This window comes from Williamsia limnetica, from assembly GCF_003217475.1.
In the GTDB taxonomy this organism is placed as follows: domain Bacteria; phylum Actinomycetota; class Actinomycetes; order Mycobacteriales; family Mycobacteriaceae; genus Williamsia; species Williamsia limnetica.
The window spans coordinates 57672-115342 of record NZ_QJSP01000012.1; the positions used below are offsets into that span (position 1 = coordinate 57672).

Below are 57671 nucleotides of genomic sequence, written 5' to 3' on the forward strand. Positions count from 1 at the left end.
ACGATGCCGTAGGAGGGGGTCGGTGCCGCGACGCTCGCAGCGCCCGGGTCCGAGGACGCGTCGATGAACGTCCGTTTGATCGTCTTGTGACCTTCGTCGGCAATCCAGCTGAGCAACCTGGTGGAGTTGAGTATCCGACCCACCTTGCTGACGAGCACCACGAACATGATCGCGCTGGCGAAGGCGAGGAAGAGCGCGAACGCACCCGACGCGATGGGCGCCCTGTTGTCTTGAGATGCCATGTCCGAGGCGACGATCAGCGAATAGACGAAGGTCGCGAGGAATAGTCCGTTCGACCACCGCATGATCGGATCCTGCTGCAGGACAGGGACCACCCGAACCGATACCTGGGTCGCACCGAATTGCATGGCCAGCGTCGTCGCCGTGAAGACCAGACCGGTCAGGGTGATCATCCCGCCGGCGATCGCGCTGAGCAGGGTGGCCATGGTTCCGGTGTCGACGGCATCGGAGGCCGTCGCCTCGTCGATGGCGCCGAAGACCCCCGTCATCGCCACAGCCAGGAAGATCAGAAGCACTGGCAGCCGCCAGATTCGCACGGAGCCCAGCCGACGTCGGGTGCGGCGCCACCGCACCCGATCGCTGATGAGCCGTCCGAGATCGGCGAGCACGCCCATCGTTGGAGGCTACTCCCTGGTCGTGGCGAGTTTGATCATCTGACCGGCGGTGGCGTTGGGCAGGTAGGCGCGGGTGAGGGCGACACCGATGCGCGGTAGGTCACCTTCGTCCCGGAAGCACATGTACACAGGTTCGTACCGGGGCTGGAACTTCATCTTGAACGCGTGCAGGGACCGGAAGCCGTAGAACGGTTCCATCGCCGCACCCATCATGTCGAGCATTCGGTCCATCGCGACGACCTCGCTGGTGTCGTCCTCGGCCCGCGCGAGCGGTGCCCCGGACAGCGAGAGGATCTCGGCACCTTCGGCTTTGAAGGCGAGGGCCGAGCTGGCGATGAGAAACTCGATACACGGTCGGAAACCGTCATCGCGACGGCGCATCACATCGAGCGTCCAGCCACGCATGGTGTCCCCGCTGCCGAAGACAGGGAGCCACGACAACACGCCGTGGACCGACCCGGTGTCGTCGATGGCCAGGGCCACCCGCACCTCGGGGTCGAGTGCCTCTTCGACACTGCCGAGTGTGAAACCCATCTCGGGGAGTCCTTTGTCCCCGACCCACTCCTCGGAGATCGCCCGAACCTGGGCCACCACGGCGAAGGGTTCGTCCTTCAATGTCGTGAGTTTGAAGGCGATGCCCTCTTTCTTCGCCCGGTTGAGGGCCGACCGGATGTCTTGCCAGGGCTTGCCTTTGAAGGCCAGCGTCGGCAGGTCGATGATGGTGTCCTCGGCGATCTGCAGGGTTCGCCAGCCCATGCCGCGGGCGATGGAAGCAGTGGCCTCACTGACGGAGAACCAGCACGGGATCCGAGCGCTGTTGTCGGCCATGTCGGTGAACTCGCGGATGGTCTCCTCGAGTTTCTCAGGTGCGCAGACGGGATCGGCCAACGCGAGCACAGTGCCTGCGGGACGCTGATAGCCGATGACGCCTTCGCCGTCCTTGGTGAACGCGTATTGGTTGTTCTCCCACGTGATCATCCAGCTCATGGTGCTACCGCCGTACTTCTTCAGCAGGCTGCGGACCTGCTCGGCGGGATTGGATCCACCCATGCCCGCCATGGCTTTCCGGCTGTTCAGCGGGACCGTGAACGCATATCGGCCACCGAACAACAGGGTCAGCTCCACGATCCAGAGCAGTCCGGTACCGACGGTGACCGCGCCCTTGCCCTCGAAACTCGAGGTGATGACGGCGATGAGTACGAGCACCAACAGAGCGATGTACAGCACCCCGTAGACGACGGTGACCCACCAGGCCCACTTGCGGCCTCGGCGTAGTTGATCGGCGATGAGCAGCACGATCAGGACGCTGACTATCGAACCCCAGCTGAGGCTGTCGTTCGAGTCCGTCGGCCCGAACGGTCCGTCGCCGGGGAAGACGGCGACCGCGATGTTGACGACTCCGATGAGCACCAGTCCGAGGAAGCTGATCATCCGGATTTCTTGGCGGGTTCGGGGCAGCACGCCCGACTCGCTCTTGCTGAAGAACCGTTCGCCGATGATCAACATGACCACGACGGCGATCAGGTGGGTCACGTCCGCGAGCTTGCCCTCGAAGAGGAACGAGATGGCCACGTAGGCAAGGAGAACGGCTCGCACTCGTAGCCGCCATGGCGACTTGAGCGTGGCGCTTGCGGCGGCGATCGCCGCGACGATGGCAGTCGTGACGCCCACATCCCGCACTTCTGCGAGGTGATCGACCCATGCCCAGCTGGTCGGTCGGAAGACGGCGATGAACGCAATTGCGCCGAGCACGCCGATGAGTTGTCCGGCGATCGTGACGAACGCGACCCGGACGGTGCCCAGAAGCCATTCACTCCAGCCCACGAAGATCGCGAAGAGCAGTGTGATGAAGAGATAGCTCAGCGGGCTGGACTTGAACAGCATGCCCGACAGCGGGGTCCACCACTTGCTCTCCGCCAGCGGTGGGTAGCCGTAGGCGATGTCGTTGAACCAGCTCTTGTCGCCGACTGTCTCCCACAGCGCGCCGGTGACGATGCCGATGACGATGATCGCCACGACGACGGTGGTCGTGAACGGCACCTTGCGGGCCGTCCAGGTGATGGCGCCGAGAACCTTGGCGAGGGGCGATGGGGCCGCCGGCTCGGACGGGGGTGCCTCGCTGGGGATGTCGGTCGTGCTCATCGGCGCCTTTCGGTGGTTACAGACGGGCGAGCTGTGGAACTCGCTGTGCGGTGTGAGTGTGCGAGCGGTGTGCGGAATGTCGCTCTGTGTGCGAATTATTCCCTAGTTCACGGCAAACCCAGGCGTTTGCCGAGCCAGGGCATCTCGAGTTTGAGTCCGGCCGACCAGACAGCGAACGAATGCCCGCCCGGGACGGTGTCGAAATGGACGTCCATCCCGGCGGCCTGGGCTGCCTGGAACACCTGGGTGAGGCCGGGCCGGTACTCGGCGTCGTCCTTGCCGACGACGAACGCGCCTGCGACCCCGGGGAACTGCTTCGTCTTCATGATGTCCATCGGATTGACGGCGGTGAACTTCGCGGAGTCGCCACCGAAGGCCTGGTCGACGGTGCGTTTGCGATCACCGAGCGTCGGCTCGAGCTGCCCGGACATGTCGAGGAACGTCGGGTAGATCTCGGGGTAATTGGTGGTCATCTGCAGCGAACAGGTGCCGCCGTAGGAGAGGCCGCCGATGGCCCAGGCCTTGGGGTCGGAGTCGACCTGCAGGTTCTGCTTGGTCCAGTCCGGGACATCTTTGGCGAGGTAGGTGGCCACGTTGCCCAGTTTCGAGTCCATACAGAGTGGGTTGGCGAGCTCGTCGCCGGTGGCGTCGGCGACCACCACGACAGGGGACAGACCTTCGTTGGCGGCGGCGTACTGGTCCATGGTCTGGGTCAGTCGACCGCCCACGAGCCAGTCTTCGGGGGCACCGGGCTGTCCGGCCATCAGGACCAGCACCGGGAGCAGGGGACGCGGTTCGGTGAAGTATGCGGGCGGCAGGTAGATCTTCGCGGGTCTGGCGTTGAAGTTCGAGGTGGCGCCGGGGATCGGTGCGGTGATGACGGCGCCCTCACCGGGAAGGCTGCTCGGCTTCTTCCACTGGCCCAGCTCGACGGTCTTGATGTCGTTGTTGCGGGCTTCGTCGAGGGAGATCGTCTTGACGTTGTTGATCCCGACCACCGACCCGACTGTCGGATATTCGCTGAAGTGGTCGTTGATCTGCGAGAAGGCCATGGTCACCGCGAACACGGTGGCCAGCACAGTGACGATCCGGCCGAGGACGCCGCTCCCTCGGATGAGCCTGGGAACGAGGAGCAGGACCGCGAACACCGCGAGACCGCCCCAGACGTAACAGTTCAGCGGGATCGGGTCGGCGAACAGCTTCCACACGTCTTCGATGAGCCATTTGGCCAGCACCACCAGAAGTATCGAGACAACGGCCGCGAGAGGCACCACGTACAGCAGATAGACCTTCTGGAACAGCAGGATCAGCCATGCCAGTCCCAGGATCCCCAAGATCAAGATGGTCCACGGCAACCAGCCGTCGAGCACCGATGTTTCCCACAGCCAGTTCATGCGTGTCCTTCGGTGCCCTTGATCGTCGTTGAGCCTGCAGGAAAAAGGTACCGGCTAAGTGCGCGGAATACCTGGTTACAGAAGGGAAATGGAGCAATTGCCATTCATGCCCTGATGCGGCAGACACGCCAAAAAAACGTCCACCGAAACTCGGTGGACGTTTGACACTGACTGTGGGTGGGTGTGAGACCACCGGTGGTGGAGGACATACGGATCGAACGTATCGAAGGCGTCCCAACCGACGCATCCCCCTCGACTCCTGCGGGCTCTCACCCGCGAACTCAAGAGTGCGCTCACTGTAGCTTACATCTTCATTTCGTGTCATCTCGAAACGCGAAGTTCATGCCGAGCTTTCGGATTCTGTCCTGCCCGAGGCGGCAAGTACCCTGTAGCACTATGTGTGGAATCGTCGGATACGTGGGCAAACGCGATGCTCTCGAGATTGTTGTCGAGGCACTGCGACGGATGGAGTACCGCGGGTACGACTCGGCCGGCGTCGCCATCCTCGACGGGACCGGACACACCGCGGTGGAGAAGAAGGCCGGGCGGCTCGAGAACCTGGACAAGGAACTCGCCACCCTGGGCCGCGACGCCTTCGTCGGCACCACCGGCATGGGACATACCCGTTGGGCCACCCACGGCCGTCCGACCGACCGCAACGCCCATCCCCACACCAGCATCGACGGCAAGATCGCCGTCGTCCACAACGGGATCATCGAGAACTTCGCCGTCCTGCGCAGCGAGGTCGAGAAGGCCGGTATCGAGTTCAGCTCCGACACCGACACCGAGGTCGCGGTCCACCTGATGGCACTGCAGTACGCGTCGGGCCCGACCGCCGGTGACTTCGTCGCGAGTGCGTATGCGGTGCTGGGCCGGCTCGAAGGTGCGTTCACGCTGGTCTTCACCCATGCCGATCACGCGGACACGATCGTCGCCGCCCGTCGCTCGACACCGCTGGTCGTCGGGGTGGGGGTGAACGAGATGTTCGTCGGTTCCGATGTCGCCGCGTTCATCGAACACACCCGAGAAGCGGTCGAACTCGGGCAGGACCAGGTGGTGGTCATCACTGCCGATACGTACGAGATCACCGACTTCACCGGCAACACGGAGCCCGGCAGGCCGTTTCACATCGACTGGGATCTCGCCGCCGCGGAAAAGGGTGGTTACGACTACTTCATGCTCAAGGAGATCGCCGAGCAGCCGCAGGCGCTCGCCGACACCCTGCTCGGGCATTTCGAGAACGGTCGGATCATGCTCGACGAGCAGCGTCTGACCGATGACGACCTGCGCGACATCGACAAGATCTTCGTCGTCGCATGTGGCACCGCCTACCATGCCGGTCTGCTGTCCAAATACGCCATCGAGCACTGGACGAGGCTTCCCGTCGAGGTCGAACTGGCCAGCGAGTTCCGGTATCGCGATCCCGTTCTGGATCGCTCGACCCTGGTCGTCGCCATCTCGCAGTCCGGTGAGACCGCGGACACCCTGGAAGCCGTGCGGCACGCGAAGGAGCAGAAAGCCCGCGTCCTGGCGATCTGCAACACCAACGGGGCGCAGATACCGCGCGAGTCCGACGCGGTGCTCTACACCCACGCAGGGCCTGAGATCGGCGTTGCATCGACGAAGTGTTTCCTCGCGCAGATCACCGCGACCTATCTGGTCGGGCTCGCGCTCGCCCAGGCGCGCGGCACCAAGTACCCGGACGAGGTCGCCCGCGAGTTCGCGGCACTCGAGGCAATGCCTGCCGCCGTGGAGAAGGTGCTCGAGACGGTCGAACCGGTTCGGGAGCTGGCTCGCAGCCTGGCCGCCAGTCCCACCGTCCTGTTCCTCGGACGGCACGTGGGCTATCCGGTGGCGCTCGAGGGTGCACTCAAACTGAAAGAGCTGGCGTACATGCACGCCGAGGGATTCGCTGCAGGCGAGCTCAAGCACGGGCCCATCGCGCTGATCGAAGACAACCTCCCGGTCATCATCGTCATGCCGTCACCCACCGGCCGCGCGGTGCTGCATTCGAAGATGGTCAGCAACATCCGTGAGATCCAGGCCCGTGGCGCCACCACGATCGTCATCGCCGAGGACGGCGACGACACCGTGGTCGACGTGGCCGACCACCTGATCCGGATCCCGCAGGTGCCGACCCTGCTGCAGCCGCTGGTTTCCACTGTGCCGCTGCAGGTCTTCGCTGCTGCGGTCGCTCAGGCCAGGGGCTACGACGTGGACAAGCCTCGAAACCTGGCCAAGTCCGTCACCGTCGAATAGGGCACGACCACAGACCATGATCGGTTACTTCAGTGCGGAGCAGATCCGGTCCGCCGAAGAGGCGACCGGTGACCTGCTCGAACGCGGTGTGCTGATGGGTCGGGCCGCGCACGCGGTCGCAGAAGTCGTTGCGGCGGAATTGAGATCGCGCAGCGGCGGATGCTACGGCCGCAGCGTCGGTGTGCTGACGGGTGCCGGCGACAACGGGGGAGACGCGCTGTACGCCGCAGCACTGCTCCGGCGTCGCGGTGTCCGGGTCGAAGCTGTTCTCCTCGGTGGAGACCGGACGCATGCCGCTGGATTGGAGAGCTTTCGGCGGTCTGGCGGGCGTGTGGTCGAGAGTTTCTCTGCCGGAATCGATCTGGTGATCGACGGTATCGTCGGCTTGAGTGGGAAAGGTTCGCTCAGGCCTGCGGTGGCAGCCCTCGTCGAGTCCCTCACGGCGCCGATCGTGTCGGTGGATCTTCCGTCCGGGGTCGACGCGGACACCGGACAGGTGAATGTCCCCGCGGTCCGCGCTGCGGTCACGGTCACGTTCGGGGCGCTTCGGATCGCACACGTACTGGCGGCGCCGCAGTGTGGCCGAATGGTATTGGCCGACATCGGGATCGACGCCCACGAGCCGACGCTGCGACAACTGACCGATGCCGAGGTCGCCCACCTGTGGCCCGTTCCCGGCCCGTCCGACGACAAATACAGTCAGGGTGTGGTCGGGATCGTCGCGGGCTCGGCCCGGTATCCGGGTGCGGGCGTGTTGTGCAGCGGCGCAGCGGTTGCTGCCACATCCGGGATGGTTCGGTACGCCGGAACCGCAGGGCCGCAGGTACTGTCGCAGTATCCGGAGGTTATCGCCACAGAAGAGCCCGAAGATGCGGGCAAGGTGCAGGCCTGGGTGATCGGACCGGGTGCCGGCACCGAGGACACCGGTGTGCGGCGGCTGAGGTACGTGCTGGACACCGACGTGCCCGTGCTGATCGACGCGGACGGATTGACATTGCTGGCGCGGCATCGTGAGCTCGTCGTCGGGCGCAGCGCCCCGACTCTGCTCACACCGCATGCGGGGGAGTTCGCCCGCATCACCGGTACAGAGCTGGGAGCGGACCGGGTCGAGGCCGTCCGCGGGCTCGCCGCTGAACTGGGCGTCACGGTGTTGCTCAAGGGCAGGGCCACGCTGATCGCCTCACCGGACGGCGACGTGCTCGTCAACGACGCAGGGTCATCGTGGGCTGCGACTGCCGGCGCGGGCGACGTGCTCTCGGGTGTCGCGGGCAGCCTGCTCGCCTCGGGGATCCCGGCACCGCTGGCGGCTGCGGCCGCCGCGCGGGTACACGCCCTCGCTGCGATCGCGGCCTCCGCGGGGTCGGTGTCGAAGACCGCCGGGGGAGCGCCGATCGGGGCGTCGGCACTGGTGCGTGCGGTGTCGCCGACGCTGCGGGTGTTGCTGTCCGGGAAGACTCGTGACGACGCGGCCCCGGCCGGATGGGAAGATGGCAGACGATGAACTCTCCTGCGCTCGAAGCACACGTCGATCTCTCCGCAGTGGCCCACAACGTCGAGATATTGCGGTCACACACGACTGCGCAGGTGATGGTGGTCGTCAAGGCCGACGGGTACGGGCACGGCGCCGCGCAGGTGGCGCGGGCCGCACTCGCCGCCGGTGCAACAGAACTCGGCGTGGCGACGATCGACGAGGCACTGGCCGTACGGCGCGACGGGGTCGGCGCTCCCATCCTGGCGTGGATGCACAGTCGTGGGTCCGACTTCGCGGGTGCAATCGACGCAGACGTTCAGATCGGCGTCTCCTCACCCCGCCAACTCGATGCAGTTGTCGCCGCAGCACGGGTGGCGCGGCGTCCGGCCGCGGTGACGGTCAAGATCGACACCGGCCTGGCGCGTAACGGGGTAGCGCCTGCGGAATGGGATCAGCTCGCCGCGGGGCTGGCGAAAGCGGTTGCGGAGCAATCGATCGTCCTGCGCGGCGCCATGACGCATCTGGTCCGCGGCGACGAACCACGGCATCCCGAGAACGATCTGCAGGCGCAGCGCTTCGACGAGGCCGTCGCCGATCTGATCCGGGTGGGTGCACGTCCGCAGGTACAGCACATCTCCAACTCGGCCGCGACCCTGATGAGGCCGGACCTCGCTCGTGACCTGGTTCGGCCGGGCATAGCCGTCTACGGCCGTTCTCCCGCGCCTGATCGCGGCGACTTCGGTTTGCGGCCCGTCATGACCCTATCCGCCGAGGTGCTGTCGCTGAAGAAGATCAAAGCCGGACAGGGGGTTTCGTACAGTCACACATGGGTTGCGCCCCGTGACACCACCGTCGCGCTGTTGCCGGCCGGCTACGCGGACGGCGTACCCCGACTGATGTCGGGCCGCCTTCGGGTACAGATCAACGGCCGCGGTTTCCCCGGCGTCGGCCGCGTGTGCATGGACCAGATGGTGGTCGATGTCGGGCCCGACGGCGGTGGTGTCGCCGAGGGCGATCGGGCCATCCTGTTCGGTACGGGTGCCGGAGGAGGACCGACCGCGCTGGATTGGGCCGAGGCCATCGGATCGATCGACTACGAGATCGTGTCGGGCATCCGGGGTCGTACGGTGCGTACCTACAGCGCTGAACCCGTCGGCACATCCGACACCGGTTCACGCAGTACCCAGGGCATCGGGGCTCCCTAGATGGAGCGATCCGGACGACTCGAGATCCTTGCCGGTACGGCCGGGGTGGCAACACTCGGAGCCCTGGCGGTGGGTGCCGCCGTGCGATCGATCACCCGTCGCACACCGACATCTGTGGATCCGAACTCCATCGAGGATTTCGGCCTGATCTACGACGACCACGCGAGTATCGTCGTCGCCGATGACGGTGTGCCGCTGGCCGTCCGAGAGGTCGGCCCCTCGGACGCCCCTGTGACCGTTGTCTTCGTCCACGGATTCTGCCTCCGGATGTCGACGTGGCATTTTCAGCGGCGTGATCTCGCCGAGCAGTGGGGTGACGACGTCCGGATGGTTTTCTTCGATCATCGCGGTCACGGTGAGTCGGGACAGGCCTCGCCGAAGTCCTGCACCATCCCGCAGATGGCCGCCGACATCGAAGCAGTCCTGCGGTCGGTGGTGCCCGTGGGGCCGGTCGTACTCGTCGGGCACTCGATGGGCGGTATGGCGGTGATGGCTCTGGCCAGCAGACGTCCGGAGTTGTTCGGTACCAGGGTGATCGGCGTCGGTTTGGTGGCCTCGTCAGCGCACGGTATTGCCGAGGCCGGATTGGGGCGAGGGTTGCAGAACCCCCTCGTCGACGCCTTCCGGCTGTCGGTGCGGCAGGCGCCCCGGGCCGTGGAGGCAGGCCGGGGGCTCACCAGACTACTGATGGCTCCGGTGCTGACGGCCGGGAGCTTCGGCTCGACCTTCCATTCCCCGGCGGTCGCCGAGTTCACCGAATCGGTGATCCAGCGCACCCGGATCGACACCGTCGTGAACTTCTTGCGGTCGTTGGAGGAGCACGACGAGACCGCAGGCTTGGTGGTGCTGTCGGGCATCGACACCATGGTGGCGTGCGGGTACGAGGACAAGGTGACACCGCTGCCGAACTCGGTTGAGCTGCACAACAAACTGGGTCCGAACTGTGAGCTCATCGGAGTGGCCGAATGCGGTCACATGGTGATGCTGGAAAATCCTGCGGTGATCACGGCGGCGATCGACGCGCTGGTCCAGAGGGTCGGCGGGCAGTGAACTCAGAGATCTCGGGAAGTTCCGACGACCGCCCACCGGTGGATCTGCCGCATCGACGGCAGCTGCCCACCGTCGAGGACACCGAGGCGTTCGGCCGAGAACTGGCCACCGAGCTCGCGGCGGGTGACCTCGTCATCCTCGACGGCCCGCTGGGTGCGGGCAAGACGGCGATGGCGCGGGGGATCGGGGCAGGTCTGGGAGTGCAGGGCCGGATCACCTCGCCGACGTTCATCATCGCCCGTGAGCATCGGGCAGGGGTTCCGGGGCGGCCGGCGATGATCCACGTCGATGCCTACCGTCTCGGCGATCTCGCCGAACTCGATGCGCTCGATCTCGATACCGACCTCACCGACTCGGTGGTCGTCGTCGAATGGGGCGAGGGTGTCGCAGAACGGCTCGCCGGGAGGCATCTGCTCATCCGGCTGATCCGCGACCTCGACACCGACGAGCGATCCGTCGACTACGGCTGGCTCCCCCGATGATGGGTCGTTCTGGCGGTGCCCACCTGGGCTTTCGCTCGCCAGAAGAGCACATCATCGGGGTCTGGGTCGTGCGCGGGTAGGCTGGCTGATCGTGCTTGTGCTCGCCATTGACACCGCAACCCCGGAGGTCGTCACCGGGGTTGTCGAGGTGACCGACGATGTCGGTCCGGTTGTCCGGTCCGAGCGCAGGGAACTGACCACGCGCGGCCACGCCGAGATCCTGACGACCCGCATCCTGGAGTGCCTCGCCGAGGCCGGGATCGCACGCCGTGAGCTGGATGCGGTGGTCGTAGGTCAGGGCCCGGGGCCGTTCACCGGCCTGCGGGTCGGGCTGGCGACGGGAGCCGCCTTCGGCGACGCCCTGGGAATCGGAGTTCATGGCGTCTGTTCCCTCGACGCAATCGCGCTGCAGGAACCAGATGTCCGATCGCTGCTCGTCGTCACCGACGCTCGTCGCCGCGAGGTCTATTGGGCTCGATTCGTCGACGGGGTGCGGACACACGGCCCAGACGTGCTGGCGCCTGGTGAGTTGGCCGACCACCTGGCCGGCGAGAGCATCGACGCGGTGGCCGGGTCGCCCGGCCACACCGCGCTGTTCGGTCTCCCTGCCCGTGGTGCCAGCGCGCCCACTGCCGCAAGCCTGGTGCAGGTGGCGTTGCCCAACCTGGTGGCGAGTGTGGTCCCGGGACCGCTCACGCCGCTGTACCTGCGGCGGCCCGATGCCGTTGAACTCAAGGACCGTAAGAAGTGATCAGTGACCTGAGGCCCCGCGACGCCGCGCGCTGCGCCGCACTGGAGGCCATCCTGTTCGCCGGGGACTCGCCATGGCCTGCAGATGCGTTCCGCAGTGAAATGCTGGCCCCGCACAATCATTACTTCGCAGTGCGCGACGACGAGACACTGATCGGATACGCCGGCATCTCCGTGCTGGGTCCCACGGACCATCCGGAGTGCGAAATCCACACCATCGCAGTCGATCCCGCCTACCAGGGCCGCGGACACGGACGTGAACTCCTCCTGGCGCTCCTCGAGGTCGCCGACCGGCACCGGGCCGAGGTGTTCCTGGAGGTGCGCACGGACAACGACACCGCGATCGAGATGTACCGCCGTAACGGGTTCGAGCAGGTCGGCGTTCGCAAGCGGTATTACCAGCCCAGTGGGGCCGACGCCTACACGATGCGCAGGCCGGCGGTCGGGATCGCCGCGGCAAAGGAGCAACTCGCATGATCGTTCTCGGAGTCGAGAGCTCCTGCGACGAGACCGGAGTCGGAATCGTCAGGTGGAACGCCGATCACACGACGACGCTGCTCGCCGACGAAGTGGCGTCCAGCGTCGACGAGCATGCCCGGTACGGCGGGGTGGTGCCCGAGGTGGCGTCCCGGGCGCATCTCGAGGCCATCGTGCCCACCATGCGTCGAGCCCTGACAGCGGCCGACATCACGGTTCCCGACGCCATCGCAGTGACCATCGGTCCGGGTCTGGCCGGTGCGTTGCTCGTCGGTGTGGCGGCGGCGAAAGCCTATGCGGCCGCGTGGGATGTGCCGTTGTACGCCGTCAACCACCTCGGTGGTCACGTCGCGGTCGACACGCTGGAACACGGACCGATGCCGGCGTGTGTGGCCCTTTTGGTCTCCGGTGGGCACACACACCTACTGCACGTCACCGACCTGGGCGCGCCGATCGTCGAGCTCGGGACCACGGTCGACGATGCGGCGGGAGAGGCGTTCGACAAGGTCGCGAGACTGCTCGGGCTGGGCTTCCCCGGCGGGCCGGCGCTCGATGCTGCTGCTCGACTAGGTGATCCGAACGCCATCAGGTTTCCCCGGGGCATGACGGGTCCCCGGGACGCACGCAACGACTTCTCGTTCAGTGGTCTCAAGACCGCCGTCGCCCGTCACGTCGAGAAGTGCAGGCGCGATGGGATCGAGCCGCCCGTCGCCGACATCGCCGCGTCGTTCCAGGAAGCCGTCGCCGACGTACTGACCATGAAGGCGGTGCGTGCCTGCGTCGACGTCGGCGTGGACACCCTGGTACTCGGGGGCGGGGCCACCGCCAACTCCCGCATCCGATCGATGGCACAAGAACGTTGTGCTGCAGCAGGCATCACGTTGCGGGTTCCGAAGCCGCGACTGTGCACTGACAACGGGGTGATGATCGCAACGCTCGGCGCCCACGTGATCGCCGGTGGCGCGCAGCCGTCGGAACTCACGGTCGCCACGGACCCCGGGTTGTCGGTCCAGGTCAGCAGCTACTGACCCCGGTTGGTTCTCGGTGAACCCCTGACAGCGCCGGTGTGGTGGGCGCATGCTCGAGGCAGACCACGGAGGGCCGGCGATGACGAACACACCAGGCGATCAGCAACTCAGGACCCAGCTGCACGAGGTGCGGAACTCGGTGGCGTCGGGTTGGGCGGCCAACATCGATCACATCGAGCAGCGGGGCGCCAGGGTCACGGACCTGATGCTCGACGCCATCGGACCGGAGCCCGGCCAGCGCATTCTCGAGCTCGCGTGCGGAACCGGTGCCACCGGTCTTGCCGCGGCGCGCCGGTTTGGTCCCGGGAGCATGGTGACTGTGTCGGATGTGGCGCCTGACATGGTGGCGGTGGCTGCCGAGCGCGCCGCGGAACAGGGTGTCACCAACGTCGCTACGACGGTGCTCGACATCGAGCAGATCGAGATGCCCGACGGGGTGTTCGACGCGGTTCTCTGCCGAGAGGGGCTGATGTTCGCGGTCGATCCGGGGCGCGGACTCGCCGAGATCCGTCGTGTCCTCACGCCACGGGGCCGGGTGTCGGTGGCGGTCTGGGGTGTGCGCGAGAAGAACCCGTGGCTCGGGGTGTTGTTCGATGCGGTCAGCGCAGAGATGGGGTTCGCGGTACCGCCACCTGGCCTGCCGGAGCCGTTCTCGCTGTCTGATCCGGGCCGTCTGCGTGAATTGTTCGTCGCTGCGGGTTTTCTCGACGTCACCATCACCGAGGTCTACGACCCGTTCGTCGCCCCTGACTTCGAATCGTGGTGGGTGCGGGTGTCGGCGATGTCCGGCCCGCTCGCGACGATGCTGAAAGCGATGAATCCCGACATGGCACAGTCGCTGACCGGACGGCTCCGGGAACTGGTTGCTCCCTACGAGACCGATGCCGGCGTCGAATTGCCCGGACTGGCAATGGTTGCCTGCGCATACCGAGACTGAACTCGTGGGGCCGTCCTCAATGCGAGGTGGCGGCAGGGGTGTCCAGTTCTGTTGCGCCGCAGAGTGATCCCGATGTGCAACCGTCGGCCTCTGCGCGCAGGATTGCGCGCTGTACGGGCTTTGCCGAGTCGTAACGGTTTCGGCCTTCGGCGGTGAGTTCGGTGAACACCGATCGACGGTCTCCGGCACACATCGATCGCTCGACCAGCCCGTCTTTTTCCAGACCCGCAACGAGGCGGGACAGTGCGCTCTGGCTCAGGTGTACGAGTCCGGCGAGCTCGCTCATACGCATCTTCGCATTGTCGGCAGCGGCGAGGAGTTCGAGCACCTCGAACTCGCTGTTGGAGATCTCGTGGGACGACTGCAACGCGCGATCGAGGTCGCACTCGAGACGGTGATAACGCACCGAGAGCGTGTGCCAGGCCTTGGCCAGGTCATCGTCGCTTCGCTGCGGGTCGGACATAGGGGCATTCTATCAGATGCAAAGGAATTAATGTCGTCTGCATTTTATGTAGACACATTAGATGCAGATGCATATAGTTCTCGCCATGACCGTCGACCTGAACAGACAGCGACCACCCGACAAGCCCTCCGACTCAGCGCGGACGCCCGATCACGTGACCTCGGCCGGAGGCTGGAGTGCGAGGGTCTGGCTGCTGCTGGTGGTGCTGGCAGGCGCCCTGTTCCTCGATGGCCTCGACGTGTCGATGGTCGGGGTCGCGCTCCCGTCCATGGGCGGCGACCTGGGCATGGACCAGACCCAGCTCCAGTGGATCGTCAGCGGTTACGTGCTGGGGTACGGGGGTTTGCTCCTACTCGGCGGCAGGGCCAGTGACCTGCTGGGACGACGAACGGTGTTCCTCGCCGCGTTGGCGGTGTTCGGTGTGGCCTCGGTGGTCAGTGCCGCCACGGAGATCGATTCCCTGATCATCGCGTTGCGCTTCGTCAAGGGCGTGGCCGCAGCGTTCACCGTCCCCGCCGGATTGTCCATCATCACGACGACCTTCGCCGAAGGGCCCGCACGCAACAAGGCGCTCTCGATCTACACCGTCTGCGGTGCCAGCGGATTCTCACTCGGACTCGTCTTCGGCGGACTGCTCACCGAGTTGTCCTGGCGCGCAACGCTGATCTTCCCGGGCCCGGTCGCAATAGCACTGCTCGTGGTCGGCGCCCGGGTGATACCGACCTCGCCGCGAAAGCCCTTCAACTGGGCGCACTTCGACGTCGTGGGTGCGCTCACGAGTACCGCCGCGCTGCTGACCCTGGTCTATGCGGTCGTGCAGGCACCCGAGGTCGGGTGGTCGGCGCCGTCGACGATCGTCCTGTTCCTGGTCGCGGTCGTGCTGTCGGCGACGTTCATCGCCGTTGAAATCCGGCACCGTCATCCATTGCTACGCCTGGGTATTCTGCGCTCACTCACCCTCGTACACGCCAACCTGGCGGCGGCGGCGATGTTCGGTGGATACGTCGCGTTCCAGTTCGTGGTCACGCTGTACCTGCAGGATTCGCTCGGATGGTCGCCGATCCAGATGTCTCTGGGGTTCTTGCCTGCCGGACTGCTGGTGGTCGCGAGCGCCTTCTTCATGGACCGGATCCTGGACCGGATCAGTACCCGCATCCTCATCGCGGCGGGCTTCGTGGCGTTCCTTGTCGGGTACCTGTGGTTCCTGCGTGTCGAACCAGGTGCCAGTTACGTGGTGTTCCTGCTCCCCACGATCGTTTTCCTCGGTCTCGGATTCGCCATCACCTTCCCGTCCGTCAACTCCCAGGCCACCGCCGGCGTCTCCGACGACGAGCAGGGCCTGGCGTCGGGACTGGTGAACACGAGCATCCAGATCGGCGGCGCTCTCATGATGGCCGTGATCACCGCCATCCTCGGCAGTGCCGAGCCGGGCAGGCCGGGGGAGCTGATCGGCGGCATGGTCCCGGCGATCACCGTGATCGCGGCACTGACCGTGGTCGCACTGCTCGGAACGCTCGTGGTCCTGCTGTTCGAACGTCGGTCTGCCGCCAGGGACAGGGCGAGGGTGGTCTCAGGATGAGACGTTTGCACCCTGCGACCTTGAGTGCTGGCACTCGCATGTATAGAGTGCTAGTCGGCACCCAGTGAGGTTCCGGCACCCGCGACGACGGGACCGATCCAGGCGCCATATACGTGTAGACACAGCTAACTCAGGTCCGGTCATCATCGGACCCGAACTACCCCGAAAGTGGAGGCTCACATCGTGGCGAGCGTGAACATCAAGCCGCTTGAGGACAAGATCCTCGTTCAGGCCAATGAGGCTGAAACGACGACTGCGTCCGGCCTGGTCATCCCCGATACGGCCAAGGAAAAGCCGCAAGAGGGCACCGTCGTCGCCGTTGGCGAAGGACGCGTGAACGAGCAGGGCAACCGGATCCCGGTCGACGTCAAAGAGGGCGACACCGTCATCTACAGCAAATACGGCGGCACCGAGATCAAGTACTCCGGCGAGGAGTACCTGATTCTCTCGGCGCGTGACGTGCTGGCAGTCATCTCCAAGTAACTCGGTTCTTCGAGCAATCGAGGCACGAGTTGGACAACCGCCCCGGCGTCCCCATGCGGGGGTTGCCGGGGCGGTTCTGTTTTCCTCACCTTTTTTCATATTTCTAGGAGCCACAACAACCCATGGCCAAGCAGATCGAATACAACGACAAGGCCCGGAAATCGCTCGAGCGCGGTGTGAACCACCTTGCCGACGCGGTCAAGGTGACCCTCGGCCCCCGAGGTCGGCACGTGGTGCTGGCCAAGGCATTCGGTGGACCCAGCGTCACCAATGACGGCGTCACCATCGCACGCGAGATCGATCTCGAAGATCCCTTCGAGAACCTCGGCGCCCAGCTGGTGAAGTCGGTCGCCACCAAGACCAACGATGTCGCAGGCGACGGCACCACCACTGCGACGGTGCTCGCCCAGGCGATCGTCAAGGCCGGCCTGCGCAACGTCGCTGCCGGCGCCAACCCGATCGCTCTCGGCATCGGTATCGGCAAAGCAGCCGACGCGTTGTCCGAGTCGCTGATCGCTGCGGCGACCCCGGTCAAGGGTGCAGCAGCCATCGCGCAGGTCGCCACCGTGTCCTCGCGCGACCCCGAGGTCGGCGAACTGGTCGGCGAAGCCATGGAACGTGTGGGCGCCGACGGCGTCGTCACCGTGGAGGAGAGCTCGGGTCTGATCACCGATCTCGAGATCACCGAAGGCGTGCAGTTCGACAAGGGCTACCTGTCGCCGTACTTCGTCACCGACATCGACAGCCAGGAAGCCGTCCTCGAAGACGCGCTGGTACTCATCTACCGCGACAAGATCAGCTCGCTGCCGGACTTCCTGCCGCTGCTCGAGAAGATCGCCGAGTCCGGCAAGCCGGTCCTGATCATCGCCGAAGACGTCGAGGGCGAGCCGCTCTCGACGCTCGTCGTCAACTCGATCCGTAAGACGATCAAGGCTGTCGCGGTCAAGGCTCCGTTCTTCGGTGATCGCCGGAAGGCATTCCTCGAGGACCTCGCCATCGTCACCGACGGCACGGTCATCACTGCCGACATCGGCATCACCCTTGCCGACGCCGGACTCGAGCTCCTGGGTGGTGCGCGACGGATCGTCGTCACCAAGGACGCCACGACCATCGTCGAAGGCGCGGGTATCTCGGAGTCGATCTCTGCGCGCGCGGAACATCTGCGTCGGGAGATCGAGGCCAGTGATTCTGACTGGGATCGGGAGAAGCTGGCCGAGCGGCTGGCGAAGCTCGCCGGCGGCGTCGCGGTCATCCGCGTCGGTGCGGCCACGGAGACCGCGCTGAAAGAGCGCAAGCATCGCGTCGAAGACGCCGTTGCTGCGGCCAAGGCCGCTGTCGAAGAAGGCATCGTCCCCGGTGGCGGATCAGCGATCGTGCAAGCTGCCGCAGCGGTTCTCGACGATCTGGCCGACAGCCTCGAGGGTGACGAAGCGCTCGGTGTGCGGGTCGTCAAGCAGGCGGCGCAGGCGCCCCTGTTCTGGATCGCCTCCAACGCAGGCGCCGACGGCGCCGTCGTTGCGTCGAAGGTTGCCGACCTGCCCCGCGGGCATGGCTTCAATGCCGGCACGCTGACCTATGGGGATCTGCTGGCCGACGGCATCGTCGATCCGGTGAAGGTGACCCGCTCGGCGATCGTCAACGCGGCCTCGGTTGCGCGGATGGTCCTCACCACCGAGAGCACCATCACCGAGAAGCCCGCCGATGCTCCCGAGGATCACGGTCATGGGCATGGGCACGGACACGCTCACTGATTGTCGGTAACGCCTGAAAGAGCGGCGCCGCGACCATTCCGGTCGCGGCGCCGCTTTTTGTGCTGGGGTGGGGTCGACGAATATGAGTCGCCCCGTGTTCATTGCCCGCGAGGGCGTCAGCTGGCGATACGGCGGCCGACGCCGCGTTTCATCAGGATTCCGCGCTCGGATTCCGACAGCCCGCCCCAGATGCCATAGGGCTCGGCCACGGCGAGTGCGTGCTCTCGGCAGGCGGCGACCACCGGGCACTGGTGGCAGAGTTCCTTGGCGCGGCGTTCGCGCTGCGCACGGGCTCGCCCACGTTCTCCGTCGGGATGGAAGAACATCGATGAGTCGACACCACGGCACAGGCCCTTCATCTGCCAATCCCAGATGTCGGCGTTCGGTCCGGGTAGGTGGTTTGGCTGAGGCATCTGCGTGCTCCTCTATAACGTGCCGTGAGGCGTAATTGAGACCTGGTGCGACCAGTAACAACATTGTTTTCCGGTGTCTCACTTACCGTATGCAAATCGAGGAAATGGAGTCAACAGCCGGTAATTTCGCCATTCGAAGACGATGATTTCGGCCGATGTTAACCAACCGTTTATTGGACGAGATGTTGTTTTTTGCATGGATATCCATCCACGTCCGACCCGGGGGTATCGCCATCGCCGCACTTCAAAGCTGATTTTGGTGATGATTCGCCCACGGAACCAGGGCCCGGAACAAGCAATCTGGGCGCAGTTGCCCGGCGGCCCGGATTTACCTGGCGGACATGTGTGGTTTATCTGGAATTGACATCACGGAGCGATTTCGGCACTTTTCGGTAAGTTAAATTCAGGCTAATTCAGATGTCCGAATCGTGATGTGAGGAGAGCGATGCAGGTCACACTACCCGCGATCGCGTTCGGGGGCAGCGCGAGATCGTGCCCGATTCCCGCCGCAGTCGACCCCTTCTCCACCTGGCTTCGGGCCGTTGCCCTCGGTGGTACCGGACGCTATGCCGCCGCGGCGACAGAACTGGAGCGACTGGATGTGTCGGGTGTGGACGACGCGCTGAGGTCGCTCGCGCTGTCGACGAGAGCGGCTCACCGCAGGCAGGCGGGCCGTCATCACCTGGCCGTCGCGGATGATGCAAAAGCATTGTTCTTCGCTGCCGGCCCGATTCGGGCAGATCCGACACTCGAAGGCGGGGGACGCCGCACGGCGGCGCTGTGTGATGCCCTGACCGGGCTGGCCGCCGACAACCTGGGTCGCGGCATGTTCGGGGCATCGGGTCGCCTGCTCGACAGGGTGGAGCGGACGCTGGACGGCCGCGGTCGGCACCCCGGTGGCGACTGGATTTGGGATGGGCGGGTGGAACTCCGGTTGCGGTGGGTTCGGGCCGAGTTGGCCATGTTCACCGGCGATGCGGCCGGAGCCGACCGACATGCCAGAGACGCGGTGGCCATGAGTGCGGGATGTCCGTCGATCCGGCACGTGATCAAGACCGACCTCATCGCGGCGGCGGCCGTCGCCACCGGCGGAGATGTCGGACAGGCGATGGAGCGGGCGTCACGGGTGAGTGATCTGGCGAGAGAACACGGTCAGCTGCCCTTGGAATGGGCGGCCGCGAAACTCCTGGCCGGAATCGGGGCCGGTGCACAGTGGTCGACGCAGGCGGAACACCTGGGAGCGCGACTGAAGGTACAAGGCGCTGCGCTGGACTAGCGCGGGCAGCCACCACGCGAGCCACCATCGGCGTGCTGGATAAGCTGAAGGCGACTTACCGCGGGGGAAATCGCCCCTGCGTGGCCTGCACCAGTTGGCGAAGGTAACGCGGAGACATCAGCGAGCGATGATTTTTACAGGTGACGAGTTGGACCGGGCGGTGACTGCGGCAGCGCAGGGCGACCGGTCAGCTCTCTCCGATGTTCTCGAGAGTGTCCGACCACTGGTGGTGCGTTATTGCAGGGCCAGGGTCGGAGGTGGTGAGCGGCATTCGCTCTCTGCCGACGATGTGGCGCAGGAGGTCTGCATGGCGGTCATGACCGCGCTGCCCCGGTATCAGGACCAGGGCAGGCCGTTCATGGCGTTCGTGTATGGCATCGCAGCGCACAAGGTGGCGGATGCCCACCGTGCAGCCGGACGAAACAAGTCCGAGCCGGTGGAGGAGATGCCTGAACGGATGGACACCGGCGATGGCCCGGAACAGCGGGCACTCGATTCGGACGCCGGCAGGCGGATGGACGAACTGCTGGCCACGCTCCCGGAGAAGCAGCGCGAGGTGCTCGTGCTGCGGCTGGTGGTGGGGCTGTCGGCGGAAGAGACGGCTGCCGCAGTCGGGAGTACGGCCGGTGCGGTCAGGGTGGCCCAGCACCGGGCACTGGGCAAGCTGAAAAACGAGATCGCGAAAGGTGGTGAGGGCAATGAGCAGTGGGCGTGATCGACGCAAAGACCGCGATCGAAGGGCTGACAGGGGAGTAAGGGCTGTGCCCTCACTCGGTACGGACCCCATCGATGAGGATTCGATCCCGGTGAACCTGGGAGCGGTGCGGGCCGATGACGAGTTCATCGACGCCCTGCTGACCAAGCCCGTCGTCCCCGCACAAACACCTGTCGACTACGAATTGGCGGCGCTGCTGTCCAACTGGCGCAGCGACATCATGGCGGAGCCGATGCCTGCCGGTCCGACCTTGGAAGAGGTCGAAGCAGGTATCGAGGCGCAACGTCGTGTCGCGTCGCGCCGCAGATCGCTCCGGCTGGTGAAGTTCACCGCCGGTGCAGCCGCGGGCTTCGCGATCCTGTTCGGCGGAGTCAGCGTGGTCGCCCACAACGCGGCGCCCGGCGACCCCCTGTGGGGAGTCAAAGAGGTGATGTTCGGCGCGGACGCGTCGGCAACCCTGGCGGTGGCCGATGTGCAGGCGAACATCGATCGCGCTGCCCAATCCCTGGCCGCCGGTGACAAGCCGGCCGCGTCCACCTTCCTCGATCGCGCCCAATCGCAGCTCGGTGACGTCCGTTCCGAGGACGAGCGAAAAGCCCTACAGGCCAAGATCGACGAGGTCCGGGGCAAGCTGGCAGTTCCCGCGGTGACCACGACGACGTCCGAGAAGCCGACGACTCGGTCCTCCACCCCGCCCCAGACCTCGGTGGCCGAGGTCCCCACCGTGACGGTGACCGTCCCACAGGAGACCGTCACCATCACGCCTCCGGAGACGTCGGCAACGTCCGAACCGCCGGTCTCCACGTCGCCGTCCGGCCCGACCATCGTCAGTGAGCCGCCGACCGAGCCGAATCCGTCGAGCAGCAGCAGTAGCGTTCCGCTGCCACCACCTCCACCGGCCTAGTACCGACGAGCAGGCCTAGTACCGACGAGCAGGCCTAGTACCGACGAGCAGGCCAGATTCGGCACCGGCACGAATCAATGAATCAGCGCCGCGAACATCTCGCGGCGCTGATGTCGTTCCGGCGAGCTGTCAGTCGTCGTCTCTGGCGTGCATCATCGCGTCGGCGTAGCCGCGGCAGTAATCCCACGTCACGTATGCCTCAGGGGACGGGTCGACGGCGGGTTCGTGCGGCCGCACCGTCCCCTCGACGAGAAGCTGCAGCAGGTTGGCACGCAGCATGTCCCAGTCATGATAGTGATCGAGTTGACAGTCGTCGCAGATCACCACCAATCCGCGGATCCCGCGGCGGTGGAGCAGTGCCTCGTAGACCGCGAGATCGGCAAGGTCTTCTTCGATCGCCATCCGCTCATTGGCGTCCAAGGGCTCACCCGGTGGGGCGGCGTCGAGCGCTGCGGACGGATCCCCGCCGGGATCGTCGGCGAAGGGGTCCGGTGGCAGTCCCGGAGGCAGATGATCTCGCACGCTGACCACGGTAGTCAGCCTCCCCCCACCGGCGCCACTCTGTGTGCTGGGTGAATGACCGGCCGCGCCGGGCCGGGCGACACAGGCGGTCTCGTCCAGCGCAGGTCGCGGGCCGTCCGGGCGGCTACCGCGGAGCAGATAGGATGGACAAATCGAAACGAACTCGCCCCGATCAATTCATGCGAAAGGCCCGGCCGGAATGAGTGTGCCCGGAATGAACAACCCGACTGTCGGCACATCCCCGGCGCGTGGACCGGTGTGGACCGGTGGTGACGATCCCAACAAGGTGGCCATGCTCGGCCTCACCTTCGACGACGTGCTCCTGCTGCCCGCCGCCTCCGATGTCATCCCCAGCGACGTCGACACCTCGTCTCAACTGACCAGGGAGATCACCCTGCGGGTGCCGCTGGTGAGCTCGGCGATGGACACGGTGACCGAATCCCGGATGGCCATCGCCATGGCGCGTGCCGGCGGCATGGGTGTGCTGCACCGCAACCTGTCCATCGAGGCGCAGGCCGGTCAGGTCGAGACTGTCAAGCGGTCCGAGGCCGGTATGGTCACCGATCCGGTCACCTGCAGCCCCTCCGCCACCCTCGCCGAGGTCGACGCGATGTGCGCCCGCTTCCGGATCTCGGGACTCCCGGTGACCGATGACGCCGGCGAACTCGTGGGCATCATCACCAACCGTGACATGCGCTTCGAGGTCGACCAGGATCGTCCGGTCGCCGAGGTGATGACCAAGGCGCCGCTGATCACCGCGCAAGAAGGTGTCTCTGCCGAGGCCGCGCTCGGACTGCTCCGCAGGCACAAGATCGAGAAACTGCCCATCGTCGACGGGCACGGCAAGTTGACCGGGCTGATCACGGTCAAGGATTTCGTCAAGACCGAACAGCACCCGCTGGCGACCAAAGATGCTGATGGGCGGTTGCTCGTCGGGGCCGCGGTCGGTACCGGCGGCGATCAGTGGGATCGCGCGATGGCGCTGGCCGACGCGGGTGTTGACGTGATCATCGTCGACACCGCGCACGCCCACAATCGGTTGGTTCTCGAGATGGTCAGCAAGCTCAAGGCCGAGATCGGGTCGAAGGTTCAGATCGTCGGCGGCAACGTGGCGACCCGGGCTGCAGCACTGGCGCTGGTCGATGCCGGTGCTGATGCCGTCAAGGTCGGGGTCGGACCCGGCTCGATCTGTACCACTCGCGTGGTCGCGGGTGTGGGTGCTCCGCAGATCACCGCTGTGATGGAAGCGGTGGCGGTCTGCAAGCCGGCCGGTGTTCCCGTCATCGCCGACGGCGGTCTGCAGTTCTCCGGCGACATCGCCAAGGCGTTGGCCGCAGGTGCATCGACCGCGATGCTCGGCTCGTTGCTGGCGGGGACCGCAGAGGCTCCGGGTGAGCTGATCCTGGTGGCGGGCAAACAGTTCAAGAGCTACCGCGGAATGGGATCCCTCGGCGCGATGCAGGGACGTGGTCAGGCGAAGTCGTATTCCAAGGACCGCTACTTCCAGGACGATGTGCTGTCCGAGGAGAAACTGGTGCCCGAGGGCATCGAAGGGCGGGTGCCGTTCCGGGGACCGTTGTCCCAGGTGATCCACCAGCTCGGTGGCGGCCTGCGGGCTGCCATGGGCTACACCGGCTCGAGTTCCATCGCTGATCTGCAGAACGCACAGTTCGTCCAGATCACCGCGGCCGGACTCAAGGAGAGCCATCCGCACGACATCACCATGACCGTCGAGGCACCGAACTACACTTCCCGCTGAGTCCGTCTTCCCACTTCTTGACAGACACGGCAGCTACGAAAGGCACTCCACGTGCGTGATCACGTCGATATCGGCATGGGCAGAACTGCCCGGCAGACATTCGAGCTCGGTGACATCAACATCGTCCCGTCCAGGCGGACGCGTTCGTCCAGCGAGGTCTCGACCACGTGGCAGCTCGACGCCTACCGCTTCGACACCCCGATTCTGGCCCACCCGACCGACGCGCTGATCTCGCCGCAGTCTGCCATCGAGCTGGGCCGGCTGGGCGGGCTCGGCGTGCTCAACGGTGAGGGGCTGTGGGCCCGGCACCGCGATGTCGAGGACAAGATCGCTCAGGTCGTGGAGATCGCCGAGAACGATGTCGATCCGTCCGCGGCCGTTCGCAAGCTCCAGGAGCTGCACGCGGCTCCGATCGACCGCGACCTGCTGGCTGCTGCCGTCTCGACGATTCGCGACGCCGGTGTCACCACCGCGGTGCGGGTCAGTCCGCAGAAGGCCGCCGAGCTGACGCCGGTCCTCGTCGCGGCGGGTGTCGAACTGCTCGTCATCCACGGCACGATCATCTCGGCCGAACACGTGTCGAACGACGGTTCCGAGCCGCTGAACCTCAAGACGTTCATCGCCGACCTCGATGTACCGGTGATCGCGGGCGGTGTCCACGACCATCGCACTGCCCTGCACCTCATGCGCACCGGTGCTGCGGCCGTGATCGTCGGCTACGGGTCGACGGCCGGCTCGACGACCACCAATGAGGTACTCGGTATCGGGGTGCCGATGGCCACCGCGATCGCTGATGCTGCGGCAGCCCGGCGTGAGTACCTCGACGAGACGGGCGGCCGGTACGTACACGTCATCGCCGACGGTGACATCCACACGTCCGGTGAACTCGCCAAGGCGATCGCGTGCGGCGCCGACGCTGCGGTGCTGGGCTCGCCCCTGGCCTCGGCCGCAGAGGCGCCCGGCCGTGGTTACTACTGGGCTGCCGCCGCGGCTCACCCGTCCATGCCGAGAGGCGCGCTGTTGCCGGTCTCCACCGATGCCGGCCGCCCCTCGTTGCAGACGGTCCTGCACGGACCTACCGACGACCCATTTGGGCACCTGAACATCGTTGGCGCACTTCGTCGTTCGATGGCCAAGGCCGGCTACTCCGACCTCAAGGAGTTCCAGAAGGTCGGGCTCTCCGCCTGTAAGTGACGACCGTTCACGCGGGCTTGCCAAAGGCGTGACCAGACGTCTATGTGACAAGGTACGATGTCAAAGTGTCTGTATCACGCGGTAACGGTTACTCGCAGCCCGAGCACACCGTTCCCGGCGCGGATCTCGATTTCGATGTACTGATCATCGGTTCGGGGTTCGGCGGGAGCGTCAGTGCGTTACGGCTGGTCGAGAAGGGCTACAGGGTCGGCGTCGTGGAGGCGGGGCGGCGTTTCACCGACGAGCAGTTCGCCAAGACCAGTTGGCGACTGCACAAATGGCTGTGGGCACCGAAGTTCGGGATGTTCGGCATCCAGCGCATCCACCTCCTCAAAGACGTCATGATCCTGGCCGGGTCAGGGGTCGGAGGGGGATCGCTGAACTACGCCAACACCTTGTACAAGCCGCCGACGCCGTTCTTCCAGGATCCGCAGTGGGCGCACATCACCGATTGGGAGGGCGAACTCTCGCCCTATTACGACCAGGCCCGCCGGATGCTCGGGGTCGTGACGACCCCGATCGAAACCCACGCCGATCGTGTGATGCGTAAGGTCGCCGACGACATGGGGGTGGGCGACACCTTCGGGCCGACCCCGGTCGGGGTGTTCTTCGGTGCCAAGTCCGGCGGAACGGGTGCGCCGGGTGAGCGGGTGGAGGACCCGTACTTCGGCGGTGCGGGCCCGGACCGCACGGTCTGCACGGAATGCGGTTCGTGCATGACGGGATGCCGCGTCGGCGCGAAGAACACCCTGCTCAAGAACTATCTGGGGCTCGCCGAATCCGCAGGCGCGACGATCATCGACCGCACCACGGTCACCGGCCTCGAGCCGCAGGCCGACGGGAGTTGGCGGGTACGCACGTCGCGGTCCGCGGCCTGGGGTCGGCTAGGAGCACGGAGACGAACCATCACCGCAGGTCAGGTCGTCGTCGCCGCGGGTACGTTCAACACCCAGAAGATCATGCACCTGGGCAAGGAAAGCGGATCGCTCCGCAACGTCTCCGACACCCTGGGCCTGCTGACGCGCACCAACTCCGAATCCATCCTGGGCGCCATGCGTCGCGAGTACGACCCGGCGCAGGATTTCTCCGAAGGTATCGCCATCACCTCGTCCTTCCATCCGGCTCCCGACACCCACATCGAGCCGGTGCGATACGGCAAGGGGTCCAACGCGATCGCGCTGCTACAGACCTTGCTGACCGATGGCGAGCCGGGACGATCGCGGCGACTCAAGTTCCTCGACAAGGTCCGCGAAGAGGGACCGGGCAGTCTGCTGCTCCTGCTGAAGCTGCGCAAGTGGAGCCAGCGCACGGTCATCCTGCTGGTGATGCAGAACCGGAACAACTCGCTGACCACTTTTGTGCAGAAGCTCGGGCCGTGGAAGTTCGTGAACAGCAAACAGGGTCACGGTGAGCCCAATCCGACGTGGATCCCGGCGGGCAACGAGGCCACCGAGCGGGCGGCGGCGCAGTTCGACGGCTTGGCCGGCGGAACGTGGGGCGATGTGTTCAACATGCCGCTGACCGCACATTATCTCGGAGGTTGTGTGATCTCCGACAACCCGGAAACCGGAGTTGTCGATCCGTATCACCGGGTGTGGAACTATCCGACGCTGCACATCACCGATGGGGCGGCCATCTCGGCGAACCTCGGTGTCAACCCGTCCTTGTCGATCTGTGCGCAGGCAGAACGGGCGATCGCGCTGTGGCCCAACCAGGGTGAAGACGACAAGCGCCCGCAGCAGGGCGCCCCGTATGTGCGGATCGCACCGACCCGTCCCAACGCGCCGGTGGTGCCTGCCGACGCTCCGGGCGCTCTGCGGCTGCCCCTGACGGTTGTGCCGGGACCCACCGAGGTCAGTGCATAGCTGCCGCGCGTTTAGACTGGTCCGGTGACGGACAGCGCAGATTCAGGTGTGGAAGCAGTGGCCCCGCGACCGGTGTTGGTGGTCGACTTCGGCGCTCAGTACGCCCAGTTGATCGCCCGTCGGGTACGTGAGGCGCGGATCTTCTCCGAAGTGATCCCACATACCGCGTCCATCGAAGAAATCAAGGCGAAGAACCCTGCTGCGCTGGTTCTTTCGGGTGGGCCGGCGTCGGTGTATTCCGAAGACGCGCCGGGGATCGACCACGATCTGTTCGACCTGGGCATCCCCGTGATGGGGATCTGCTACGGCTACCAGGCCATGGCCGACGCCCTCGGCGGTGTCGTCGCCAACACCGGTGGCCGCGAGTTCGGCCGGACGACGCTGACCACCGCAGGCGACGGTGTACTGCACTCGGGAACACCCGAGCAGCAACCGGTGTGGATGAGTCACAACGACGCCGTGCAAGAACCGCCTCCGGGCTTCACGGTGACCGCATCGACGCCGGGCGCCCCGGTTGCGGCGTTCGAGTCGCTGGAACGGCGTATGGCCGGCGTTCAATATCACCCCGAGGTGATGCATACGCCTCATGGCCAGCAGATCTTGACGAGATTCCTGTACGAAGTCGCCGACCTGGCGCCCACCTGGACTGCGGCCAACATCGCCGATGCCCTCGTCGAACAGGTCCGTACCCAGATCGGTGACGGTCTGGCCATCTGCGGTCTCTCCGGCGGGGTCGACTCCGCAGTGGCCGCAGCGCTGGTCCAGCGGGCCATCGGTGATCGGTTGACCTGTGTGTTCGTCGATCACGGACTGCTGCGGGCCGGTGAGCGTGAACAGGTCCAGCAAGACTTCGTCGCTGCCACCGGCGCGCGATTGGTCACCGTGGATGCCGAAGAGACCTTCTTACGAGAATTGTCCGGGGTGAGCGATCCGGAAGCCAAGCGAAAGATCATCGGCCGCGAGTTCATCAGGTCCTTCGAAGGCGCGATCACCGACGTCCTCGGTGATCGGGCGGCGCACGGCGACAAGGTCGACTTCCTCGTACAGGGAACGCTCTACCCAGACGTCGTCGAGTCCGGCGGAGGCAGCGGGACAGCGAACATCAAGAGCCACCACAACGTCGGCGGGCTGCCTGAGGACCTCGAGTTCAGTCTCGTCGAACCGCTGCGCCTGTTGTTCAAGGACGAGGTCCGTGCGGTCGGCCGGGAACTGGGGCTGCCCGAGGAAATCGTTGCACGGCAACCTTTTCCCGGTCCAGGTCTGGCGATCAGGATCGTCGGGGAGGTCACCGGTGAACGGTTGGCGCTCCTGCGCAAGGCCGATCTGATCGCCCGCGAGGAACTGACGACGGCCGGACTGGACAACCAGATCTGGCAGTGCCCGGTGGTCCTGCTGGCCGATGTACGCAGCGTCGGCGTACAGGGAGACGGGCGCACCTATGGCCACCCGATCGTGCTGCGTCCGGTGTCGAGCGAGGACGCGATGACCGCGGACTGGACGCGTATTCCCTATGAAGTTCTGGAGATCATCTCCACCCGGATCACCAACGAGGTGCCCGAGGTGAATCGGGTGGTGCTCGACGTGACCAGCAAGCCGCCGGGCACCATCGAGTGGGAGTGACCCGCTAACTGTCCGGCGGAGATGTCGGCGTCGACTTCTTCACGTCGGAACCCTTGCCGCGGCCTCCGCTGAAGATCAGGGCGAGTCCGACGACAACGGTGATGCCGAGGATGATCCACGGGCCCGCCGCCGACCCGTTGAGGTCGGGGGCACCGAGCAGTCCCCAGACTGCGACGAGTGCGGCACCGATGCCCACCAGGGCCAGGGTGGGGGAGAACCTACTCACGGATGACCTCCACGTTGCCGAGAGTCGTGTCGGCGTCGATGGTCAGCACCGGACCCGCGGTTCCGTCGTTCCCGCCGTCCAGGCCGTCGGGGCACTTCGCCTCGCCGATGGCAGCGTCGCATGTGGTGCGTAGGTTCATGCCCTCGGGTGCGATGATCTTGAACTCTCCGACGCCCAGGTCGACAACAACCTTCTTGTCCTCCGTGAGGTCGACGGCGGTCAGATCGAGTTGGCCCGAACCGATCGACAACGAGTACTCATCGCGGATGTCGGCGCTCGTCAGCGGCTTCCAATCCCGATCGCCGATCGGGCCGGAAGGCATGCCATCGATCAGCGAGGCCACCACGACGAACCCCGCCATCGCGATCGCCACGGGGATCAACCCGGCGCCGCGTCGGACGAAGGCGCCAACCAGGAGGCCTGCGGCGACCACAGCCAGCCCGATCGCTGCCACCTTGGCCGGGTCGAGCCAGTCCGTCCCGGCCGAGATCGCGGCGGCCACACCGGTGGCGATGACAGTGAGACCGAGTACCACCGGGGTGAACCTGGAGCGCGGACGGTCGTCGGTCTCCGGCGGCTCTGTGGGTTCGGGTAGGTCCCACGCAAACGGAGCTGCTCCCAGCGGATCCCATGCCGGAGGTGTCGGGACGAGCGGGTCCTGCGAGCTGTCGGGTGAGGCTTCTGTCGCACCCTCGGGAGCCATGGTGCCATCGCTCGCCGGCGCGTCCTTCAGCCAGGCCCGAGGGGTCCAGCGCTGGAATGGTTGTCCGGCCTCATCGATCCCGCCGGTCGTCTCCTGCCACCAGGACCCGGGCGCAGCGGACTGTGCGACGGGTCGCTGACCTACCGTGTCGGCACTGGTGCCCGGTTCCGGAATCGGGGTCCGCTGGTACAACAGCCACCAGCCCAGAGCCATCAGTGCGAGTCCCGCGACGCCGCCGCCGCTCCAGGCGAGATGGGGTCCGGCGACCAACGCGACGACCACGACGATGACGACGCCGACGATGGTCGGCGGGTGCGACGAAGCGTGGCGGACACCGTGCAGGAGACGATGTGCATGAGTGTCTGTCGCAGCAGCTCCCGCCGAGACAGACCCCTCGGGCAACAGGATCCACGCCGCGATGTAGATGAGGATACCTGCGCCACCGAACAGGGCCGAGACGATGAAAGCAACCTTGACCAGGGTCGGATCTACCTTGTACCGCACCCCGATCCCGGTGGCGACACCAGCGATGGTCGACCCGGCCGCAGCACGGGCCGGTCGGGTACGCCACATGTTGTGGAGTTCATCCGAACTGAACGGCGAACCACTCTTCACGTTTTCATTGTCGATAGTCATGGTCGAGCTCCGCTCCGCTTCGTCTTCGTAGTCATGGTCGAGCTCCGCTTCGCTTCGTCTTCGTAGTCATGGTCGAGCCCCGCTTCGCTTCGTCTTCATGTCGACCTGGTCTGCAGTTCATGCCTCAATTCTCGGCAGTGGGCGAGGCATTGACCATCGGGATTCACCCTGATCTACTCCCTGGACTTCGATCTGGGTAACAACCCTGATGTGCACAGCGGTCCATGCATGCAAGTATCGAGTGATGCCCACAGTCGAACGCGTACACCGTCGCGATGGTGGCCGTGTCATCGGTGGCGTCGCCGGAGGCGTGGCCGATCACCTTGGGATGGATGCATTTCGGGTGCGGGTCGTCTTCGTGATCCTGAGCGCGCTGGCCGGGGCGGGTGTCTGTGCCTATGGGCTGCTCTGGTTCATGTGCCCGCCCGGTACCGACACCGAACCGCCGAGTGGTTCAGAACGCAGGCAGGGCATCGGACTGGCCATCGTCGGCATCGTCGCGGTGGTGTCGGTCGGTTTCGTGGCATCCGGGACGCCGGCCCAGTTCCTCATCCCGCTCGTCGTCGTCGCCGTCGGGGCCTCGCTGGTCTGGCGTGAACTCGACTCCAGCTGGCGCCCGCGATCAGGGTCGGCGCGGGCGCTGACCTGGACCCGGATCGCCGGGGGCGCAACACTTGTGGTGGTCGGCCTGGTGGTCGTCGTCCTCGCGGGCAACAACCGCATCGGCGGGCTCAGCGCGACACTGCTCGCGGTCGCGGCGACGGTTCTGGGTGTCCTGTTGCTGACCATCCCGCTGTGGTTACGGATGGCCAGGATGCTCGGCGCCGAGCGAGCCGCCCGGATCCGTACCGCGGAACGAGAAGAAATTGCTGCCCACCTTCATGATTCAGTACTGCAGACCCTTGCGCTGATCCAAAAACGATCTGCCCACGGCGACGAGGTGCAGCGGCTGGCGCGCAGCCAGGAACGGGAGTTGCGCACCTATCTGTTCGGAGATCTCGGACCGCAGAGCGATTCGCTGACAGCAGCGTTGAAGTCGGTGGCCGCCGAGGTCGAAGACCACTACGGTGTCGAGGTCGAAGTGGTCACCGTGGGAGATGTGACGGCCGACGATCCCTCGTGGAGCACCGAGCATCGCCGGTGGGCCGCTCTCATCGCCGCCTCGCGCGAAGCCCTCGTCAATGCCGCCAAGCATTCCGGGGAACGATCGGTCGATGTGTATGCCGAGGTCGACGGCGACCTGGTCGAAGTGTTCGTCCGCGACCGCGGGGTCGGTTTCGATCCCGATCAGGTACCGGAAGATCGACGCGGGGTGTCGGGCTCCATCAAGGGCCGGGTGCAACGACACGGCGGTACCGTTGACATCAAGTCGACGCCGGGTCGCGGGGTGGACGTGCGGATGGCCATGCCGCGTGGGGTCGAGCCCTCGGGCGCTCCTGAAGGCAGCGGCGACGACACCGAGTCCATCCGGGAAGCGGTGAATCGAGAGCGGGAGAGATGACCGGGCGAAGCGAGCCGTATCGGGTGTTCTTGGTGGACGATCACGGTGTGTTCCGTTCGGGGGTGCGAGCCGAATTGGCGTCGGAGAACGACATGCAGGTGGTCGGGGAGGCCGGCGCGGTGGCCGATGCCGTCACGGGAATCCTGCAGTCGAGTCCCGACGTGGTGCTCCTCGACGTACACATGCCTGCAGGCGGTGGCATCGCGGTGCTCCGGGGGATTGCCGACGCAGCCCCTGACAAGGCACCGGTGTTCTTGGCACTGTCCGTCTCCGATGCCGCCGAAGACGTGATCGCGACGATTCGGGCAGGTGCTCGCGGCTACGTGACCAAGACGATCGGTGGTCCGGAGCTCGCCGATTCGGTGCGGCGCGTCGCCGACGGGGATGCGGTGTTCAGCCCACGGCTCGCAGGGTTCGTACTCGACTCCTTCACCGGGCGTTCTCCGCTGCCCGAGCCCCATCTCGATCCCGAGCTCGATTCGCTGACGCCCAGGGAGATGGAGGTCCTGCGACTGCTCGCCCGAGGTTTCACCTACCGTGAGATCGCCGAGGATCTGGTGATCTCGATCAAGACGGTCGAGACACATGCGTCGAATGTGCTGCGAAAGACCCAGCAGTCCAACCGAAATGCGTTGACCCGATGGGCTGCCAACCGCCACATCAGCTAGCTCCGCACAAACCCAGGTACTCCAGGCACACCCAGGTGTTGCAACACCTGGGTGTGCCAGGATCGGCTGGGTTTGTGTCAGCGGATGACGGCGATCAAGGTGATGGCGATCGCGGCGAGCACCACGAAGACCAAGAAGACCGCGGCGGCGAGGCCGAGATGCCGTGACTGCGGCTGTGGGGGTTGCAGTCCGAAGACGGGCGCAGACGGCTGCGAGTGCTGGGTGACCTGCCAGGGGTCGGGGGTGACGGGCGGGTGGGTCTGCGCGGCATCCTGCCATCTGGGACCCGACGACGTGACCGCTGGTAGGCCCGACTCGGTGGTGGTGGGAATGCGCCGGGTCGGGGGCCGGTGCGGCGGCCGGCCAGGCGAGGGGCGGTCGAGGGGACTGGCCAGGATCATCGCCGTGTTGCCGTTGTCGCCTGCGGCCACCTGCGCGAGCCGGTCACGGACCTCGGCCATGGTCGGGCGCCGGGCGGGGCTGGGTTCGAGCATGGCGAGCAGTGCGCCTTCGAGCTGACCCGATCGCTTCGGCGGATTGATCTCGCCCCTGGCCACCCGGTGCAGGAGGACCAGTGAGTTGTCGTCGATGCCGAAGGGTGGCTCGCCCTCGGTGGCGGTGAAGAGTGTGGAGCCGAGTGAGTAGACATCGGACGCCTCGGAGGGATCTTCGCCACGGGCGACCTCCGGCGCAAAGTACGCCGGGGTGCCGGTGATGACCCCCGTCTGGGTGAGCTGAACGTCGTCCTTCGACCGGGAAATGCCGAAATCGGTGAGTTTGACCAGGCCCGCGTTGCGACCTTCGGCGATCAAGATGTTGCCCGGCTTGATGTCGCGATGCAGGATTCCGGCAGTGTGTGCCTCGGTCATCGCATCCGCGATCTGGGCACCGATCTGCGCGACCTGATGCACGGGCAGGGTGCCGGTCTGATGAAGTATCTCCGCGACGCTGCGGGAGGGCAGGTACTCCATCACCAGCCAAGGCTCTCCGGACTCCAGCGCCACATCATGCATGGCGATGGCGTTGCGGTGACTGAGCCTGGCCGCGATCCGGCCTTCACGCATGGCCCGCTGGCGCATCTGGGCGGCAGAGTCCTCGGTCATGCCCGCCACCGAGAGCACCTGCTTCACGGCGACCTCGCGGTCGAGCAGGGTGTCGTGGGCCAGCCACACAGCGCCCATACCGCCGCCGCCGATCTTCGAGCGCAGCCGGTAGCGCCCGGCGACCAGATAGTCGGGGCCGGGAACGCGGTAATCGGAGGCGCTCACGTGTCCGACCTTAGTGGACTGGTGAGGCGGAAGTGGACGGTGTGCCTGGTGTGCGCGACTCGCCCGGACAAATCGGGCCGACGCGCCGAACGATGTTGACGCTTGTCGGAGGGCTGTCCTACGCTCAGAAAAGTTCGAAAATGTGTTCGAGTTCTGATGGTGGCCCACCTTCCCTGAGCCGCTTCCTCACCTCGGTGAGGAGTGATCTGGAGGTGCGATGCGGGCGATGGAGACAGTCCCGGACAAGGCTGCGAAGCTGGCGATGTTGCGGCAGACCCTGGCTTCGGCAACCACCCGGGCACGGCCGGAATCAATTGTGCCACAACGTCAGATGTCGGCGGTGACCACACCGCAGGAGAAGTACTCGGATCGGGACCGCCTAGCTGTTCCGCCTGCGCTCGAGCAGTTGTTGCCTGCGGCAGGGTTGGTGAGGGGCACGGTGGTGGCGCTGGAAGGAGCGCGTTCACTGTTGCTCTCACTGATCGCCCAGGTGAGTGCTGACGGCGGACATGTTGCGGTGATCGGACAGCCACAGCTGTGTCTGCTGGGGGTGGTGGAGATGGGTGGTGATCTGTCGCGGATCGCGGTGATACCAGACCCCGGCCCGGACCCTGTCGAGATCGCCGCGGTGCTGCTCGACGGGCTCGATCTCGTCGTCGCCGGACTCGGCGGTATCTCGGTGCCACCGTCCCGCAGTCGTGTGGTGATGGCTCGTGCGCGCAGCAAGGGCGCGGTCTTGGTGGTCACGGACGGCACCTGGTCGGGAGCACATGTGAAGTTGCAGTCCAGGGTCTGTGATTACCGACATCAGCCGGCTGCGCGCCGACGTGGTCACGGCCGTCTCGGTGGGGTGTCGCTGACAGTGCGCTCGGTGGGGCGTGGTTTTTCCGGTGCCAGTACCCGACTCGATGTCGTCGACCGCGGGGGTCGTGTGCAATTGCTGGATGCCGTTGCCGAGCAGCATGATTCCGCGACATCCTCGCAGGAGGCGGCCGCGATGAAGGTGGCGCTGTGAGTGGTCGGGTGTTCGGTCTCTGGTGTCCGGATTGGCCGGCGGTGGCCGCAGCGGCCGATGCCGACCTCTCTCCTGATCAGCCGATCGCGGTGTTGGGTTCGGGGCGGGTGGTCGCGTGTTCGGCGTCGGCACGGGCGGTTGGGGTTCGCCGAGACATGCGTAAGCGCGATGCCCAAGCCCGGTGCCCTCAGTTGACGTTGGCCGAGGCCGACCAGTGCCGTGATGCCCGGTTGTTCGAGCCGGTGGTGGCAGCGGTTGCTGAGCTGATACCTCTCGTAGAAGTCCTGCGACCTGGTCTGCTGGTGTTGCCTGCGCGTGGTGTCGCACGGTACTTCGGCAGTGAAGAGATCGCCGCAGAAAAACTGACGGACATCGTCTCCTCGTGCGGTGTCGAGTCGCAGGTCGGGATCGCCGACGAGCTCTTCACCGCGATCATCGCCGCCCGGCGGGGCATGGTGATCCCCATGGGCGGAGGCGTCGAATTCCTTGCTCCACTGCGTATCTCCGAGCTGGCCGTGGAGCCCAGCATGTGCATGGATGATCGTCTGTCGCTGGTCGACCTGTTGTGGCGGATGGGACTTCGGACGATCGGCGACTTCGCGGGTCTGTCGGCCGCGGACGTGGCCACCCGATTCGGGGCCGACGCCATCTACGCCCACCGCACGGCGCGGGCCATGCCGCAGCGTCCGCCGTCCGGGCAGGCGCCCCCGCCGGACCTGGTGGTGGAGCATCAGTGCGATCCACCCGTGGATCGGGTGGATGCTGCGGCGTTCATCGGCCGCCGACTGTCGGCCCAGCTACATGATGTGCTCGCGGCGGCGTCGGTGGCCTGCACCAGGCTCACCGTGCAGGCGGTCACCGACAGTGGCCGCGAGTACTCCCGGACCTGGCGCTGTGCCAATCCGCTCACCCCTGACGCGACAGCCGACCGGATCCGTTGGCAACTGGAGGGCTGGTTGTCCGGGCGCAATGCCGCGGATCGGCCAGACGGCCCGGTGGTGCTGCTGCGTCTAGATCCGGTGGAGGTGATCAGCTCGGGCGCACTGCAACTGGGTTTCACCGGAGGTGGACTGACAGGAGGGGACGGCGAAGTGGCCGAACGGGTGCGTCGGGCTCTGGTACGTGTGCAGGGGCTGCTCGGTGGAGATCGGGTGCAGATACCTCTACGCAGTGGTGGTCGAGGCCCGGGGCAACAGATCACCCTGGTGCCGTTGGGCGATGAACTGGTGCCCGCCGCAGACCCACAGGCCCCGTGGCCGGGACGGGTGCCGGGGCCGTCCCCGTCCATACTGCCCATGGCGCCGGTGAGTGTGCGAGACGCCGCGGATCATCCGGTGGAGGTCACCGGCCGAGGTGGTTTCACCGGCGAACCGGCCAGTCTCACCTGGGGTAGCCGCACCTGGCGGCTGAACTGGTGGGCCGGCCCCTGGGCCACCGATGAGCGATGGTGGTCGGAGACAGAGGCCGGGTCCCACGGCGGATACTATGCCAGAGCTCAAGTGCTGCTCGAGGATTCGCGGGCGCTGCTACTTCACTATCAGCAGGGGCAGTGGACGGTGGAAGGGGTGTACGAGTAGCCCCCCGATGAAGACGCTCCGCCTTTACGAAGACGCGCCACAAATATGTGGAGCGTCCTCGTAATTCTGGAGCGTTTGAGAAATCACTGCCCGTCGGGTTGCCCGACTGTTCCGAGAAAGAGTGGCAGACCTGTTGCGGTGTCGATGATCTGGAAGACGAACGGTCGATCTGCGATGAAGGACTCCGCGGGCTTTTGCGGCGGCAGCGCGGTGACGCCGACGTCGATCTGGGTGACCGACGCCGCGAGGGTGCCTTTTTCACCCACGGTGATCGTGCTGTTCTGAGCTGCGGCGGTGACCGCCAGCTCAGGACTGATCGCCGACAGATCAGCTGCGCCACCGAACAGATCCCGAACGCCGAGCTGCTCCAAGGTGGCCTTCAGGTCCACGGCGGTCTTGATGTCCCACTTGGGCAGGCGCACCGCGGTCGACGTCTCCGGCGCTTGCCTCAGGGTGCTCGACGCCTCTGTGAGGGCTGTACCAGTGAGGAATGCGTCCACACCTACGCCTGCCTCCGGTAGAAACACCTGCATCGCCAAACCCGCCGAGTACGGCAATTGCACGCCACTCCAGCCCGGCCTGCGGACGAAAGGCACGGTGAGCTGACCGTTCATCATGTCCACCTCGCCGACCGAGCCGGTTGTGGAGGTGAAATCGGCTGGGGCCGTGGATGCCGGGGAGAACGGCTGCTGCCATGCGGCGGCGAGGAACACGGTGGACAGCAGGCTGATCACCGTCTCGGTATCGTAGGTCGTCGGTGTCTCGGTGAGCCGGCCACCGGTATTGATCGACAGCCATCTGTTGATTGCCGCCTCTGTCTGCGACTCGGCGAAATCGACCGGGTAGACACCACTGTCGAAGACACGCCCGAGAGTCGCCAGGTAGTCCTGACCGACATCGAGTGACTCGTCGATGAAGATTCCGGTGGCCTCGTGGAACACCGGCGGGGTCGGTGGGTTCTCTTTGTCGACATCGCCGGGATTGCCGTCGACCCGGTCGAGTTGACCGATCATCGCCGCGATGGCATCGTCGTCGGTCGCGCCGAGCACCGCATCGAGTTCTGCAGCGGTGTTGCCACCTGCGCCCGCGCGGAGCATCTGTAGCGCGAGCATCGCGCCCCACGGTGAGACCACCTTGTTGGCGTCCACACCGGTCTGCCGCAGCATGTCGACACCGAATGCGGCAGTGCCCTCGACCAGTTCATCTGCGGCGCTGCGAACCTCGTCGATACCGATTTCGTCGAAGCGCACCCCGGATGCCTTGGTCAGCTGCGCAGTGGAGCTCGCCTGGGTGCCCTGCGCACACGCAGCGACCGTCAAAGCTGCGGCGATGAGCAGCACCCACAGTGGTTTCACGCGTTTGCCCCGCGCGCGGTCACCGGCCATCTGCTCAGTGTGCCGTGACGGTTGACGATCACCAATTCATCGGCCAGATTGACTGCTGTACACACGTGATTGGGAGCCAACCGTACCCGGTCGCCCAACTCGGGTCGATCGGCCGAATCGGTGAAGTCGACGGTCGCATGGTGTTCGGACAACGCGGAGACACGAGCATCGCCGTAGTCCGGCAATCGACCGACCCCGGTGGTCCAGGCCGGGTGATCGGCTCCGAGCGATTTGCTGCCCGCGTCCAGGACGGCTTTGTTGCCGTCGAGATGTACGACGGTGGTCACGACGGTCAGCGCCACGTCCGACATCGAGCACACACCCAGCTCCACCTGTTGGGCGTCGTTGAACGGATAGACCCCCGGTCGGATCTCTGTGAGCACGGTGGGATCGGCGTGGGCAACCGACGGCGTCGATCCGCCGCTCCTGATCACCGGGTCGATGTCGACTGCCCGCAGCGACTGGGCCGCCATGGCCAACGCGTTCGCCTCCTGGACCGCGACCGCCACCGGCCGACCAGGAAAATAACTGTGTCCGGGGAACGTGAAGATGCCCAGGACCTCTAGGCCGGCCGCCGCGGCACCGTGCCCGATGTCGCCTGCCCGCTGTGGGTGGACACCGGTGCGGTGCTGACCACTGTCGACCTCGACGACGACCCGCGCGCCTGGCACATGGCGCGCTATCCGAGCGGCCCCGGCGATGGAGTCGACCGCGAGCAGAACCTCGGCGTGGTCCATGATCGCGCGGAGCCTGCGAGCCTTGTTCTCGGTGAGCCACAGGGGGTAGGCGATGAACAGATCGCTGACCCCCGCCGCCGCGAAGACCTCGGCTTCGCCCACTGTTGCCACCGTCAAACCGGTTGCGCCGCGAGAAATCTGCCGCGCAGCCAGTTCCGGGCTCTTATGGGTTTTCGCGTGTGGTCGCAGTACGAAACCGGAGGAGGAGGCGAACTCGGCCATACGGTCGAGGTTCGCCTCCACCACCGCCTCGTCGACCACGGCAACCGGGGTGTCGAGTCCTGCGGTGGCAGCCAGGACTCTGTCGATGCGGCCGATGTCGGAACCGCTGGGCGGATTTTCTGAAGGAGCTACCACGAAATCCCTGGTATTCGGTTCAATGACTTCCGGGCCACCCGGCGGGCGCCACTGTCGACCATCGCCACCCGGACGGGGCGGGCGAGTGCATGGGCACGGTCGCGCACACCGTGTGCCCGTGCGATCGCTTGTGTTTCGTGATCTGATCCGGAGCTTTCGACGTTGCCCTTCGCGGCCGCGGAGTCGGGGAACAGGAGGTAACCCTGGTGGTGCAGTCGGCCGGTCAGCTTCGGGGTGAGGAACTGTCCGATCTGCGCGAGTGTGCCGAGCGGGGTGTCGATGCGGCGCGGCTTCTCGATGATGCCCCGCACCACGATCGCCGCCGCGGTCTGTGGGCTGAGCACCTTCGCATTGTCGTATGCCTCGGTGGGCGCGATCATCTTGGTCCGCGTCAGCGGCATGTGGATGTTGGTGAACGTGATGTGATCGGACAGCGTTTCAGTGGCGGTGACGTCGCTGAACGCCTCCAGGGCAGCCTTCGACGCCACGTAGGCGGCAAAACGCGGACCGCGCGCTTGCACACCGATGCTCGACACATTCACGATGTGCCCGACGTTGCGCTCCTTCATGTGAGGCAACAATGCCAGAGTCAGGTGCACCGCGCCGAAGTAATTGACAGCCATTGTTCGTTCGTAATCATGGCTGCGGTCCACGGCGTCGATGGTTGCCCGTCGAATCGAGCGTCCGGCGTTGTTCACGAGCACGTCGACGTGGTCGTGTTCGGTGAGGATGGTCTTGATCGTCAGGTCTACCGCTTCGCTGTCCGTGATGTCGCAGGGGTAGGCGTACGCCTCGCCTCGGTGACCATCGTGCGCCGGTTGTTCGGATCGCAGCTCCTCGACGGCCGCCGCGAGTTCGTCGGCGCCGCGCGCCAGTAGGAAGACCACTGCTCCCTTTCGTACGCATTGCCGGGCGGTCTCCTTCCCGATACCTGTCGAGCCTCCGGTGATCAGGATGTGCGAACCAGCGAGCGGACCTGCCGGGTTGCGCCGACGATGCCGGCTGGGATCGAGGTGCTCGTGCCAGTACCGCCAGAGGCCCGGTCCGTAGTCGGCGAGGTCGGGCAGGGTCACGCCGTAGCCGCCGAGCACCCCGAAGGTCTTGTCGGCTTTGAAATTCGTGGGGATCGAGAGGGTGTCGAGGATGGCGGGCGGGATGCCCTGCTGCCGGGCGATGAGATCCCGTCCGGTCCGGATCACCCCGTGTGAGCTGCGGTCGACGACTGGCGCAACGAATCGGTGGGGCACCAGGTCGCGGCCGTGCGGTCCGGCGAAGGCAGGCGCGATCGCGTTGTACATCTCGGTGATCGTCTGGGGGTGCGGACTGACGAGATGGAACACCTCGCCGCCAAGATCGGGGGTGCCGGGCGGTGCCTCGGCCAGATCGTGCCGCATGAGGGTCACTAGTGCTTCGGCGACGAAATCGACGGGCACCATGTTGGTCAGACCCATGTCGGGCATGGGGACTGTCCATCGGGAGGGGAGCCGGCCTAGTTCGCGCAGATAACCGAAGAAGTAGTACGGACCGTCGACCTTGTCCATTTCGCCGGTGACAGAATCACCCACCACGATCGCAGGTCGGTATACCCGCCAGCGTAGGTCTTCGGCATCACGGACCAGTCTCTCGGATTCGAACTTGGTGCGGTGATATGGAGACGGGAACTGTTGTCCCAGATCGAAATCGGCTTCGGTGAACTCGCCGGCGTGGTCGCCCGCGACCGCGATCGACGACACGTGATGCAGCATCGCGCCGCGCTCGCGTGCGAATGCGATGACCCGGGCGGTGCCGTCGACATTGGCGCTCTGCTGATCGGCGGCGCTCGCGGCCATGTCGTAGATCGCACCCAGGTGCAGAACGTGTTCGATGTTCGACAGGTCGTGTGCGGTGGTGTCGACGCCGAGATCTGGCGCGGTCAGGTCGCCCTCGACGGCGACGATGCGATCGCGGCCCGGCCAGTCGGCACTCGCGCTCGTCAGTCGCTCCACTGAACTCGGACGGACCAGCACGAACACCGTGGAGTCGGCGCCCTGGGCCCCGTCCGCCTCGAGCGCGGCGAGTAGCAGGGGCAGGACGCGACGGCCGATGAATCCGGTGCCGCCGGTGATGAAGTAGTCGGACATTGATGCGCTCCTCCTTGAAAGGTGGACCCCCGCCTGCGACGCTGACCCGACCCCCGTGCGGACTTTGATGTGTCGAGAGTAACAGGTACTTTGCATGTCGAAAGTGTGTTCGATACCATGGGGTATGGGCTGGAACGAAGGCCCTCCGACCTGGTCGGAGATGGAACGTGTTCTCTCTGGACGGCCGACCTCGGGCGGGCGTCCGGGTGAGACGTTCTCCGGTGATGGTGGCGACAGTCCGGCGTGGTCGCGCAAGCGCGGACCCTATGAGGCAGGCGAACTTCGGCGGGGTGTTTCTGACACCCGGTACGCCGAATTGCATGCGCACACCTCGTACAGTTTTCTCGATGGCGCCAGCAGTCCCGAGGAGATGGCCGAAGAGGCCTACCGGCTCGGGCTGGAGGCGCTGGCGATCACCGATCACAACGGCTTCTACGGGGTGGTGCGCTTCGCCGAAGCGGCCCTGGAATGGGAACTGCCGACGGTCTTCGGGTCCGAACTCTCGCTGGAGCACGATTCGGCCCGCACCGGGGTGGCCGACCCGGATGGTGCGCATCTGCTGGTGTTGGCCCGCGGCCAGGAGGGGTACCGGAGATTGTCCCGGCAGCTCGCGAACGGGCACATGGCTGCCGGTGAGAAAGGGCTGCTCCGCTTCGACATCGACACCTTGGCCCAAGCCGCGGCCGGTCACTGGCTGATTCTCAGCGGGTGCCGTAAAGGGACGGTGCGAGCGGCTTTGTCGACGGGCGGACCGTCCGCTGCCGAGGCGGCGCTGCGTGATCTGATCGAAAAATTCGGTCGCGACAACGTGGTGATGGAGTTGACGGCGCAGGGCGCCGCCGATGACGACGAGCGCAACGCCGCACTCGCCTGGGTCGCCAGGCGTAATCGGGTGGCCACCGTGGCCACCACCGGCGCGCACTTCTCGGCGCCGCATCGCCGGCGGCTGGCGATGGCGATGGCCGCGGTTCGCGCCAGGCGCAGCCTCGACGACATGGACGGCTGGCTCGGTCCGCTGGGCGGAGCGCATCTGCGCAGTGGTGACGAGATGATGCGTCTGCTCAGTGCGCACCCCGACGCCATAGACAACGCCGCGATGCTGGCCAAAGATCTGGCATTCGGACTGCATCTGATCGCTCCCAAGCTACCGCCGTTCGATGTGCCCGAGGGTTACACCGAGAGTTCGTGGCTACGTGAACTGACGGCCAGGGGAGCGCTGGAGAGATATGGCCCACCCCAGAGTCACCCGAAGGCATATCAGCAGATCGAACACGAGTTGAACGTGATCGACTCACTGGGATTTCCCGGTTACTTCCTGGTGGTACACGACATCGTCTCGTTCTGTCGTACCCACGACATCCTCTGTCAGGGCCGAGGTAGCGCGGCGAACTCGGCGGTCTGTTACTCGTTGGGGGTCACCGCGATCGACCCGGTGGGGAACAGTCTGTTGTTCGAACGCTTCCTGTCCCCGGCCAGGGACGGCCCGCCGGACATCGATGTCGACATCGAATCCGACCGTCGCGAAGAAGCCATCCAGTACGTGTATCAGCGATACGGCAGGCAGAATGCCGCGCAGGTGGCCAACGTGATCACCTACCGCGGCAAGTCGTCGGTCCGAGACATGGCCCGTGCCCTCGGATATTCGGTGGGACAACAGGATGCCTGGAGCAAGCAGGTGCAGCGATACGACAAGGCCCAGCCCACCGACAGCGACATCCCAGACGATGTGCTCGATCTTGCGAACCAGATCAACGGCATGCCGAGGCATCTCGGTATCCACTCCGGTGGCATGGTGATCTGCGACCGGCCGATCGCCGATGTATGCCCCACCGAGTGGGCGAGGATGCCCAACCGAAGCGTGTTGCAGTGGGACAAAGATGACTGTGCTGCCATCGGATTGGTGAAATTCGACCTACTGGGACTCGGTATGCTCTCGGCCATCCACTACGCCATCGACTTCCTTGCCGAGCACCGCGACATCCATGTCGACCTGGCGAAGATCGATCTCACCGAGGCCGCCGTCTACGACATGCTCTGCAAGGCAGACACCGTCGGGGTGTTCCAGGTGGAGTCGCGGGCGCAGATGGCGACCCTGCCCCGGCTCAAGCCCCGCGAGTTCTACGACCTCGTGGTCGAGGTCGCACTCATCCGGCCAGGCCCGATCCAGGGCGGTTCGGTGCATCCGTACATCCGGCGCCGCAACGGTCTGGAAGAGCCCACCTGTGAACACCCCTCGATGGAAGCGGCATTGCACAGAACGCTCGGGGTGCCCCTCTTCCAAGAACAGCTGATGCAACTGGCGGTGGACGTGGCGGGTTTCACTTCCGCAGAAGCCGATCAGCTGCGTCGCGCGATGGGATCGAAACGCTCGCCGGAAAAGATGGAGCGACTACGGGCACGGTTTTACGAAGGCATGGAAGAGCTGCACGGCATCACCGGTGAGGTGGCCGACCGCGTCTACGAGAAAATGGCCGCCTTCGCCAATTTCGGCTTCCCCGAAAGCCATTCACAGAGCTTCGCCTCACTGGTCTTCTACTCGTCCTGGCTCAAACTCCATCACCCCGCCGCGTTCTGTGCAGCACTGATCAAGGCGCAGCCCATGGGGTTCTACTCACCGCAAACGCTGGTCGCCGATGCCCGAAGACACGGTGTCAAAGTGCACGGTCCCGACGTCAACCTCTCGCAACCGCACGCGGATCTGGAGAACGCAGGCCTGGACGTCCGACTCGGGCTGGGATCGGTGAAACACATAGGTATCGACCTCGCCGAAGCGATCGTCGCCGAACGCGAATCCGGTGGGGCGTTCACCAACGCCGCCGACCTCTCCCGGCGCTGCGACGTCAACACCCGACAACTCGAGGCGCTGGCGACCGCAGGTGCACTCGAGTGTTTCGGGACCAGTCGGCGGCAAGCACTCTGGGATGCGGGAGCAGCAGCACAGGAGAAGTCCGATCGGCTCCCGCTGCACGAGATCAACACCTCACCGGCATTACCGGGAATGAGCGACGTCGAGATGGCCGCCTCGGATGTGTGGGCCACCGGCGTCAGCCCGGGGTCCTATCCCACCGAGTTCATCCGGCCCCAACTCGACGCACTGGGCGTGACCGCGGCCGTCGACCTGCTGTCGGTACCCGATGGTTCGCGGGTGCTCGTCGGGGGAGCGGTCACCCATCGGCAACGACCCGCCACCGCCTCAGGGGTGACGTTCGTCAACCTCGAAGACGAGACCGGGATGGTCAACGTGGTCTGTTCGGTGGGGCTGTGGGCCAAGTACCGCAAACTCGCACAGACCGCTCCGGCCCTGCTGATCCGCGGCCGAGTGCAAAACGCCGAAGGAGCCGTGACCGTGGTGGCAGAACGCCTCCAACGCATGGACTTGAGAATAGGAACCCGCTCCAGGGACTGGGCTTAGGTTTGTCTGCTCGCTCCGCTCGCTTGTCGGTGTGGCCATCAGGCGGTCGTTCTTCCCTTCTCCTCACCTCGCTGGCGCTCGTTCGTCGGCAGTCCAGAACAACCGCGGCCACCCCTCCCGGGTCCTCGCATCGCTGCGCTCCCTCGCTCCTCCGTTTAGACAACGCGGGGCCGACTGCCGGGTCCTCGCATCGCTGCGCTCGCTCAGACCTTCATGCGTGGTTCGCCGACCGGGCCGATAGCGTCGTCGAGCGTGCCGCAACAGTCGTTGACCGTGCCGTTGTTCGCGCCGAGCGGGCCGATATCACCGCCGAGTGTGCCGAAACTCGAGCCGAGCGGGCCCATAATCGCTTCTGTGGATGACATCGTGGTGACCGTCAAGCCGAACAGTCGCAAAGGGCCGCTGGTCGAGGTTGCCGGCGACGGCGCTCTGACGATTTTCGTGCGTGAACCAGCCACCGAGGGCAAGGCCAATGCCGCCGTTGCGCTCCTGCTCGCGAGGCATTTCGGCGTGTCCAAGTCCCGCGTCGTCCTCACCGGTGGTGCGACCGCTCGCACGAAAAGGTTTCGTATCGACCGATAGTCGATACGATGGCACGTGTGCGCGGTGGGGAGGTGAGAGTGGGTTCTTCGAACCCGTCTCAGGGGCAACCCCTGGGTACATCTCACAGTTGGTATCAGCGTCCGACGCCGCTCGGCATGCTCCGCGTGCTATCCGGCGCCGCCGACACAGGTTCATGGTCACCTCCTCGCCGCGCATGTCATTCATGACCGGCGCCGTGTCGTGACCGACAGCTACTCGTTGGGCGGTCTGGGACCACGTCTGCGCCTGACCGCGGAGTCTGTCGAACACCTGATGACGAGGCTCGAGGTCGATCCGCGCTGGACGGTCTCCGCACTGGTCGACATGCTCGTGGCGACGATGGAACAGACCGTGGTCACCGAATTGCTCGGCGTGCTGCTCGACCGGTTTCCCGAGCGGCCCACCGATCTGGCCGCTGTCCGCACCTTCCTCACGCCGCTGATAGGCGCGCCGCGCCGGCGCGCGTTCGAGGATCCGGACGAGCCGATCATGCGGTTCGAGCTGCCGCAGCTCCGGGACTATTCGGACGTGGCCCGCTGGCTCAACCTCACTGTCGGCGAACTGGAGTGGTTTGCTGATCGTGGTCACTGGTTGCGGACGAAGGACGGTCCGCTGCAGCATTACCGTTACTGGCAGGTGCCCAAACGCGATGGCGTGCGGATGATCGAGGCGCCCAAACCCCACCTGAGAGAGATTCAGCGACGGCTGCTGAGCACCATCGTCGACCACATCCCGCCACACCGGGCTGCGCAGGGTTTTGTGCCGGGCACCTCGACCTCGAGTTTCGCCTGGCCGCACACCGATCGTCCGGTGGTGGTCCGAATCGATTTGCGCGACTGCTTTTCCTCGATCGGAATTGCCAGGGTCAGGGCCATTTTCGCGGCGGTGGGCTACCAGAGAACTGCGCGGGTCCTGGCAGAACTGTGCACCACCACCACGCCCATCACCCACCTCCGGGACGTACACCACCGGCAAGCGGCACTCCTGCGGCAGCGGCATCTCCCGCAGGGTGCGCCGACGTCCCCGGCGTTGGCAAACCTCGTCATGCGTGCCATGGACCGCCGGATCTGGGGATACGCCCGACGAAACAGCCTGCATTACAGCCGGTATGGCGATGATCTGGGGATTTCCGGCGACAACATGAACCCAGAAGCAGTGTTGTGGGTGGTGCAGCGCATCATTGCCGACGAAGGTTTCACCGTGCACCCGGACAAGACCAAGATCATGCGGGCGCATCAGCGCCAGCAACTGGCGGGGCTGGTGGTCAACGACCAACCGAGTATCGCCCGACGTGACTACGACAATCTCCGAGCATTGCTGCACAATGCGATTCGTACGGGCGCGCAGGCGCAGAACCGATCGGCGCACCCGAATTTCCGGGCGCACGTGCGGGGCAAGATCGCCTGGATCGGGGCAACCAGTACGCAGCGACGGAACATCTTGCTGGCGTTGGCCGAGCAGGTGGACTGGGACCGCTGAGGATGAACACCCGCAATCCCGCCCTATCACTTGGCGTCGAAGGCGCCTAACCTCGGTAAATGAGCCTGAGCAATTATTCGAGCAATCTCGATCGCAATACGCCCGGGGCCGCGGACCCCAACGAGACCAAACGGAGTCTCGACGCCCAACTCGAGCATGTACTCGGACTCGAGGACGGTTGGCAGGGGCCCGACTCATTGGCCCCGACCCCTGCTGCGCGGGAGTTCTTCGAGAAGTACTTCGACGGCTTGCAGAGTTCGTACTGGACCGAATCAACTCCCACAGCGACGCCGGCGGGCGGCTTGCACATGGAATGGAGTCGCGACGGCAGCGACTATTCCGCAGACATCCTCGCAGGCGGTCAGTTGCTGCTCAAAGTGGTTGCCCCGACCGCGACCGACAATGCCGAACTGCACATCGAGGAACCGACCACCGCGATGTTGCGCAAGTTCATCATGCGTGGACTACCGATCGATTGATCCGCAGACCGGTCATACCGCGCCAGGAAAGCCGTGCTGCCGCCAGGCCTCGTACATCACGATGCTGGCAGCGTTCGCCAGATTGAGCGATCGGCGTCCCGGCAGCATGGGTATCCGGACCCGCTCGGTGACGTGAGGGTCCGCCAGCACCGCCTCGGAGAGCCCGGTCGGCTCGGGGCCGAACAGCAACACGTCGCCCGGCTGATAGCTGATGTCGGTGTAGAACGTGTCCGCGTGAGCCGTGAACGCGTACACCCGTTGCGGTGCAAGTTCTTTCCAGGCGGCGAACAGATCGGAATGAACGGTCACCGAGGCCATATCGTGGTAATCGAGCCCGGCTCGCTTCACCTTTGGCTCGGACAGGTCGAAGCCGAGCGGCTCCACCAGGTGTAATTCACACCCGGTGTTGGCGGCGAGCCTGATCGCATTTCCCGTGTTCGGCGGGATGCGAGGTTCATGGAACAGCAGTCGAAACACCCCCTGAGCTTGCCGCATCGGGCGCACCCTCGACAAACTGGTGTCAGCCCAGCGGTGCCCATCCTGACTCCACCGATCTCGCGCACCGGCTCGGCTCGTCCCCCGCGGAGACGAACAGCGCTGTCAACATCGGCACGGCGTGGGCCAGTGCAGATTCGGGTAGGGGACCGCCTGCCACCAGGGATGCCAGCCCGTGCCCGATCATCCACTGCTGGGTCGCCAACGCAGACGGATCCACATCGGGGCGGAATCGGCCTGCGCTCGAACAGCGTTCGACGCCGATGACGAGATGGTGCAGGCTTGCTTCGGCTGCAGCCGCATCCTCCAGATCCGCGCTGGTGTCGAACATGACCCGGTACAGATTGGGGTTCTGCAAAGCGTTCGACAGATACGCGACGCCCATCATGGTTTGATCGCGGACCGGATCGTCGGACATCTCCAGAGCAGAGAGTCTGGCGGCGAGGCGGGTGAAGCCTTCTTGGCGCAGCGCCTTCCAGAGCCCGTCCATGCCGTCGAAGTAGGTGTACACGGCCATCGTCGAGACCGACGTCCCGGACACCAGTGACCGCAACGTCACCGGTTCCCGCGCACGCAGCATCTGCGCCGCGCGTTCGATGAGCATCGAACGGGTCTGAGGATTCTTGTTCCGAACCATGGCATCACAATACATAACAATGCTATGTTTACGATACGGCGATTCGCGGGCGACGCCGACGACCGAGAGGGGAACCCCATGGCCATAGAGCTGATCAACCCAGAAGGATTGCCAAAACCCGATGTGTATCGCCAACTCTCGATCGCGACAGGGTCCAGGCTGGTATTTCTGGCCGGACAGGTGGCGAGGGATGCCGAGGGCAACCAGGTCGGCGCGGGAGACTTCGCGGCGCAGGTCGAGCAGGCATACCTCAACATCGGAACTGCGCTGGCGGAGATCGGTGGCTCGTTCGACGACGTCGCGAAGCTGACCATCTACGTGGTGGATTGGTCGCAGGACAAGTACCCGCTGCTCGGTGAGGGCGTCGCAAGGGCGGCGGCGAAGCTCGGTGTCGATCCGGTGAAGCCGATCACCCTGCTCGGCGTCGCATCGCTCGGTGAGCCCGACCTCATGGTCGAGGTCGAGGCGACCGCAGTGCTCGACTGATCGCCTCGGGGTGAGGCGTGTAGACATGGGCACATGAGTGTTGAGGTTTCCACCGACGAACGGTTCGACTTCGCCGACTTCTCCAATGAGGACTGGTCCGAGCGCGAGTACGTGGGCTGCAGCTTTGTCGAATCGGATCTGAGTGAACTACGCACGCGCGGTGTGACATTCACCGATTGCGACTTCAGCGGGGCCAACTTGTCCCGATCGAGTCACAGCGCGAGCGCATTCCGCAATTGCCACTTCGAACGGGCGCACCTGAACAAGGTCGAGATGACCGACTGCAGCCTGCTCGGCACCGTGATCACGAACTCGCGCGTTCGGCCGATGACGTTGATCGACTGCGACCTGTCGCTGACGTCGATTGGTGGCGTCGATCTGTCGGGGGTGGTGCTACGAGGTTGCCGGCTCCGGGAGGCCAACCTGTCCGATTCGACGCTGATCGGTGCAGACCTGTCCGGGACCGACCTCACCGGGGTGCGCGCCATCGGCACGAAACTCGGCAAGGCGGACCTTCGCGGCGCGAGGGTGGATCCGATGCTCTGGCTGCAGGCATCCGTGGTCGACGCCCTGGTCGATGCCGGGCAGGCACTGGAGTTCGCTGCCGCCCACGGCCTGCGAATCGGGGGCGAGTGATGACCGCTCGAACCCGCGGACGTAAACCCTCGATCTCACCGGTCACATGGACGCCGACCCCGGTGGACACCGCCGGTTGGCCGACACCGCAGGCACCGCCGATCACGGTGGTCGACGTCGGCTCGCCCTCGCCCGAGGATGTCGTCGCCGATGATCACGGCCGCATCTGGACGGGAACGGTCGACGGGAACATCATCGCCATCGACGCCGGCACCGGCCGGTGGGATGTGGTGGCGAACACCGGCGGCCAGCCGCTGGGACTCGAGGTCATCGGTGAGACCCTGCTGATCTGTGACAGCAGGCGCGGGCTCCTGTCGATGGACATGACCAGCGGCCGGATCGACGTGGCCCTGGACCGCGTCGACGGTGAACCACTGACGTTCTGCTCCAACGTGATCGTCACCCGCCACACCGGTGGAGCCACGCCGCGGCCCCTCGAACTGCACCTGACCCAGTCGACGACACGGTTCACCCTCGACGACTACAGAGCCGACATCATCGAGCACGACGGTTCGGGACGGCTGATCCGCGTCGACCTCGGAGACGGGTCGGAACCGCCGCGCGCGACCGTTCTACTGCATGGTCTGCAGTTCGCCAATGGTCTGGTCCGCCACGACGACCGGCTGGTGATCGCCGAGACCGGGGACTGCAGCCTGCGTTCCTATGTGCCGGCGACCGGCACGAGTGAGGTGCTGCGCGGCGGCCTGCCGGGTTATCCCGACAACTGTTCACTGTCTCCGGACGGTGACCACCTGTGGCTCGCGATGGCGGGTCTACGCAGCCGTCCGCTCGAAGCCCTCGCCGGCCATCCACGGATCCGGCAGCTGGTGTGGCGGATCCCGGATCGACTGCTACCCGATCCGGAGGCGCCGCTGTGGGTTCTGAAGATCCACCTACCGAGCGGGCGGGTGGTTGCCGACCATCGGGTCGATCTCCCGGGGTTCGGTCAGAGCACGGGAGTCCTCGAGCGCGACGGGCGAGTATGGGTCGGCGGCATCGGATCGTCGCGAATCGCGTGGTTCGACATCGAGTAGTGGGCGGGGCAGGCGCGAGCAACGAGCGGAACCTGGAACAATGACGTCGTGAGCGCAGTCGTACTTGATGGAAAAGCAACCCGCGATGAGGTCTTCGTCGACCTCAAGACGCGCGTGGAGAAACTTCGGGATTCCGGCATCGCGCCTGGACTCGGCACCATCCTCGTCGGTGACGACCCGGGATCGCAGGCCTACGTGCGCGGTAAGCACAACGACTGCGCCAAGGTCGGCATCGCGTCTATTCGTAAGGATCTGCCGGCCGACATCACCACCGAGCAGCTCAACGCGGCGATCGACGAGCTGAACGCGGACCCGGGCTGTACCGGTTATATCGTGCAGCTCCCGCTGCCGAAGCACCTCGACGAGAACGCAGCCCTCGAGCGCATCGACCCCGACAAAGACGCCGACGGCCTGCACCCGATCAATCTCGGCCGCCTGGTACTCGACGGCGCAGGGACGTCGCAGAGTGCGTTGCCGTGCACGCCGCGCGGCATCCTGCACCTGCTGCGTAAGTACGACGTACCGATCAAGGGCGCCCACGTGGTGGTGGTGGGCCGCGGGGTCACCGTTGGCCGCCCGATCGGGCTCTTGCTGACCCGCCGCACCGAGAATGCCACCGTGACGTTGTGCCACACGGGCACCCGGGATCTCGCTGCCGAGGTTTCTCGGGCGGACATCGTGATCGCCGCGGCGGGCGTCCCCGGTCTCGTCACCGCAGACATGGTCAAGCCCGGCGCAGCAGTGATCGACGTAGGCGTCAGTCGAACGGCGGACGGGCTCGTCGGCGACGTCGCGAAGGGGGTCTGGGATGTGGCCGGGCATGTCTCACCCAACCCCGGAGGTGTGGGACCGCTCACACGAGCGTTCCTGTTGGCAAACGTCGTCGAACGCGCCGAGGCCGCGTTGGTTCGCGCCTGATCGGGATGGCCAGAGCTTCGGCAACCGAACCGACCACCCCGGATAACGGCCGCGCTCGTGCGCGCCGACTGCACCGCGTACGGCAACTGCGCTGGGTAGTGGTCCAATTGCCCTTCCTGGCGGTGATGACCGTCGTCATCGTGGCGGCCATCTTTCTGATCGTCGACCGCTGGCGCCGCGGCGCGTTCGTCTTCGGATCGGCGGCACTGCTCGCGGCGCTGTTACGCGCCCTCATACCCACGTCGCGGGTCGGTCTGCTGGAGGTTCGCGGCCGCTTCGCAGACGTGGTCGCGATGACTCTCGCCGGTGTGGCGATCCTCTGGCTGGCGACCTCGATCGACCCTTTGGGCACAGATTGATTACAATGGTTCGTGGTACTGCATCCTGAACTTGCAGTCAGTGAAGATGGAACACTTTCATCCTTACGGGCGATGCACTTCGGAGACGGCAGTGTTGGGGTGGTGAAAGCGGCCCCGCCGGGGGAGGCAGCAACGCAGAACCCGGACGACCGAGACCATCATCGAGCCGGAAGAGAGTCATGACCACCTCACTGGGTTTGTCTGCGGGCAGTGGAATGATCCACTGCGTCCTGCTGACGACCGATGAGGCCGGACGTACTCACACAGTCAATCGCGTCATCGACGTCGACCCCACCGACGGGCTCACCCGGGCCGGCCGGGTCAACTCCGGCATCGATCTCATGCTGGGTCAAGCGCGCGACAACGACGCGAGCGTGGGCACGATCGGGGTCGCGTATCGGACCGACGAGCAGGCACGAGAGATCGCCTCACGTGGCACCGGCGCCAAGCGCCAGATCCATCTCGTCGCAGAGACCGAAGCGATCGCGCACCACTTGATCTCCACCGGAGAGATCAGTCGGTTCGAATCGGTCGTGGTGGTGGATCTGGGCGACACCGGGATGAGCCTGTACACCGTCGATCCCGTAACCAGGCGCATCACCGATCTTCAGCGCAGCACGGCCGTGTCAGGCAACGGGCTCGACGCACTGCTCGCCTCTGAACTCACGAGTACGGGCAGGATCCGCGGGCGTCGCAAATCCAGCGTCCTGAGCGCGTGCCGAACGGCAAAAGAGGAACTGTCCGTCAGGGACTCGACGTCGATCATGTTGGGCAACCCCGCACTCCCCGTGCCGGTCACCCGGACAGTACTCGAACGACTCCTGCGGCCGATGGCCTCCGCTGCCGCGGACGAGGTTGCGGCCTACGTCGAAGGTCCGCGTGTGGCGCGCCCCGAGGCTGTCGTCCTGGTCGGGGGGCTGGCCAACATCCCGTTGCTGCGTGACCTCATCGTCGAGCGCAGCGGTCTCGAACCGGTCCTGCCGCACGCGCCGGAGTCCGTTGCCGCGCTCGGCGCCGCAACTGTGGCGGCCGCCGGTACCAGGGCCTCGACGCTTGCCTTCATCGGAGGACGACGCAGTCGCGACTGGCTGTCGGCAGCGCCCCTGGCGGTGTTCGGCGCGCTACTGGCGGGAGCCTTGATGACGGTGTATGCCGTGGGTTCCTCACTCGCGGGGAATCCGTCGACTCCGTCCACGCCGTCGTCGGTCACCGTCGAGGCCGAGGCGACGACCACGTCGCCACCGCCGCCTTCCACCGGTGAATCGCGCGTGACGCCGACGGTCACCTCGCCGCAGCAGCAGATCTCGGTCACCGCCGCGCCTCCTCCCGCGCCGGTCGGTGGCAACGCCGGGACAGGTGCGGGCAGCGGTAATCAGGATCCGGGTTGGGCGACAACGGAATTGCCCGCACCGAGTGGATCGACTGAGCAACCTTCGACATCGACGTTGAGCACCTCGCTGTGGCCGTTCCCGATTCCGTCCATCACCTGGCCACCGCCGTTGGGTCAGCTGCCGTCGAGTGCACCCGATCCGACTGCGATCGTGACCCCGCCGGTCACCTCGCCGACGCCGGCGCCCCCGGCGGAGGGTGCTCCGGCATCGCCTGCGCCCTCACCGGGGCCGGTGCCCACCACGCAGCCCGCGGGCTGAGCCCCGGGAACTCCCTGCCGGCGCCTATCGGCGCGCGAGGTCGACTGTCTTCTTCAAAAGCTCTGAAATGGCGTCGGATTCGGTCAGGAATCCATCGTGACCGTTGTCTGAGTGCACTACGTGCAGGCCGCCGACGCATCCGGGCATGAGCTCGGCCAGCTCGATCTGCTGACGCAGCGGGTAGAGCCGGTCGGAGTCGATGCCGCCGATGACGACGGGCACCTGGCAGTTCCGTAGCGCCGCCTCGACGCCGCCGCGACCGCGGCCGACATCGTGGTGGTTGAGGACCTCGGACAGCACCACGTAGCTACCGGGATCGAATCGGTGCACCAACTTGTCGGCCTGGTGTTCGAGATAACTCTGCACCGCATATCGACCGCCGCTCAGCGGATCCTCATCGCCCTGAGGCGAATTGGCGAAGCGATCGTCCAGCTCGAGCTCGTGCCGGTAGTACATGTGGGCGATCCGGCGAGCGATGCCGAGTCCAGCGGTGGGGGCGCGCCCGGAGCCGTGATAATTGCCGCCCTGCCAATTCGCATCCGAGGTGATGGCAGCGATCTGAGTTGTCTGCGTGCCGATCTGATCTGCGGAGGCCCGGGCACCCACGGCGAGGATCAGAGCGCTGCGGACTCGCTCGGGGTAGCCGATCACCCATTCGAGCGAACGAGCACCGCCCATCGAACCACCGAGGACGGAGGCGACGGAATCGATCCGCAGGGTGTCCATCAGGGCGACCTCGGCGCGCACCTGGTCGAGCACGGTGATGTGTGGGAACCGTGAACCCCACACGCGCCCTTCGGAATCGAGCGATGCCGGACCCGTCGAACCGCGGCAGCCACCGAGGACATTCGCCGAGATCACACACCATTCGTCGGTGTCTACGGGACCTCCGGGTCCGATCAGACCGTCCCACCAACCGGGGGAGGGCTGATCAGGTCCGGCCGGTCCGGTGACGTGAGAGTCGCCGGTGAGTGCATGGAGCGTCAGCACCACGTTGTCGCGCGCCGGCGACAACGTGCCCCAGCGCTGAAACGCCAGGGTCACGTTGTCGATGCGTTGACCGTTGTCCAGTTCGAGAGGACCGACCGACACACTGGTCAACTGCCCATCCGGAAGGGACTCCCAGTCCGGATGAGTGCGCGGTGGCGTGTGCGGGTCGATGCTCACCTCACTTGGCCGCGGCGAAGCCGGTGTCGAGGTCGGCGAGGATGTCGGCGATGTTCTCGATGCCGACAGCCAAGCGCACCAATCCGGGAGAGACGCCTGCGGCGATCTGCTCTTCCGGGATCAGCTGCGAGTGGGTGGTCGACGCGGGATGGATCACCAGCGAGCGCACGTCACCGATGTTGGCGACGTGGCTGTGCAGGGTGAGTGCGTCCACGAACTTCTTGCCTGCGTCCACCCCGCCTGCGATCTCGAAGCCGATGATCGCGCCCTGGCCACGCGGCGCCAGTTCCTGGCCGCGCTGGTACCAACGCGAGGATTCGAGGCCTGCGTAGGCCACCGACTCGACCTGGGCGTGCTTGGACAGGTACTCGGCAACGGCCTGTGCATTGGACACGTGTCGCTCGATGCGAAGGCTCAGCGTTTCGATGCCCTGCGCGATGAGGAACGCGTTGAACGGCGAAATGGCGGCGCCGGTGTCGCGAAGCCACTGCACCCGGGCCTTCAGTGCGAACGCCGGCGCACCGAGGTCGGCGAAGATCGCGCCGTGGTAGCTCGGATCCGGTGTGGTGAAGCCGGGGAACAGGTCTTTGCCATCACGCTGCCCTCGCCAGTCGAACGTGCCTCCGTCGACGATGACGCCGCCGACCGAGGTGCCATGGCCGCCAAGGTATTTGGTGGCGGAATGGACGACTATGTCCGCGCCGTGGGCGAGTGGGTTGATCAGGTACGGCGTGGCGACGGTGTTGTCGACGATCAGAGGCAGGCCTGCCTCGTGCGCGACTCCCGAGATCCCGACGAGATCGAGGATCTCGTTGTTCGGGTTCGAGATGGTCTCACCGAACAGTGCGCGGGTGTTCGGCCGGATGGCGGCGCGCCAGCTGTCGAGGTCTTCGGGATCTTCGACGAAACTGACCTCGATGCCGAGCTTCGGCAACGTGTAGTGGAAGAGATTGTAGGTGCCGCCGTAGAGACGGGGGCTTGAGACGACGTGGCCGCCGTTCTCGACGACGTTGAGGATCGCATAGGTCTCCGCCGCCTGGCCGGAGGCGACGAGCAAGGCCGCGACGCCACCCTCGAGCGCGGCGATGCGCTGCTCCACCGCATCCTGCGTGGGGTTCATGATCCGGGTGTAGATGTTGCCCGGTTCTGCGAGCCCGAAGAGATTGGCGGCATGCTCGGTGTCGCGGAACGTGTACGAGGTCGTCTGATAGATGGGGAGGGCCCGCGCAGAGGTCTGCGAGTCGGGGGCCTGGCCGACATGGACCTGCTTGGTCTCGAAGCTCCAGTTGTCAGCCGGATTGACGTCGTTGTCAGACATGCAAGGATTCTCTTTCTGGGTCGGTGAAACATCCAATTGAAATTGGGTCCGACCAGCGGACCCGCGCTTGCTGCGGCGAACCGCAACCAGGTCATCACCCGGAGCACCCCACCGCGGTTGGAGGGTTGCCGGTCAGCGAGCCGGGGCTTGTTGCTGACGCTCATGACCTTTCGCAGTAGAGGATATAACACGCGCGGGAGTCGCTGAGAACCCTCTCGCGCACGTGGATTTCTCACCGTTCCGGGGCCGGGCAATCACGTATCGTTCTCCGGCCGTGTAGGGGGTCGGCGGCCCGGACGCGGTGCGGATTCACCCGTTCAGACGATATCTGATAACAGGCGTTTTCTTTTATGATTGTTTCTTCAGGAGTTTCAATCGTTGGTCCGCGATCTCTCGGCTTTTGGTCGTCGTGACAATCCGAGGGGTTCGATATGGGTTCGCATTCGAAGCGGGCGCACGCCCGAAAGCGCTCGGCCACTCGGCGGCGCGCGATGGCTGCGGCGGCAACCGCGGCGGTGACCCTGCCGGTCGTCGGATTCCTCGCTCAGCCGGCGAACGCGGCGGACGACCCGGTCGAGTGCGCGCAGGGTCGCGTGTTCGTCGTGCCCGGAACCGCTGATCCCAACTCACTACACACTGCCGGGCTCGAGACGCGGTACGGAACCCAGGGCAAGGACTACCGGATCGAGATCGTCGAGTATCCGGGTGTGCTGTGGCCGCTCGGAGGGACGTCCTACGACCAGAGCGTCGACGAGGGTGTCGACAATCTCGAGACCGCAGTGGCGGCGTATCACGCTGCGTGCCCCGACCAGCCGGTCGTGATCGTCGGATACTCCCAGGGTGCTCGTATTGCCGGGGACGTACTGTCGGAGATCGGCCGTGGGCAGAGCTCGGTGGACATCGATCCCACGCAGGTGTCGGGTGAGTTGTACTCCGACCCGCGGCGCACCGGCGACGCCCAGGGTCGCGGGATCGAGCTCGTGCTCCCGGGGGTGCTGCCCGGCATCACCATGAACGGCCCGCGGGATGGGTTCGGTCTGAGCAGGGTCACCCAGTTCTGCGTCGAAGGGGATCCGATCTGCGATCTCCAGGACCCGCTCCACTACCCGCTGCGGGCAGTCGACGGCTTGCTCGGCTATTTCGTCAAACACGTGACCTACGACGACGACATCACCATGGGCCCGGATGCCAGCGAGAACTCGCCCCGTGACGTCCTCATCCCTGCTGATCCCGCGTTCGGGGTGATTCTCAAGAGTCTCGGGTTGCCCTATCGCCTCATCGCGGTCGAGAATCCGTTGCCGTACCCGGACCTCGCGGTTCTTCGTCCGCTGTTCCATGCCGTGAACCAGTTCCTGCCGGCGCTGCCGGACCTCGGCCACGGTGCGTACCTCCCGGACCTCTGGATCCTCCGCGACGCGCTGTCGGGAAGTCAGACCGCGTGGCAGGCCATCGGTGGCAGTGCCATCAGCATCCTGCGGTACCCGGAGAACTTCGTCCGCAATTGGGTTGCGGAGATCGACAGGCAGCTCGATCAGCTCGATGGCGTCAGGCTCGGAACCGTGCCTGCGCCGACCACGCCCGTATCCGCGACGCACCAGACCGCGACGCCCTCGCAGGAGAATCAGGTCTGGATCGAACCGCAGGACCTCCCGCAGCCCGCAGCAGCTGAACCTGCGCCTGTGTCGACTCCGCCCGCCGCGACCGGACCCGAGAGCTCTGGCCCGGCCATCGCGAGACCGGCCACCGGCGAACCTGCCGATCAGACTCCCGAAACCGCGCCTTCGCCCGAACCCATTGCTTTGCCCGAACCCGCACCCTCGCCCGAACCCGCACCCTCGCCCGACAATGGGGACGCGTTGCCGTCCTCCGCCGACGAGGACCCGGTCGAAGCACCCGCCGCGGCCTGACGGAACCACAAACCCTGTTACTCCAGGCAAACCCAGCGGTTGCGGCACCTGGGTTTGCCCGGGCAGCCTGGGTGTGTGTGGTCTGCTGACCGATGCGCTCGGCGCTCTGGCTACGGGTATGCTGATTTAGCAGTACGCCCGTCATATTTTCTCGTGTGGACCCGTCGGACGTGCGCGACTCACGAGGTCGCAGAACACAAGCCCCCACCGCAGGGCAGTACATCGCCTCGCCACCGGCGGCCGACAGGTAACAGGAGGACGCGTAGCCATATGGGCAAGATCAAGGTCGAAGGAACAGTCGTAGAGCTGGACGGCGACGAGATGACACGCATCATCTGGCAGTTCATCAAAGAAAAGCTGATCCACCCGTATCTGGACATCGACCTGGACTACTACGACCTCGGAATCGAAGAACGCGACCGCACGGATGACCAGGTCACGATCGATTCCGCGAACGCCATCCTGCGGCACGGTGTCGGGGTCAAATGCGCCACGATCACGCCCGACGAGGCTCGCGTCGAAGAGTTCGGTCTCAAGAAGATGTGG

Annotated in this window: 52 protein-coding genes and 1 riboswitch (2 of these 53 cut by a window edge); of the genes, 35 read left to right on the top strand and 17 right to left on the bottom strand. The window is 65.6% G+C overall.

Annotation, left to right across the window (positions count from 1 at the left end):
• The 3 genes from DFR67_RS19880 to DFR67_RS19890 form a co-directional block, all read right to left on the bottom strand.
• Positions 1 to 635, bottom strand: the start of a protein-coding gene (locus tag DFR67_RS19880) for a DUF2254 family protein (protein ID WP_110471241.1). 793 nt of this gene lie to the left of the window's left edge; 635 of the gene's 1428 nt are visible here — the first part of the coding sequence; its start codon is at positions 633 to 635; its stop codon lies beyond the left edge, outside the window.
• Between the two features lie 9 nt (positions 636 to 644).
• Positions 645 to 2777 carry a bifunctional lysylphosphatidylglycerol flippase/synthetase MprF gene (locus tag DFR67_RS19885; RefSeq protein ID WP_110471242.1) on the bottom strand — a complete coding sequence of 711 codons (2133 nt, stop codon included), beginning with the start codon at positions 2775 to 2777 and terminating at the stop codon, positions 645 to 647.
• Between the two features lie 107 nt (positions 2778 to 2884).
• On the bottom strand, positions 2885 to 4171 hold the full coding sequence (locus DFR67_RS19890) for an alpha/beta hydrolase (RefSeq protein WP_110471243.1): 1287 nt from the start codon (positions 4169 to 4171) through the stop codon (positions 2885 to 2887).
• A 396-nt stretch (positions 4172 to 4567) separates the two neighbouring features.
• On the opposite strand from DFR67_RS19890, the gene glmS reads away from it, so the two are divergent.
• From glmS to DFR67_RS19935, 9 genes are all read left to right on the top strand, one after another.
• Positions 4568 to 6430, top strand: coding sequence for a glutamine--fructose-6-phosphate transaminase (isomerizing) (gene glmS / locus DFR67_RS19895; protein ID WP_110471244.1), 1863 nt, complete (start codon positions 4568 to 4570; stop codon positions 6428 to 6430).
• Between the two features lie 16 nt (positions 6431 to 6446).
• Positions 6447 to 7931 (top strand): NAD(P)H-hydrate dehydratase, encoded by a 1485-nt coding sequence (locus DFR67_RS19900; RefSeq protein ID WP_110471245.1) that lies wholly within the window; start codon positions 6447 to 6449, stop codon positions 7929 to 7931.
• Positions 7928 to 9106, top strand: coding sequence for an alanine racemase (alr, locus tag DFR67_RS19905; protein ID WP_110471246.1), 1179 nt, complete (start codon positions 7928 to 7930; stop codon positions 9104 to 9106). The genes DFR67_RS19900 and alr overlap by 4 nt, the downstream gene beginning before the upstream one ends.
• Positions 9107 to 10156: an alpha/beta fold hydrolase gene (locus DFR67_RS19910; RefSeq protein WP_110471247.1), complete on the top strand. Its 1050-nt coding sequence runs from the start codon at positions 9107 to 9109 to the stop codon at positions 10154 to 10156. It begins immediately after the preceding gene.
• Positions 10153 to 10638: a tRNA (adenosine(37)-N6)-threonylcarbamoyltransferase complex ATPase subunit type 1 TsaE gene (gene tsaE / locus DFR67_RS19915; protein WP_245938054.1), complete on the top strand. Its 486-nt coding sequence runs from the start codon at positions 10153 to 10155 to the stop codon at positions 10636 to 10638. The genes DFR67_RS19910 and tsaE overlap by 4 nt, the downstream gene beginning before the upstream one ends.
• A 91-nt stretch (positions 10639 to 10729) precedes the next feature.
• Entirely contained in the window at positions 10730 to 11389 is a 660-nt protein-coding gene (tsaB, locus tag DFR67_RS19920) for a tRNA (adenosine(37)-N6)-threonylcarbamoyltransferase complex dimerization subunit type 1 TsaB (protein WP_110471249.1), read from the top strand.
• The gene (gene rimI / locus DFR67_RS19925; protein WP_110471250.1) at positions 11386 to 11865 is read left to right on the top strand and encodes a ribosomal protein S18-alanine N-acetyltransferase; all 480 of its coding nucleotides are present in this window, start codon (positions 11386 to 11388) and stop codon (positions 11863 to 11865) included. Before tsaB ends, rimI begins: the two co-directional genes overlap by 4 nt.
• Complete coding sequence (tsaD, locus tag DFR67_RS19930; RefSeq protein WP_110471251.1) at positions 11862 to 12893, top strand: tRNA (adenosine(37)-N6)-threonylcarbamoyltransferase complex transferase subunit TsaD; 1032 nt, start codon at positions 11862 to 11864, stop codon at positions 12891 to 12893. Before rimI ends, tsaD begins: the two co-directional genes overlap by 4 nt.
• A gap of 79 nt (positions 12894 to 12972) precedes the next feature.
• Positions 12973 to 13830 carry a class I SAM-dependent methyltransferase gene (locus tag DFR67_RS19935; RefSeq protein ID WP_158539998.1) on the top strand — a complete coding sequence of 286 codons (858 nt, stop codon included), beginning with the start codon at positions 12973 to 12975 and terminating at the stop codon, positions 13828 to 13830.
• Positions 13831 to 13846: 16 nt separating this feature from the next.
• Here DFR67_RS19935 and DFR67_RS19940 read toward each other — a convergent pair whose 3' ends face one another.
• Entirely contained in the window at positions 13847 to 14293 is a 447-nt protein-coding gene (locus DFR67_RS19940) for a MarR family winged helix-turn-helix transcriptional regulator (RefSeq protein WP_110471253.1), read from the bottom strand.
• An 85-nt stretch (positions 14294 to 14378) separates the two neighbouring features.
• Here DFR67_RS19940 and DFR67_RS19945 point away from each other — a divergent pair, with 85 nt between their 5' ends.
• The 3 genes from DFR67_RS19945 to groL all read left to right on the top strand — a co-directional run bounded on the left by DFR67_RS19945 (position 14379) and on the right by groL (position 18106).
• Positions 14379 to 15872 (top strand): MFS transporter, encoded by a 1494-nt coding sequence (locus tag DFR67_RS19945; RefSeq protein WP_245938055.1) that lies wholly within the window; start codon positions 14379 to 14381, stop codon positions 15870 to 15872.
• 183 nt (positions 15873 to 16055) lie between these two features.
• Positions 16056 to 16355 carry a co-chaperone GroES gene (groES, locus tag DFR67_RS19950; RefSeq protein WP_030171070.1) on the top strand — a complete coding sequence of 100 codons (300 nt, stop codon included), beginning with the start codon at positions 16056 to 16058 and terminating at the stop codon, positions 16353 to 16355.
• Positions 16356 to 16477: 122 nt separating this feature from the next.
• Positions 16478 to 18106, top strand: coding sequence for a chaperonin GroEL (gene groL / locus DFR67_RS19955; RefSeq protein WP_110471255.1), 1629 nt, complete (start codon positions 16478 to 16480; stop codon positions 18104 to 18106).
• A 116-nt stretch (positions 18107 to 18222) separates the two neighbouring features.
• Here groL and DFR67_RS19960 read toward each other — a convergent pair whose 3' ends face one another.
• Positions 18223 to 18519 carry a WhiB family transcriptional regulator gene (locus DFR67_RS19960; RefSeq protein ID WP_084838361.1) on the bottom strand — a complete coding sequence of 99 codons (297 nt, stop codon included), beginning with the start codon at positions 18517 to 18519 and terminating at the stop codon, positions 18223 to 18225.
• Between the two features lie 445 nt (positions 18520 to 18964).
• Between DFR67_RS19960 and DFR67_RS19965 the strand changes: the two genes are divergently transcribed.
• From DFR67_RS19965 to DFR67_RS19975, 3 genes are all read left to right on the top strand, one after another.
• Positions 18965 to 19795 carry a hypothetical protein gene (locus DFR67_RS19965; RefSeq protein ID WP_110471256.1) on the top strand — a complete coding sequence of 277 codons (831 nt, stop codon included), beginning with the start codon at positions 18965 to 18967 and terminating at the stop codon, positions 19793 to 19795.
• A gap of 127 nt (positions 19796 to 19922) precedes the next feature.
• On the top strand, positions 19923 to 20510 hold the full coding sequence (locus DFR67_RS19970) for a sigma-70 family RNA polymerase sigma factor (RefSeq protein ID WP_110471257.1): 588 nt from the start codon (positions 19923 to 19925) through the stop codon (positions 20508 to 20510).
• 46 nt (positions 20511 to 20556) lie between these two features.
• Positions 20557 to 21414, top strand: a complete 858-nt coding sequence (locus DFR67_RS19975) for an anti-sigma-D factor RsdA (RefSeq protein ID WP_158539999.1) — start codon at positions 20557 to 20559, stop codon at positions 21412 to 21414.
• A gap of 129 nt (positions 21415 to 21543) precedes the next feature.
• On the opposite strand, the gene DFR67_RS19980 is transcribed toward DFR67_RS19975, so the two are convergent.
• Entirely contained in the window at positions 21544 to 21936 is a 393-nt protein-coding gene (locus tag DFR67_RS19980; RefSeq protein WP_110471259.1) for a DUF5319 domain-containing protein, read from the bottom strand.
• Positions 21937 to 22150: 214 nt separating this feature from the next.
• Here DFR67_RS19980 and guaB point away from each other — a divergent pair, with 214 nt between their 5' ends.
• From guaB to guaA, 4 genes are all read left to right on the top strand, one after another.
• Positions 22151 to 23695 carry an IMP dehydrogenase gene (guaB, locus tag DFR67_RS19985; protein WP_110471379.1) on the top strand — a complete coding sequence of 515 codons (1545 nt, stop codon included), beginning with the start codon at positions 22151 to 22153 and terminating at the stop codon, positions 23693 to 23695.
• Positions 23696 to 23746: 51 nt separating this feature from the next.
• A complete protein-coding gene (locus DFR67_RS19990; RefSeq protein ID WP_110471260.1) occupies positions 23747 to 24889 on the top strand; it encodes a GuaB3 family IMP dehydrogenase-related protein in 1143 nt (380 codons plus the stop codon).
• A gap of 140 nt (positions 24890 to 25029) precedes the next feature.
• Complete coding sequence (locus tag DFR67_RS19995) at positions 25030 to 26754, top strand: GMC family oxidoreductase (RefSeq protein WP_110471380.1); 1725 nt, start codon at positions 25030 to 25032, stop codon at positions 26752 to 26754.
• Positions 26755 to 26778: 24 nt separating this feature from the next.
• Complete coding sequence (gene guaA / locus DFR67_RS20000) at positions 26779 to 28374, top strand: glutamine-hydrolyzing GMP synthase (RefSeq protein WP_211325112.1); 1596 nt, start codon at positions 26779 to 26781, stop codon at positions 28372 to 28374.
• A 4-nt stretch (positions 28375 to 28378) separates the two neighbouring features.
• Here guaA and DFR67_RS20005 read toward each other — a convergent pair whose 3' ends face one another.
• Positions 28379 to 28600 carry a hypothetical protein gene (locus tag DFR67_RS20005; RefSeq protein ID WP_110471261.1) on the bottom strand — a complete coding sequence of 74 codons (222 nt, stop codon included), beginning with the start codon at positions 28598 to 28600 and terminating at the stop codon, positions 28379 to 28381.
• Positions 28593 to 29939, bottom strand: a complete 1347-nt coding sequence (locus tag DFR67_RS20010; RefSeq protein WP_110471262.1) for a PspC domain-containing protein — start codon at positions 29937 to 29939, stop codon at positions 28593 to 28595. The genes DFR67_RS20005 and DFR67_RS20010 overlap by 8 nt, the downstream gene beginning before the upstream one ends.
• 244 nt (positions 29940 to 30183) lie before the next feature.
• On the opposite strand from DFR67_RS20010, the gene DFR67_RS20015 reads away from it, so the two are divergent.
• Together DFR67_RS20015 and DFR67_RS20020 are read left to right on the top strand one after the other, a co-directional pair.
• Positions 30184 to 31440 (top strand): ATP-binding protein, encoded by a 1257-nt coding sequence (locus tag DFR67_RS20015; RefSeq protein ID WP_110471382.1) that lies wholly within the window; start codon positions 30184 to 30186, stop codon positions 31438 to 31440.
• Positions 31437 to 32108, top strand: coding sequence for a response regulator (locus DFR67_RS20020; protein ID WP_110471263.1), 672 nt, complete (start codon positions 31437 to 31439; stop codon positions 32106 to 32108). Before DFR67_RS20015 ends, DFR67_RS20020 begins: the two co-directional genes overlap by 4 nt.
• 77 nt (positions 32109 to 32185) lie before the next feature.
• On the opposite strand, the gene DFR67_RS20025 is transcribed toward DFR67_RS20020, so the two are convergent.
• Positions 32186 to 33376, bottom strand: coding sequence for a serine/threonine-protein kinase (locus DFR67_RS20025; RefSeq protein WP_110471264.1), 1191 nt, complete (start codon positions 33374 to 33376; stop codon positions 32186 to 32188).
• 226 nt (positions 33377 to 33602) lie between these two features.
• Here DFR67_RS20025 and DFR67_RS20030 point away from each other — a divergent pair, with 226 nt between their 5' ends.
• Entirely contained in the window at positions 33603 to 34391 is a 789-nt protein-coding gene (locus DFR67_RS20030; RefSeq protein ID WP_342766746.1) for a hypothetical protein, read from the top strand.
• Positions 34388 to 35968 carry a DNA polymerase Y family protein gene (locus tag DFR67_RS20035; protein WP_110471265.1) on the top strand — a complete coding sequence of 527 codons (1581 nt, stop codon included), beginning with the start codon at positions 34388 to 34390 and terminating at the stop codon, positions 35966 to 35968. Before DFR67_RS20030 ends, DFR67_RS20035 begins: the two co-directional genes overlap by 4 nt.
• Before the next feature lie 83 nt (positions 35969 to 36051).
• Here DFR67_RS20035 and DFR67_RS20040 read toward each other — a convergent pair whose 3' ends face one another.
• The 3 genes from DFR67_RS20040 to DFR67_RS20050 are packed head-to-tail and all read right to left on the bottom strand — an operon-like array spanning position 36052 to position 40567.
• Positions 36052 to 37353 carry a serpin family protein gene (locus tag DFR67_RS20040; protein ID WP_110471266.1) on the bottom strand — a complete coding sequence of 434 codons (1302 nt, stop codon included), beginning with the start codon at positions 37351 to 37353 and terminating at the stop codon, positions 36052 to 36054.
• Positions 37320 to 38399 (bottom strand): alanine racemase, encoded by a 1080-nt coding sequence (locus DFR67_RS20045; RefSeq protein ID WP_281268355.1) that lies wholly within the window; start codon positions 38397 to 38399, stop codon positions 37320 to 37322. Before DFR67_RS20045 ends, DFR67_RS20040 begins: the two co-directional genes overlap by 34 nt.
• Before the next feature lie 41 nt (positions 38400 to 38440).
• On the bottom strand, positions 38441 to 40567 hold the full coding sequence (locus DFR67_RS20050) for an SDR family oxidoreductase (RefSeq protein WP_110471267.1): 2127 nt from the start codon (positions 40565 to 40567) through the stop codon (positions 38441 to 38443).
• Between the two features lie 124 nt (positions 40568 to 40691).
• On the opposite strand from DFR67_RS20050, the gene DFR67_RS20055 reads away from it, so the two are divergent.
• Positions 40692 to 43979 (top strand): error-prone DNA polymerase, encoded by a 3288-nt coding sequence (locus DFR67_RS20055; RefSeq protein WP_110471268.1) that lies wholly within the window; start codon positions 40692 to 40694, stop codon positions 43977 to 43979.
• A 203-nt stretch (positions 43980 to 44182) separates the two neighbouring features.
• On the opposite strand, the gene DFR67_RS30820 is transcribed toward DFR67_RS20055, so the two are convergent.
• Positions 44183 to 44344, bottom strand: coding sequence for a hypothetical protein (locus DFR67_RS30820; protein ID WP_170135250.1), 162 nt, complete (start codon positions 44342 to 44344; stop codon positions 44183 to 44185).
• On the opposite strand from DFR67_RS30820, the gene DFR67_RS20060 reads away from it, so the two are divergent.
• From DFR67_RS20060 to DFR67_RS20070, 3 genes are all read left to right on the top strand, one after another.
• Positions 44334 to 44561, top strand: a complete 228-nt coding sequence (locus DFR67_RS20060) for a DUF167 domain-containing protein (RefSeq protein ID WP_110471384.1) — start codon at positions 44334 to 44336, stop codon at positions 44559 to 44561. The two genes, DFR67_RS30820 and DFR67_RS20060, sit on opposite strands and share 11 nt — an antisense overlap.
• A 201-nt stretch (positions 44562 to 44762) precedes the next feature.
• The gene (locus DFR67_RS20065; protein ID WP_245938057.1) at positions 44763 to 46040 is read left to right on the top strand and encodes a reverse transcriptase family protein; all 1278 of its coding nucleotides are present in this window, start codon (positions 44763 to 44765) and stop codon (positions 46038 to 46040) included.
• A gap of 59 nt (positions 46041 to 46099) precedes the next feature.
• Positions 46100 to 46519: a hypothetical protein gene (locus DFR67_RS20070; RefSeq protein WP_110471269.1), complete on the top strand. Its 420-nt coding sequence runs from the start codon at positions 46100 to 46102 to the stop codon at positions 46517 to 46519.
• A 12-nt stretch (positions 46520 to 46531) separates the two neighbouring features.
• Here the strand turns inward: DFR67_RS20070 and DFR67_RS20075 are convergent, their stop codons facing one another.
• Positions 46532 to 46996 carry a tRNA (cytidine(34)-2'-O)-methyltransferase gene (locus DFR67_RS20075; RefSeq protein WP_110471270.1) on the bottom strand — a complete coding sequence of 155 codons (465 nt, stop codon included), beginning with the start codon at positions 46994 to 46996 and terminating at the stop codon, positions 46532 to 46534.
• Positions 46997 to 47039: 43 nt separating this feature from the next.
• Positions 47040 to 47651 carry a TetR/AcrR family transcriptional regulator gene (locus tag DFR67_RS20080; protein WP_110471271.1) on the bottom strand — a complete coding sequence of 204 codons (612 nt, stop codon included), beginning with the start codon at positions 47649 to 47651 and terminating at the stop codon, positions 47040 to 47042.
• Between the two features lie 78 nt (positions 47652 to 47729).
• Here DFR67_RS20080 and DFR67_RS20085 point away from each other — a divergent pair, with 78 nt between their 5' ends.
• The 6 genes from DFR67_RS20085 to DFR67_RS31410 all read left to right on the top strand — a co-directional run bounded on the left by DFR67_RS20085 (position 47730) and on the right by DFR67_RS31410 (position 52733).
• The gene (locus tag DFR67_RS20085) at positions 47730 to 48137 is read left to right on the top strand and encodes a RidA family protein (protein ID WP_110471386.1); all 408 of its coding nucleotides are present in this window, start codon (positions 47730 to 47732) and stop codon (positions 48135 to 48137) included.
• A 33-nt stretch (positions 48138 to 48170) separates the two neighbouring features.
• Positions 48171 to 48773: a pentapeptide repeat-containing protein gene (locus DFR67_RS20090; protein ID WP_110471272.1), complete on the top strand. Its 603-nt coding sequence runs from the start codon at positions 48171 to 48173 to the stop codon at positions 48771 to 48773.
• The gene (locus DFR67_RS20095) at positions 48773 to 49807 is read left to right on the top strand and encodes an SMP-30/gluconolactonase/LRE family protein (protein ID WP_110471273.1); all 1035 of its coding nucleotides are present in this window, start codon (positions 48773 to 48775) and stop codon (positions 49805 to 49807) included. Before DFR67_RS20090 ends, DFR67_RS20095 begins: the two co-directional genes overlap by 1 nt.
• Positions 49808 to 49855: 48 nt before the next feature.
• Positions 49856 to 50725, top strand: coding sequence for a bifunctional methylenetetrahydrofolate dehydrogenase/methenyltetrahydrofolate cyclohydrolase (locus DFR67_RS20100; RefSeq protein WP_110471274.1), 870 nt, complete (start codon positions 49856 to 49858; stop codon positions 50723 to 50725).
• A gap of 5 nt (positions 50726 to 50730) precedes the next feature.
• Positions 50731 to 51084, top strand: coding sequence for a DUF3017 domain-containing protein (locus tag DFR67_RS20105; protein ID WP_110471275.1), 354 nt, complete (start codon positions 50731 to 50733; stop codon positions 51082 to 51084).
• A gap of 179 nt (positions 51085 to 51263) precedes the next feature.
• Positions 51264 to 52733 carry an Hsp70 family protein gene (locus DFR67_RS31410; protein WP_281268352.1) on the top strand — a complete coding sequence of 490 codons (1470 nt, stop codon included), beginning with the start codon at positions 51264 to 51266 and terminating at the stop codon, positions 52731 to 52733.
• Positions 52734 to 52757: 24 nt separating this feature from the next.
• Here the strand turns inward: DFR67_RS31410 and metX are convergent, their stop codons facing one another.
• Together metX and DFR67_RS20120 are read right to left on the bottom strand one after the other, a co-directional pair.
• On the bottom strand, positions 52758 to 53900 hold the full coding sequence (gene metX, locus DFR67_RS20115; RefSeq protein WP_110471276.1) for a homoserine O-acetyltransferase MetX: 1143 nt from the start codon (positions 53898 to 53900) through the stop codon (positions 52758 to 52760).
• 1 nt (position 53901) lies between these two features.
• The gene (locus DFR67_RS20120; RefSeq protein WP_110471277.1) at positions 53902 to 55218 is read right to left on the bottom strand and encodes a bifunctional o-acetylhomoserine/o-acetylserine sulfhydrylase; all 1317 of its coding nucleotides are present in this window, start codon (positions 55216 to 55218) and stop codon (positions 53902 to 53904) included.
• Between the two features lie 58 nt (positions 55219 to 55276).
• Positions 55277 to 55386, bottom strand: a riboswitch (SAM riboswitch).
• Between the two features lie 263 nt (positions 55387 to 55649).
• Between DFR67_RS20120 and DFR67_RS20125 the strand changes: the two genes are divergently transcribed.
• Together DFR67_RS20125 and DFR67_RS20130 are read left to right on the top strand one after the other, a co-directional pair.
• Positions 55650 to 57125: a cutinase family protein gene (locus DFR67_RS20125; protein WP_110471278.1), complete on the top strand. Its 1476-nt coding sequence runs from the start codon at positions 55650 to 55652 to the stop codon at positions 57123 to 57125.
• A gap of 270 nt (positions 57126 to 57395) precedes the next feature.
• Positions 57396 to 57671, top strand: the 5' end (the start) of a protein-coding gene (locus DFR67_RS20130; protein WP_110471279.1) for an NADP-dependent isocitrate dehydrogenase. Its footprint extends 948 nt past the window's final position; only the first 276 of its 1224 coding nucleotides appear in the window; it begins with the start codon at positions 57396 to 57398; the stop codon falls past the right edge of the window.

Excerpts from the sequence above, each read along its gene's own strand:
- DFR67_RS19885 (WP_110471242.1), bottom strand. The coding sequence starts at position 2,777 with ATGAGCACGACCGACATCCCCAGCGAGGCACCCCCGTCCGAGCCGGCG.
- DFR67_RS19890 (WP_110471243.1), bottom strand. The coding sequence starts at position 4,171 with ATGAACTGGCTGTGGGAAACATCGGTGCTCGACGGCTGGTTGCCGTGG.
- glmS (WP_110471244.1), top strand. The coding sequence starts at position 4,568 with ATGTGTGGAATCGTCGGATACGTGGGCAAACGCGATGCTCTCGAGATT.
- DFR67_RS19900 (WP_110471245.1), top strand. The coding sequence starts at position 6,447 with ATGATCGGTTACTTCAGTGCGGAGCAGATCCGGTCCGCCGAAGAGGCG.
- alr (WP_110471246.1), top strand. The coding sequence starts at position 7,928 with ATGAACTCTCCTGCGCTCGAAGCACACGTCGATCTCTCCGCAGTGGCC.
- DFR67_RS19910 (WP_110471247.1), top strand. The coding sequence starts at position 9,107 with ATGGAGCGATCCGGACGACTCGAGATCCTTGCCGGTACGGCCGGGGTG.
- tsaD (WP_110471251.1), top strand. The coding sequence starts at position 11,862 with ATGATCGTTCTCGGAGTCGAGAGCTCCTGCGACGAGACCGGAGTCGGA.
- DFR67_RS19935 (WP_158539998.1), top strand. The coding sequence starts at position 12,973 with ATGACGAACACACCAGGCGATCAGCAACTCAGGACCCAGCTGCACGAG.
- DFR67_RS19940 (WP_110471253.1), bottom strand. The coding sequence starts at position 14,293 with ATGTCCGACCCGCAGCGAAGCGACGATGACCTGGCCAAGGCCTGGCAC.
- DFR67_RS19945 (WP_245938055.1), top strand. The coding sequence starts at position 14,379 with ATGACCGTCGACCTGAACAGACAGCGACCACCCGACAAGCCCTCCGAC.
- groL (WP_110471255.1), top strand. The coding sequence starts at position 16,478 with ATGGCCAAGCAGATCGAATACAACGACAAGGCCCGGAAATCGCTCGAG.
- DFR67_RS19960 (WP_084838361.1), bottom strand. The coding sequence starts at position 18,519 with ATGCCTCAGCCAAACCACCTACCCGGACCGAACGCCGACATCTGGGAT.
- DFR67_RS19965 (WP_110471256.1), top strand. The coding sequence starts at position 18,965 with ATGCAGGTCACACTACCCGCGATCGCGTTCGGGGGCAGCGCGAGATCG.
- DFR67_RS19970 (WP_110471257.1), top strand. The coding sequence starts at position 19,923 with ATGATTTTTACAGGTGACGAGTTGGACCGGGCGGTGACTGCGGCAGCG.
- guaB (WP_110471379.1), top strand. The coding sequence starts at position 22,151 with ATGAACAACCCGACTGTCGGCACATCCCCGGCGCGTGGACCGGTGTGG.
- DFR67_RS20010 (WP_110471262.1), bottom strand. The coding sequence starts at position 29,939 with ATGACTATCGACAATGAAAACGTGAAGAGTGGTTCGCCGTTCAGTTCG.
- DFR67_RS20015 (WP_110471382.1), top strand. The coding sequence starts at position 30,184 with ATGCCCACAGTCGAACGCGTACACCGTCGCGATGGTGGCCGTGTCATC.
- DFR67_RS20020 (WP_110471263.1), top strand. The coding sequence starts at position 31,437 with ATGACCGGGCGAAGCGAGCCGTATCGGGTGTTCTTGGTGGACGATCAC.
- DFR67_RS20030 (WP_342766746.1), top strand. The coding sequence starts at position 33,603 with ATGGAGACAGTCCCGGACAAGGCTGCGAAGCTGGCGATGTTGCGGCAG.
- DFR67_RS20040 (WP_110471266.1), bottom strand. The coding sequence starts at position 37,353 with ATGGCCGGTGACCGCGCGCGGGGCAAACGCGTGAAACCACTGTGGGTG.
- DFR67_RS20050 (WP_110471267.1), bottom strand. The coding sequence starts at position 40,567 with ATGTCCGACTACTTCATCACCGGCGGCACCGGATTCATCGGCCGTCGC.
- DFR67_RS20055 (WP_110471268.1), top strand. The coding sequence starts at position 40,692 with ATGGGCTGGAACGAAGGCCCTCCGACCTGGTCGGAGATGGAACGTGTT.
- DFR67_RS30820 (WP_170135250.1), bottom strand. The coding sequence starts at position 44,344 with ATGTCATCCACAGAAGCGATTATGGGCCCGCTCGGCTCGAGTTTCGGC.
- DFR67_RS20070 (WP_110471269.1), top strand. The coding sequence starts at position 46,100 with ATGAGCCTGAGCAATTATTCGAGCAATCTCGATCGCAATACGCCCGGG.
- DFR67_RS20080 (WP_110471271.1), bottom strand. The coding sequence starts at position 47,651 with ATGGTTCGGAACAAGAATCCTCAGACCCGTTCGATGCTCATCGAACGC.
- DFR67_RS20085 (WP_110471386.1), top strand. The coding sequence starts at position 47,730 with ATGGCCATAGAGCTGATCAACCCAGAAGGATTGCCAAAACCCGATGTG.
- DFR67_RS20090 (WP_110471272.1), top strand. The coding sequence starts at position 48,171 with ATGAGTGTTGAGGTTTCCACCGACGAACGGTTCGACTTCGCCGACTTC.
- DFR67_RS20095 (WP_110471273.1), top strand. The coding sequence starts at position 48,773 with ATGACCGCTCGAACCCGCGGACGTAAACCCTCGATCTCACCGGTCACA.
- DFR67_RS20105 (WP_110471275.1), top strand. The coding sequence starts at position 50,731 with ATGGCCAGAGCTTCGGCAACCGAACCGACCACCCCGGATAACGGCCGC.
- DFR67_RS31410 (WP_281268352.1), top strand. The coding sequence starts at position 51,264 with ATGACCACCTCACTGGGTTTGTCTGCGGGCAGTGGAATGATCCACTGC.
- DFR67_RS20120 (WP_110471277.1), bottom strand. The coding sequence starts at position 55,218 with ATGTCTGACAACGACGTCAATCCGGCTGACAACTGGAGCTTCGAGACC.
- DFR67_RS20125 (WP_110471278.1), top strand. The coding sequence starts at position 55,650 with ATGGGTTCGCATTCGAAGCGGGCGCACGCCCGAAAGCGCTCGGCCACT.